This window comes from Pseudomonas fluorescens (assembly GCF_902497895.1).
Taxonomy (GTDB): domain Bacteria; phylum Pseudomonadota; class Gammaproteobacteria; order Pseudomonadales; family Pseudomonadaceae; genus Aquipseudomonas; species Aquipseudomonas fluorescens_BP.
Genome location: NZ_CABVHQ010000028.1, coordinates 1 through 57,367, shown reverse-complemented (window position 1 = coordinate 57,367; position 57,367 = coordinate 1). Strand labels below are relative to the sequence as shown.

Sequence of the window (57,367 nt, the reverse complement as noted above, 5' to 3'; positions counted from 1 at the left end):
TGTTCCTCTTCAGCGACGAACCCGATGCCATTGCGCCAGCGCCTTGAAAACCTGCCGGTCGGCCAGAAACTCCTCGCGGCCCTGCTGGTTCTGCTGACCACCGTGTTACTGGTTGCCAACCTGACATTTATCAGCGCCGCCTATTGGATCTCCCAGGAGAGCATGGCACCACAGGCCCTGCAGACCATCGGCCGGCTGATTTCCAATCCGAACCTGGCGGCTCAGGCGCTGGATTCGCCGCAAAGTGCTGAAAAGCTGCTCAATGAACTCAACAGCTATTCGCCATTACGCGCAGCAGCGGTGTATGACAGCAAAGGCAAGCGCCTGGCCCAGATGCAGAGTGGCGAGCCGCTCGAGCTGCCCAAGCGCTATCGACATATCGAAGCCTGGCAAATAACCGAATTTCGCAGCAATCAGCTGATCACTCTGCCGCGTCCCGGGCAGCCGCCGGGGCATTTGCTGCTGGTGGCCAGCAGCGAACTGCCGATGGCGTTCTACACCGGCACCCTGACCGCCAGCCTGGGGATTCTGATCTTCAGTGTGCTGCTCTGGCTGGTGATCGCCCAGCAGATCAAACGCCTGATCACCCGCCCGATCCACCAACTCGAAGAGCTGTCCCGACAAGTCACCCGCGAGGAGAACTACGCATTGCGTGCCTCCCGGGGCAACCATGACGAAATCGGCAGCCTCGCCGAAGCGTTCAACACCATGCTCTCGCGGATCGAAGCCCGTGAGCAGCAGCTCAAGCGCGCACGGGACGACTCTCAGGCGGCCTATGACCAGGCCCAGGGTCTTGCCGAAGAGACCCGCCACACCAATCGCAAGCTGGAGCTGGAAGTCCAGGTCCGGAGCAAGATCGAGAAAAAACTCACCGGTTTCCAGAACTACCTCAACAGCATCATCGACTCGATGCCCTCGGCATTGATCGCGCTGGATGAACAGCTCTACGTGACCCAGTGGAATCAGGAGGCCAGCGCCCTGTCCGGAACCCGGCTGGATGAAGCCTTGAACCAGCCGATCTTCCTCGCCTTCGAACCACTCAAACAGTTCCTGCCGCAACTCAAGGAAACCGTCGAGCAGCACACGGTGGCCAAGATCGAGCGAGTCACCTGGGTCAAGGACGATGAAGCCAGGCATTATGCACTGACCTTCTACCCCTTGATGGGCGGGGCCGGGCGTGGCGTGGTGATCCGTATCGATGACATCACCCAGCGCCTGTCCCTTGAAGAAATGATGGTGCAATCGGAGAAAATGCTCTCGGTCGGCGGCCTCGCGGCCGGCATGGCCCACGAGATCAACAACCCGCTGGGGGCAATCCTGCACAACGTGCAGAACATTCGCCGTCGACTCTCACCCGACCTGCCGAAAAACTTCGAATACGCCGAGCAGGTTGGCATCGAACTGAACACCGTCAACCGCTACCTGCAAAGCCGCGAAGTGCCGCAGTTGCTCGACGGCATCCAACAGGCCGGAGCGCGGGCGGCGAAGATCGTTACCCACATGCTCAGCTTCAGCCGCCGCAGCAACCGCCAGATGGCGCCTTGCGACCTGCCGGCGTTGATCGATCAGGCGGTGGAGATTGCCAGCAACGACTTTGATCTGGCCATCGGATTCGATTTCAAGGGCCAGGCCATTACGCGCCAGTTCGACCCGCAACTGGGCCCGGTTCCGGGCACCGCCAACGAATTGGAACAAGTGTTGCTCAACTTGCTGAAAAACGCCGCCCAGGCCATTCATCAGCGCGAAGACGACAGTGAGCCGGGGCGAATCATTTTGCGCACCCGCTTGAATTCGCCGTGGGCGGAAATCCAGGTCGAGGACAATGGTATCGGCATGAGCGAAAGCGTGCGCAAACGAACCTTCGAACCGTTCTTCACCACCAAGGAAATCGGCCAGGGTACCGGGCTGGGTCTGTCGGTTTCCTATTTCATCATCACCAATAACCACAAGGGTCAGATGGAAGTGCAATCGACCCCGGGCCAGGGCACCTGTTTTACCTTGCGCCTGCCATTGGCGGGCAACCAGCTCGCCTCTCACGAACGCAGTCAACTGGAGAGATAAGCATGGGTTTTCGCTTGTCGAAGATTTACACACGCACCGGCGACAAAGGCTCCACCTCCCTGGGCGACGGACGTCGGGTGCCCAAGGATCACCCGCGGGTCGAGGCCATGGGCGAAGTCGATACCTTGAACAGTCAGTTGGGGTTGTTGCTGGCCGAATTGGCCGAGCACAGCCGTGAGTGTACGGGATTGACCGAGGTGGTCGAAGTTCTGGCGCCCTGCCAGCATCGCTTGTTCGACCTGGGGGGCGAGTTGGCGATGCCGGTGTATCAGGCGCTCGACTCGGCTGAAGTCGAACGTCTGGAGGCGGCTATCGATCTGTGGAATGAAGAACTGGGGCCATTGGAGAATTTCATCCTCCCCGGCGGTTCCGCACTGATTGCCCAGGCCCATGTGTGCCGCAGCCTGGCCCGTGGTGCTGAACGGCGCTGCCAGCATCTGAATGCCGTCGAACCGCTGGCCGGGGTGGGCCTGGCCTATATCAATCGGCTGTCGGATTTGCTGTTTGTGGCTGCGCGCTTGATTGCCAGGCGTCAGGGTGTGGCGGAAATTCTTTGGCAGGCGGCGGCGAAGCCCTAGAGCGAACTCGTAGCAGCTGGCGAAGCCTGCGTTCGGTTCGGGCCGCGTTCGGACGCAGCAGTCGTAAAATCAGGCACTGCGGTTTCCAGACAAACCGCGCAAGCAGGATCTGCGACTGCTTCGCAGCCGAACGCAGCCTTCGGCAGCTGCTACGGGTCACGTGTAGGAGCGAGCTTGCTCGCGAAGAGGCCAGTGGCTACACCACAGAATCAAGCCTCAGGCCAGAACGCCCGAATCCCCGCCACGCCCTGCGCACCGTTTTCCCAGGCACGTTGGCGTTCGGCCGGGCCGACACCGCCGAGCAGAAACACCGGTCTGTTGAAGCCGCTGATCAACCGGCTCGCCTGATCCCACCCCAACGGCTGCGCATCTGGATGAGTCTGGGTAGGCTGAACCGGCGACAGGCTGACGAAGTCCACGCCCATCTCTTCGGCCAGGGCCAATTCCTCGGCGTTATGGCAGGAAGCCGCAAGCCAGCGGGATGCAGGCACCGGTCGACCGGCGCTGGCGTATTTACGCAATTGCGCGGCAGTCACGTGCCAACCGGCGGACGGGAAGTCGCCCAGCCACTCGAACGGCCCCTTGAGCATCAATTGCGCCTTGCCTGCACACAAGCCCGCCGCATCCACCGCCAGATCGCGGTATTTCGGGTCGTAGCCATTCGGTGCACGCAGCTGAATCAGCTTGATGCCCCCGGCGATGGCTTTCTGAATACCCCGTAACAAAGCCGGTGTTTCCAGGCCCTCAGGGGTGATCAAGTATTCCCCGGGTAAACGCGCTGCCGCGACGATCGGCCGGTTGGCGGCCGGGAACTCATAGCCCCCCAACTCCCGCGCCGTGACCCAGGCCAGGGGTTGGCCTTCGGCACCGTGAGGTTCACCGGTAAAGGCCGAGACTTCCCAGACATCCAGCAATACCTGCTTGTCCGGATAGTCATGCTGAACCTTGATCAATGGCCGCGCGGCGCCGAGCACAATGCCCAGCTCTTCCTGCAGCTCACGGGCCAGCGCCTTTTCCACCGCCTCATCGGCCTCGACCTTGCCGCCGGGAAACTCCCAGAGACCGCCCTGATGCTGAGTATCGGCACGTCGGGCGATGAGGATTTTGCCGTCTGCGCCGCGGATAACGGCTGCTGCCACATGAACTCGTTTCACCGCACTATTTCCTCTAAACCGGCCTTCTGCCAGGCCTTGAAGGCTGGCCATTGGTAAATTGTTTCAACATAGGCCGCGTCGACTGCGGGCAACACGACCTGATAGGTCCGCAGACGCACCGCAATCGGTGCAAAAAAAGCATCCGCGAGGCTCACTCGACCGAACAGGAACGGTCCCGGTTCAGTGGCGGCGGCCCGGCATTCTGCCCACAGCGCCAGCATGCGTTGGATATCAGCCTGCACTTCAGGCGGCATCGGTGACAAGGGGGCATCGTGGCTGAGGTCGAACGGCATGTTGCCGCGCATCGCGAAAAAACCGCTGTGCATCTGCGCGCAAGCGGAGCGCGCCTGGGCGCGAGCCGCGATGTCCCGCGGCCATAAATCGGCCTCGGGGAAGCGTTCGACCAGGTATTCGGCGATTGCCAGCGAGTCGGCAATGGTCCCGTGCTCGGTTTTCAGCAAAGGCACCTTACCGGTTGGCGAATGCTTGAGGATCAGCTGATGGGTGTCAGGCTGATTCAGTTTGATCAGTTCTTCGGTGTAGCTCGCTCCTGCCAACTCCAGCGCCAGGGCGCCACGCAGGGACCAGGAGGAATAGAGTTTGTCGCCGATGATCAGGTGGAAGCTCATGTTCGGACACCTTCAATAAGGAGAATCGCGCCATTCCCTGTGGGAGCGAGCTTGCTCGCGATGGACGTTAACGATAACGCGTGTTTTCTGAATAAACGCGTCGCCCTTGAGTCCTTCGCGAGCAAGCTCGCTCCTACAGGGGGGTCGGATTACGTACGGTACTCGGCGTTGATTTTCACGTATTCGTGGGACAGGTCGGTGGTCCAGATGGTTTCACTGCAATCACCACGACCGAGTTCGATGCGAATGGTGATTTCTTCCCGCTGCATCACCGCTGCGCCTTGAGCTTCGGTGTAGGTCGCGGCACGCGCACCACGGCTGGCGATGCACACTTCGCCGAGGAACACGTCGATCTTGCTCACGTCCAGATCCGGCACACCGGCACGGCCGACGGCGGCGAGAATGCGTCCCCAGTTCGGGTCGGAAGCGAACAGCGCTGTCTTGATCAGTGGCGAGTGAGCCACGGTGTAACCAACGTCCAGGCATTCCTGGTGATTGCCGCCGCCGTTGACTTCAACGGTAACAAACTTGGTCGCGCCCTCGCCGTCACGGACGATAGCCTGAGCCACGTCCATGCAGACTTCGAACACCGCCTGCTTCAGTGCGGTGAACAATGGGCCGCTGGCTTCGGTGATTTGCGGCAGCGCTGCCTGACCGGTGGCGATCAGCATGCAGCAATCGTTGGTCGAGGTGTCGCCGTCGATGGTGATGCGGTTGAACGACTTGTTGGCGCCATCCAGCAGCAGGTTCTGCAACACCTCGCGGGAAACCTTGGCGTCGGTCGCGATGTAGCCGAGCATGGTCGCCATGTTCGGGCGAATCATTCCGGCGCCTTTGCTGATGCCGGTAACGGTGATCGTCACGCCGTCGTGCTGGAACTGCCGGCTCGCGCCCTTGGGCAGGGTATCGGTGGTCATGATCCCGCTGGCGGCCGCGGCCCAGTTGTCCACGGACAAGTCATCGAGGGCGGCCTGCAAGGCGCCTTCGATCTTCTCGACTGGCAACGGCTCGCCGATCACACCTGTGGAGTACGGCAGCACCAGGCTGGCGTCGACACCGGTCAACTCGGCCAGTTTGGCGCAGGTGCGCTCAGCGGCGGCCAGGCCCGGCTCACCGGTACCGGCGTTGGCATTGCCGGTATTGGTCAGCAGGTAACGCACCGGACCCTGCACACGTTGTTTGGCAAGGATCACCGGAGCTGCGCAGAACGCGTTCAGGGTGAACACGCCCGCGACCGTGGAGCCTTCGGCACAGCGCATGACCACGACATCCTTGCGCCCCGGGCGCTTGATGCCAGCCGAGGCGATACCGAGTTCAAAACCGGCAACCGGGTGCAACGTTGGCAAAGGACCAAGACCAACAGCCATGAATGCGCTCCTAATTAAGATATCTGCGCCGCCCTCAGCGGACGGTGTTTTCAATGGTAAAACGCCGCGACGGCTAGGCCGGTCGCGGCGCGGGTATTTCAGCGTTTGAAACGGGTATTAGTTGATTTGCCCGTGACAGTGCTTGAATTTCTTGCCCGAACCGCAGTAGCACAGTTCGTTGCGACCCAGCTTCTGTTCGTTGCGCACCGGAGCGATGGCGAGGGCCACATCGACCTCTTCACCCAGGACTTCCGGTTGCTCCAGGCCTGGAGCCTCGTCGTGCTGGAACTGCATGCGCTGAGCCAGTGCTTCGGCTTCCTGACGCAAGCGGGCTTCCTCTTCGATCGGGTCTTCGCGGCGAACCTGAACGTGAGACAGCACTCGAATCGAGTCGCGCTTGATCGAATCCAGCAACTCGGAGAACAGGGTGAAGGACTCGCGCTTGTATTCCTGCTTCGGGTTCTTCTGCGCATAGCCGCGCAAATGGATGCCGTGACGCAGGTGATCCATGGTCGACAGGTGGTCTTTCCACAGGTCATCCAGCACGCGCAGAACGATTTGTTTCTCGAAACTGCGCAGTGCTTCGGCACTCGCCTGCTCTTCTTTCTCGTTGTAGGCGGCCAGCAGCTCGGTCATCAGCTTCTCGCGAAGGGTTTCTTCGTAGAGATGATCGTCTTCGTCGAGCCATTGCTGGATCGGCAGGGTCACTCCGAAGTCGCTCAGCAGAGCGGCTTCCAGACCGGCCACGTCCCACTGCTCGGGCAGCGACTGTGGAGGAATGTGCGCGCTGACGGTGGCGTTGAGTACGTCCTGACGGAAGTCGGCGATGGTTTCACCGATGTTGTCCGCGGCGAGCAACGTGTTACGCATGTGATAGATCACTTTACGTTGTTCGTTGTTGACGTCGTCGAACTCGAGCAGTTGCTTGCGAATGTCGAAGTTGCGGCCTTCAACCTTGCGCTGAGCCTTTTCGATGGCGTTGGTCACCATGCGGTGCTCGATCGCTTCGCCGGACTGCATGCCCAGGGCTTTCATGAAGTTCTTCACCCGATCAGAGGCGAAGATGCGCATCAGGCTGTCTTCCAGCGACAGGTAGAAACGGCTGGAACCGGCGTCACCCTGACGACCGGCACGACCACGCAACTGGTTGTCGATACGGCGCGATTCGTGACGTTCGGAAGCGATCACCTGCAAGCCACCCGATTCGAGCACTTGCTGATGACGTTTCTGCCAGTCGGCCTTGATCTGGGCGATCTGCTCAGGAGTCGGGTTTTCCAGGGAGGCAACTTCGACTTCCCAGTTACCGCCCAACAGGATATCGGTACCACGACCGGCCATGTTAGTGGCGATGGTCAGCGCACCCGGGCGACCGGCCTGGGCGATGATCTCGGCTTCTTTTTCGTGGAACTTGGCGTTCAGAACCTTGTGTTCGATGCCTTCCTTCTGCAGCAGACCGGACATGTGCTCGGAGGTTTCGATGGTCGCGGTACCCACCAGCACCGGACGGCCCTGAGTCATGCATTCCTTGATGTCAGTGATGATCGCCGCATATTTCTCTTCGGCGGTCAGGAACACCAGGTCGTTGTAGTCTTTACGCGCCAGCGGTTTGTTCGGTGGAATGACCATCACTGCCAGACCATAGATCTGGTGGAATTCGAACGCTTCGGTGTCGGCCGTACCGGTCATGCCGGACAGTTTGTTGTACAGACGGAAGTAGTTCTGGAAGGTGGTCGAGGCCAGGGTCTGGCTTTCGGCCTGGATGTTCAGACCTTCCTTGGCCTCGATGGCCTGGTGCAGGCCTTCGGACAGACGACGACCCGGCATGGTACGACCGGTGTGTTCGTCGACCAGAACCACCTGACCGTCCTGAACGATATATTCGACGTTGCGATTGAACAGTTTATGAGCGCGCAGACCGGCATAAACGTGGGTCAGCAGACCGAGGTTGTGCGCCGAATACAGGCTCTCGCCTTCAGCCAGCAGGCCAACGCGGGTCAGCATATCTTCGATGAACTGGTGACCGGCTTCGTTCAGCTCGACCTGACGGGTCTTCTCGTCGACCGTGTAGTGGCCAGCCTTGGTGACTTCGCCTTCTACTTCTTCAATGTGCAGTTCAAGCTGCGGGATCAGTTTGTTGATCTCTATATAGAGCTTGGAGCTGTCTTCGGCCTGACCGGAAATGATCAGCGGGGTACGGGCTTCGTCGATCAGGATCGAGTCGACTTCGTCGATTACGGCGAAATTGAGCTCACGCTGGAATTTTTCTTCCATGCTGAACGCCATGTTGTCGCGCAGGTAGTCGAAACCGTATTCGTTGTTGGTACCGTAGGTGATGTCGGCAGCATAGGCCGTACGCTTCTCTTCCGGCGGCTGGAATGGCGTGACCACGCCGACCGTCATGCCGAGGAATTCGTAGAGCGGACGCATCCAGTTGGCGTCACGACGAGCCAGGTAGTCGTTGACTGTTACAACGTGTACACCCTTGCCGGACAGCGCGTTCAGGTAAACCGCCAGTGTCGCCACCAGGGTCTTGCCTTCACCGGTACGCATTTCGGCGATCATGCCTTCATGCAAGGTCATGCCGCCGATCAATTGCACGTCGAAGTGGCGCATGCCCATGACACGCTTACCGGCTTCACGGGCAACCGCAAAGGCTTCAGGGAGGAGCTTGTCGAGGATCTCACCTTTGGCTATGCGGGCCTTGAACTCGTCGGTCTTGGCGCGCAGTTGCTCATCCGAAAGAGCCACCATTTGCTCTTCGAAGGCATTGACGATCTGTACCGTCTTGAGCATGCGTTTGACTTCGCGCTCGTTCTTGCTTCCAAAAAGTTTCTTTAACAAAGGCGCAAACATATCGGCAGGTTCTTCCACACATAGGGATGGAGGGCGGCCCCGTGAGTCGCCCGTGCAGCCCTCATGGCCGCATGCGAACGAGCATTCTACCCGGAAACGATGGAGAGGAAAGTGGCGTTATTCCACGATGCTGGCACAGCGCTGTGACGGGGCCTTCTTAAAATAAGGGCTTTTTGCTGAACTTCAACCCATTCAGACCAGAAGTTACTCATTGATTTAATGGGTCAACCGCCTGAAAAGCAATGGGCAGGCAAGCGCATCCAGTGCTTTCTGCTACCATGGCGGCTCTGTTACTTCAGGTGTCTGATCATGGCATTTCGCCCTCTTACGGCCAAAGCACCCGCCGTGTTGCTTCGCGAAGCCAAGCCTTTAAAAGCCATCTTCAGCCACGCTCAACGTCTGGCCCATTTACAGCGTTTGCTTGAGAGCCAATTGCAGCCTGCCGCCCGGGAACATTGCCACGTGGCGTCCTGGCGTGAAGGCAGCTTGCTGCTGATCGTCACCGACGGTCACTGGGCGACCCGGCTGCGCTATCAGCAAAAACGTCTGCAGCGCCAATTGCAGATGTTTGACGAATTTTCCAGCCTGACGCGGATTCTGTTCAAGGTTCAGCCTCCCACGGTGCAACAAGGCGCAGTCGGCCACACCATGGACCTGTCGACCATCGCCGCGCAGACCATTCAGGCCACCGCCGACGGCATCACCGACCCCAACCTGCGCGCCGCGCTGGAGCGCCTGGCCAGTCACGCCAAGCCGCGCAGCTGACTTATTTCCTGCGGCGCCCAGTAGACCGCTATCGCGAGCAAGCCCGCTCCCACACTAGATGTTTGTCAGGCAGCAATTGCGTGCACACCGAAAATCCAATGTGGGAGCGAGCTTGCTCGCGATGAGAACGCCGCGGTGTGTCAAGCACACCGCGATCATCAGCGGCGCTTGCTGCCGCCCAACAATGAACCCATCAGGCCGCGGACCAATTGCCGCCCCAGCTGATTGGCTGCCTGGCGCATGGCTGACTTCAACGCCTGCCCGGCCGCGGCGCCGAGAAATTCACCGGCCTTGTCAGTAAAGCTCGGTTCCTCGGCCACCGGTTTGCCCGGTGCGGCTTCAGGCTCCGGTGCCAGGCCTTTGCGGCTCATCAGCACTTCATAAGCCGATTCACGATCGATCGGTTTGTCATAACGTCCGACCAACGGGGAGCTGGCGATCAGGGTCGCGCGCTCGGCAGGGGTCAATGGCCCGATTCGCGATTGTGGCGGTGCCACCAGCACCCGCTGGACCATGGCCGGTGTGCCCTTGTCCTGCAAGGTGCCGACCAGTGCCTCGCCAATGCCCAGCTCCGTCAGCACCGCCAACGCATCGAATGCCGGGTTCGGCCGAAAGCCTTCGGCCACCGCTCGCAGGGATTTCTGTTCTTTGGCAGTGAATGCCCGCAGCCCGTGCTGAATGCGCAAGCCCAGCTGAGCCAGTACGTCATCCGGCAAGTCGCCCGGGGATTGGGTGACGAAATACACGCCGACCCCTTTGGAACGAATCAAGCGTACGACCTGCTCCAAACGCTCCTGCAACGCCTTGGGCGTGTCGGCAAACAACAAATGCGCTTCATCGAAGAACAGCGCCAGCAGCGGCTTTTCCGCATCGCCGCGCTCCGGCAGTTGCTCGAACAACTCAGCCAGCAACCACAGCAGGAAGGTCGCGTAAACCTTGGGCGCCTCATGCACCAGGCGACTGGCGTCGAGCAGATGAATCCGCCCGCGACCGTCACTGGCAGGCTGCAGAATGTCTTCCAGTTGCAATGCCGGTTCGCCGAACAAGGCTTCGGCGCCCTGCTGTTCCAGCGTCGCGAGGCGTCGCATCAATGCCTGGCTGGAACCAGTGGTCATCAGCGCCGCGTCGTCGCCGAGCAACTCGGGAGTGTCCCTGAGGTGATTGAGCAGCGCCTTGAGGTCTTTCAAATCCAGCAGCAACAGACCTTCGCGGTCGGCCACTTTGAATGCGGCGTAAAGGGCCGACTGCTGGCTGTCGGTCAGTTCCAGCAAACTGCCGAGCAACAGCGGCCCCATTTCGCTCAGCGTGGTGCGTAGCGGATGGCCGGACTGTCCCTGGATGTCCCATAGGGTGACCGGATAGGCCTTGGGTTGATGATCGAGCCAGGACATCCCGGCGATCCGTTCGGCCACTTTGCCTTGAGGGTTGCCGGCAGCCCCAAGACCGCACAAATCGCCTTTGATATCGGCAGCGAACACAGCCACGCCAGCATCGCTGAAGGCTTCGGCCAGGCGTTGCAGGGTTACGGTTTTCCCTGTCCCGGTAGCACCTGCCACCAGACCGTGACGGTTTGCCAGGCGCATGGCCTGAGCAATCGGCTGGCCCTCGAGGTCAGCGCCGATAACGAGTTGCGATGAGTCAGGCATTTTGTCACCCATGGTTAATCTTTAGGTCTGCATGGTCGATATAGCAAAGCGAGAGACCAGAAAAGACTGAAAATGAAGTCCGATAATTCCCTAAGGAGAGATGGAAATATCAGCTTTTTTTCACCTTTGCCCATTTTGCGCGCTTTTATAACAGCACGCCCTGGACATTAAGACCTTAGCGGACACCACGAGCCATGAACAAAAATCTGCGCTTCAGCCATAAAATCCTGCTTGCCGCTGCCCTGATTGTTATTGCCGCCTTCGCCTCCTTCACGTTGTACAACGATTATCTGCAGCGCAATGCGATTCGCCAGGACCTGGACAATGACCTGCATGAAATGGGCGATGTGACTGCCGGCAATATTCAAACCTGGCTGGCCGGGCGCATTCTGCTGATCGAAAACCTTGCCCAGAACATCGCCATCAATCCAGACCCAAGCAGCGTCGCCAGCCTGCTCGAGCAAAAGGCCCTGACCTCAACATTCATGGCTTCTTATCTGGGCGATGCTCGTGGCAGCTTCACCATCCGCCCGGACGCGAAAATGCCCGACGGTTTCGACCCGCGAGTTCGCCCCTGGTACAAAGGCGCGGAAAACAGCGGCAGCTCGACGCTGACTGAACCCTATATAGATGCAGCCACCGGCCAATTGATTATCTCCATCGCCACCGCCTCGAAAAAAGCCGGGCAAAGCGTCGGTGTGGTGGGCGGTGACCTGAGCCTGCAAACCCTGATCCAGACCCTCAGCGCTCTGGACTTCGATGGTATGGGCTATGCCTTTCTGGTCAGCGGCGACGGCAAGATCCTGGTGCACCCGGACAAAGCCCTGGTGATGAAAACCCTCAGCGACGTGTACCCGCGCAACACGCCACGGATCAACAGCGACTTCAGTGAAGTCGAAGTCAACGGCAAGACCCGCATCGTCACCTTCACACCGATCAAGGGCCTGCCTTCGGTCAACTGGTACATCGGCCTGTCCGTGGACAAGGACAAGGCGTTCTCGATGCTCAGCGAGTTCCGCGCCTCGGCGATCGTCGCCACCGTGATTGCCGTGGCGATCATCATCGCCCTGTTGGGAATGCTGATCCGGATCCTGCTGCAACCTCTGCATGTCATGACCCGGGCGATGCAGGACATTGCCGACGGCGAGGGTGACCTGACCCGGCGCCTGACGATCCAGAACCAGGACGAGTTCGGCATCCTCGGCACCGCCTTCAACCGCTTCGTCGAGCGGATTCACACCTCGATCCGCGAAGTGTCCTCGGCCACCCAGCAGGTCAACGAAGTGGCCTTGCGGGTGGTCAGCGCTTCCAACTCATCGATGTTCAATTCCGATCAGCAGGCCTCGCGTACCAGCAGCGTCGCCGCGGCGATCAATCAACTGGGGGCCGCTGCCCAGGAAATCGCCCAGAACGCCGCCCTCGCCTCGCAGCACTCCAGCGACGCGCGAAATCTCGCCGAAGACGGCCAGCAAGTGGTCGACAGAAGCATCAAGGCGATGAACCAGCTGTCCACCCTGCTGAGTGCTTCGAGCACCAACATCGAATCGCTGAACAGTAAGACGGTGAATATCGGGCAGATCCTCGACGTCATCACCAGCATCTCGCAACAGACCAACCTGCTGGCGCTCAACGCCGCTATCGAAGCGGCGCGGGCCGGTGAAGCCGGTCGCGGTTTTGCGGTGGTCGCCGATGAAGTGCGCAACCTCGCCCATCGCACCCAGGAGTCGGCGCAACAGGTGCAGACCATGATCGAAGAGCTGCAGGTGGGGGCTCGCGAGTCGGTCGGCACCATGAGCGAAAGCCAGCGCCATAGCCAGGACAGCGTGGAAATCGCCAACCTCGCCGGCGAACGCCTGAACAGTGTGACCCAGCGCATCGGCGAGATCGACGGCATGAACCAGTCGGTGGCCACCGCCACCGAGGAACAGACCGCCGTGGTCGAGTCAATCAACGTCGACATCACCGAGATCAACACCCTCAACCAGGAAGGCGTGGAAAACCTGCAGTCGACCTTGCGCGCCTGCGCGGACCTTGAGCAGCAGGCGGCGCGCTTGAAGCAACTGGTGGGCAGTTTCCGTATCTAGCGCTCTCTCGGTCCGCTTCGCGAGCAATCCCGCTCCCACAGGTTTAGCGTCGAGCACAAACCTGTGGCGAGGGGGCTTGCCCCCGTTCGGCTGCGCAGCAGCCGCAAAACCTGTGAATGCGGTATGCCTGACAAACTGTGGTTGCAGGTTTTAGGGCCGCTGCGCGCCCCAGCGGGGGCAAGCCCCCTCGCCACAATTGCCCGGCAGACCATGGATTTTCGTTAGCTGACTGCCCCTCCTCCCTCTTCCTGACACCTCCCCCGCAAATCCTCAACCGAACATCTATCCTTCATAAAGGTCAACCCTATGGAGTACAACGGATAGGAGGGATGCTCATCGTGCATATCGCTGACATAACCATGTTCTACGCCCCTGCCAGCGGTGGCGTGCGCACTTATCTGGATGCCAAACACCGTCGCCTGGGACGTCAGCCAGGTATCCGTCACAGCTTGCTGATCCCCGGGGCGAATCTGAGCGAGCAGGACGGCATCTACACAGTCCCCGCGCCCGCCGTGCCATTCGGCAAAGGCTACCGCTTCCCCTGGCGCCTGGCCCCCTGGCGCAATGTCCTGCACGCCTTGCAACCCGACTTGATCGAAGTCGGTGACCCTTATCTCACCGCCTGGGCCGCCCTCGACGCTCGCCGTCAACTGGATGTGCCGGTGATCGGCTTTTACCACTCCGACCTGCCCCTGCTGGCGAGCAACCGCATGGGCAACTGGTGCACGCCGAACGTCGAAGCCTATATCCGCAAGCTTTATGGCAATTTCGATCGGGTATTGGCACCCAGCCAGGTCATGGCGGACAAACTCATCGGACTGGGGGTGAAAAACGTTTATGTGCAGCCCTTGGGCGTGGACCTGCAAACCTTCAACCCGAGCGCCCGCGACCCGGGTTTGCGCGCTGAGCTGGGTATTACCGAAGACACCCGCCTGCTGATCTTCGCCGGCCGTGGTTCCAAGGAAAAGAACCTGCAGGTACTGCTTAATTGCATGAAACTCCTCGGCCAGCGCTATCACCTGCTGCTGGTCGGCTCATCGATGCCGGCCGTGGTGCCGGATAACGTCACGGTGATCGCCGAATTCTACCCCGCTCCACAGATCGCGAGGTTGATGGCCAGTTCCGATGCGCTGATTCACGCTGGCGATCAGGAAACCTTCGGCCTGGTGATCCTCGAAGCCATGGCCAGCGGCATTCCAGTGGTTGCCGTGGCCGCCGGGGCGTTCAAGGAAATCGTCACCCGGGACTGCGGCCTGCTATGTGCTCCGGACAGCCCGCAGGCCATGGCCGATGCCGTGCGCGACCTGTTCGCTCAGGACAGCGCCAGCCTGGGTCAGCGGGCCCGACAGCATGTCGAACAGCATTACGCCTGGGATGCAGTGGTCAACAGCCTGTTGGGACACTATCACGCCGTGCTCGGCAGCCAGCCGCCACTGCTGGCTCATGGTTGAGCCTGTGAGCACGCCCAGCCTGATCCTGGTGTTGCATGATGTCACGCCGCAAACCTGGGCGGATTATCAGCCGTTCGTCGAAGCGGTCGATGCACTGGGCAACGTGCCGATGACCTGGCTGGTGGTACCTGACTTCCACAAGCACAACGCGCTGGACGCCCATCCAGGTTTTCGTCGCCTGCTGAGCAGCCGCCTGGCACGGGGCGATGAACTGGCCCTGCACGGTTATTTTCATTGCGATGACAGCCCGCCCCCGCAGAGTCTCCGGGATTGGTTCATGCGGCGGATCTACACCCATGAAGGCGAGTTCTACGGCCTGTCGCAAAATGCCGCCCTGGCCCGTCTGCACGCCGGGATCGAACTGTTCCAGCGCTACCACTGGCCGCTGCGGGGGTTTGTCGCCCCGGCCTGGCTGATGAGCCAGGGTACGCGCCAGGCGCTGCGTCAGTTGCCGTTCGCCTATACCAGTGATCCACAGCATCTCTACCGCCTGCCGGACTTTACAGTGGTCGACGCCCCGGGGCTGGTCTGGAGTTCGCGCAGCGCCTGGCGCCGAGGCCTGTCGAGGGTACTCAGCGAGCAACGCGAACAGCGTTGGCGGCAAGCACCGGTGATTCGCCTCGGCGTGCATCCGGTGGACCTGCGCCATGGGGTTTCTCGCAATTACTGGCTGCAGACGCTCAAGCGTTTGCTGGCCGAAGGTCGTGAGCCGATGACCAAGGCCAACTGGCTGGTGGCTCAGGCCAGACTCAGCCGGTGCAACCCATGAGCCGGGCCATCTGGATGGTCGTCGCCTTATTGACGGCGGTGCTCATACCGCTGCTGCTGGGCGGCAGCGATATGTGGCTGCGCATGCAGCGCTTCCCGCTCGTGCTGCTGCTGACGATGTTGGGCATGATTGTGCTGTGCTGGGTGCTCAACTCATTTCGCCTGCGCCTGTTGCTGGGGGAGCAACGCGGCCGGATCGGGCGCCTGAAAAGCCTCGGGGTGGTGATGTCCGCCGAGTTCGCTTACTGCGCGACACCCGGTGGCAGTGGCGGCCCCCTGACCCTGATGGCCCTGCTCGCGCGCAATGGCGTGCGTCCGGCCCATGGCAGCGCGGTGTTTGCCATGGATCAATTGAGTGATCTGCTGTTCTTTCTCTGTGCGGTGATCGGGATTCTGTTTTACGCAGTGTTCCAGAACCTCAGTCAGCGCATGGAATGGATGCTCGTCCTGAGTGCCCTCTCACTGTTTGCCGGCCTGTGCAGCTGCCTGATTCTGGCGCGTTACCACCGTTCATTGATCCTTTTTTGCGGCCGCGTGCTCAACCGCCTGAACGTCAAAGCGCCGACCCGCCGACGCTGGGCGCGCAAGCTGCTGCAGTTTCTGGCGGCCTTCAGTGTCACGCTCAAGCTGCCGTGGCAAACCCTGGCCCAGGTATTCGCCCTGACTTGCCTGCATTGGCTTTTACGCTACAGCGTGCTGTACCTGGTTCTACAAGGGTTAGGCGCAGACCTGCAATGGGCCTGGAGCTTTCTGATCCAGATGCTCGCCCTGAGCGCCGGGCAACTGAGCCTGATGCCCGGCGGCGCAGGCGCGGCGGAACTCACCTCGGCAGCGCTGCTGGCCCCCATGGTGGGTAAGTCGACTGCGGCGGCAGCGATTCTGATCTGGCGGGCCGTGACCTACTACTTCTACCTGCTGGCAGGTGGGCCGGTGTTTCTGCTGATGGTCGGACGACCTTTGCTGCACAAGTTGATGAAACTCAAACAGGCTTAGGGAGCGACCTTCGTAGCAGCTGCCGAGCCTGCGAGGCTGCGTTCGGACGCAGCGGTCGTAAAATCAGCCTGCGCGTTCTTTCAGGCAATCCCCGTACGCAGGATTGGCGAGGACTTCCTCCTCGATCGCAGCCTCGCGGGCTCGGCAGCTCCTACACGTCCGCAATGGCGCTGGTGTACGCGAATTCCGTGTAGGAGCTGCCGCAGGCTGCGATCTTTTGATCTTGATCTTCGACGGTACTCAAATCGCTAAAAGATCCCAGCCTATCGGCAGATCGTCAGAACACCACGGTCTTGTTGCCATGCACCAGCACCCGGTCTTCCAGGTGGTAGCGCAGGCCACGAGCCAGCACCATCTTCTCGACGTCACGACCGAAACGCACCATGTCTTGAATACTGTCGCTATGGCTGACGCGCACCACGTCCTGCTCGATGATCGGGCCGGCATCCAGCTCTTCAGTCACATAGTGGCAGGTTGCGCCAATCAGCTTCACGCCGCGCATCGACGCCTGGTGATACGGCTTGGCACCGACGAACGATGGCAGGAAGCTGTGATGAATATTGATCACCTTATGTGCAAATTCCCGGCACAACTCGGGCGGCAGGATCTGCATATAACGGGCAAGTACCACGACTTCGGCGTCATGCTGCTTGACCAGGCGCGAGACTTCGGCAAAAGCCGGCTCTTTATCCTGCGGATTCACCGGCACGTGGAAATACGGGATACCGTGCCACTCGACCATGCTGCGCAGGTCGTCATGGTTGGAGATCACGCAGGAAATTTCGCAATCCAGCTCGTCGCTCTGCCAACGGTGCAGCAAGTCGGCCAGACAATGGGACTCACGGCTGGCCATCAGCACCACGCGTTTCTTTTGCGCGGTATCAGTGATGCGCCAGTCCATGGAAAACTCTACGGCAATCGGCGCAAACGCCTCGCGAAAAGCCTCAAGCCCAAAGGGTAGCGAATCGGCACGAATCTCGTGACGCATGAAGAACCAACCACTGAGATTGTCCGAGTGATGGCTCGCCTCGGTGATCCAGCCTTTATGGGATGCCAGAAAGTTACTGACTTTAGCAACGATACCGACGCGGTCCGGGCAAGCAATCACCAGCCGAAAAGTGCGCATGTGGGGGAAACTCCAGAACTTCGCAAAGGTGGCCATTCTAGCCATTGTGCAGCAAAACTGCAGTATTCCTGACGCGTTGATTCCCGGCTGCTCAGACCTCGATTACCGATGCTCGCCTTCTCAGGTTATGCAAAAAAGCCCGCGAGGGCCTTTCCCACAATTTGCGCAAGGCTTCTAATGTGAATATCTGTTATAAATCCGTGACTTTATTTAACTGACCCGCGAAATTCTTGCGAACCCCGCTACTTAAATTAAATAAAAGTTCGCTTTAATGTTTACTTGCTGAAACTGTCTGACTATTATTGCGACACTGTAACCGTGTCATCCAGTGCCCAACATAAGGTAGTCCCCATGTCCTTGATCAACGAATATCGCGCCACCGAAGAAGCTATCAAAGAGCTGCAAGCCCGTTTGAAGAATCTGTCCCAAGACGACAAACTGCAAACCGAGCTGGAATTCGAAGGCAAACTGCGCACCCTGATGGGCGAATACTCCAAATCCCTGCGTGACATCATTGCACTGCTGGATCCAGACGCCAAAACCAGCAAAACCCCACGTGGCGCCGTGAAAACTACCGGCACCAAACGTGCTCGCAAGGTTAAACAATACAAAAACCCGCACAATGGCGAAGTCATTGAAACCAAAGGTGGCAACCACAAGACTCTGAAAGAGTGGAAAGCCAAGTGGGGCGGTGACGTGGTTGAAGGCTGGGCTACCCTGTTGGGCTAAGCAACAGCTGTCGTTGCGACGATCGAAAAACGCCAGCTCGCTGGCGTTTTTTTATACCTGATATTCAGTCACTGATTCATAGGCTCAATCGTTTGCGTAACGCCTGTGCATAATCGTTCCACTCATCGAGTACCTGCCGCTGCCCCGCTGTCGCCGTGGCCAGGCCTTGCACCGTGGCTTGATTAAAAGTATCCAGGGTATTGGGCGCGCCGCATTCAGGATCAGTCAACCGTTGCTGACAGAACAAACGCCAACGCTCTTGCTCCTGATCATTCAAGGTGCCTGGGAAGTTACGAGCACGGTAGCGGAATAATAATTCCGGCAGGCGCTCATCATCGAACGGCCATTGCTCTTGCGCCAGTTGAGCAGGGTCGGCAGTCCTGACTTGCTCGCATAACCGGCGATCACGGTCACCTATAAAGCCATCGTATAACTGTTGCTCAGGGTCCAGGCTGGGGACAAAGTCCTCGCTGGAATAAATCGCCTGGATTTTATCTCGCCAAACTTCTTGTGCGTCAGTTAGGCGCAGCGCTTTAGCCTGATACTCAGCCATGTCCAATTGCAGGCGCTGCTGATCTTCGGCGCGCAATACAGACAAAGGCGCCACCACCGGGCAACGGTTGATATGAATCAGCTTGAGCGGCACGGGCAACTCACCCTGCGCCAGATCCTCGTGCCGAACATACAGCCGCTGACGCAAGGTTTCGGCGTTCTGATCCAATAACCCCTGGGGATCGAGATGCAGATCGCAAACGATCAAGGCATTGCGGTTACGTGGGTGCCAGGCCAGTGGTAGAACCACACCAATATAATGCCGGGCAGCGGAAAACCTCCCCGAAATATGCACCATCGGCTGCAACAGTGTTATCTGCTCCATGACCTTTTGCTTGCTGCGCAACTTGAACAACCAGTCGTACAACTTCGGCTGTTTGCCGCGAATCAACCGCGCCAGGGCAATCGTCGCCCGCACATCGGACAAGGCATCGTGGGCCTGGCCATGGTCGATGCCATTGGCGGCGGTCAAACGTTCGAGTTTCAGACTGACGCGGCCGTCCTCTTCGGGCCAGACAATGCCTTGCGGGCGCAACGCATACGCAGTGCGAACCACATCGATCAGATCCCAGCGACTGTTACCGCCCTGCCACTCGCGCGCATAGGGGTCGAAAAAATTCCGGTACAGGCTATAGCGAGTCACTTCGTCGTCGAAGCGCAGAGTGTTGTAGCCGGCACCACAGGTACCGGGGGCCGCCAGTTGCGCGTGAACCCGGGTCATGAACTCGGCTTCGCTCAAGCCCTGCTCGGTCAGGCGGCTCGGGGTAATCCCGGTAATCATGCTGGCCACCGGGTGCGGCAGGATATCGTCGCTCGGCTGGCAGTAGAGATTGACCGGCTCGCCTATTTCATTGAGCTCGGCATCGGTGCGGATCCCTGCCACTTGCAACGCACGGTCGCAGCGCGGGTTGATGCCGGTGGTTTCATAGTCGTACCAGAAGATGGAGGTCACGGGCTATTCCTGATCTAAAGACCGGCAAAGTCTAGGCGCTCACAGGCTGGCCCGACCAGCGCTGTCTGCGTTCAATCCTTACCGGCGGCATTGTTTGTTACATACTTATGTCGTTTATCCCTCGGTCACTGCTAGCATCGGCCGAGTATTGACCCTCAACCAGGCCATCAACCAAGTTGCCCATGCGCCAGACTTCAGCACTGCCACGCAACGCCTCGCTGCACCCGCCACTGGACACCCGGTATCAGGTCGAGACGCCAGAAGGCATCGACCTGCCACTGCGTCCAGCCGGGCTGATGCCCCGAGCGCTGGCCTTCGCCATCGACCTGGGGATTCGTGGGCTTATCCTTGGTCTGCTGTTTATTGCCGTGGGGTTTCTGGGAGAGCTGGGCATCGGCCTGGGTTCGATCCTGCTGTTCCTGCTCAGCTGGTGGTACATGGTGCTATTCGAAGTGCTCAACCAGGGCCGCTCACCGGGCAAACAATTGATGGGGCTGCGGGTTATCCATGAGGACGGTACACCCATCGGCTGGAGCGCCTCCCTGACCCGTAACCTGTTGCGTTTTGTCGACATGTTGCCCTTTGGTTATTTCCTCGGCGCCCTCAGCTGCCTGCAACATCCAGCCTTCAAGCGTCTCGGCGACCTGGCGGCCGGCACCCTGGTGATCTACCGCGAACAACCGATAACCCGTCCGCACCTCCCCCTCGCTCAACCGTTACGGCCACCCTTTATCCTCCACCTGAATGAACAGCGCGCGGTATTGAGTTTTGCCGAACGTCAGGGCGATCTCTCCGATGAGCGAGTCAACGAGCTGGCAGCCATCCTCGCCCAGCCGCTGCAGGTCTCTGCGCCACATGCCGTCGCCGAACTCAACGGCATCGCCCGCGGCTTGCTGGGGCCGACATGAAGCAAAGCCTGTTCGAAAGCCGCCATCAAGCCCAGTGGGATCAATTTTCCCGACGCCTGGAACAGCTGGAAAGTGGCAAGGCGCAAGCCGCTGACTGCTGCGATTTCCCCAAGGACTACCGGCGCCTTTGCCAGCACCTGGCCCTGGCTCAGGAGCGTGGTTACAGCAGTTTCCTCATCGACCCGTTGCAACAGCTTGCGTTACGCGGCCATCAACAACTTTACCGGCACCGCGGCCAGTTGGGCGCCGATACCCTGAGTTTCATCCTTGCCGGCTTCCCACGACTGGTTCGCGAGCAATGGCCTTTCGTACTGGTGGCCGGCCTGTTGTTTTTCGGTAGCCTGTTCGGCATTGGCATTCTGGTTTTGCTGTTCCCGGAGCTGATCTACAGCCTGGTCTCCAGCGAGCAGCTTGCCGAACTGCAAAGCATGTATGACCCCGCCGCCAACCACCTGGGGCGCACCGCCGAACGGGCGTCCAGTGAAGACTGGGTGATGTTCGGTTACTACATCATGCATAACATCGGCATCGCCTTTCAGACCTTCGCCAGCGGTTTGCTGTTTGGCGTGGGCAGTGTGTTTTTCCTGTTCTTCAATGGCCTGCTGATTGGCGCCATCGCCGGTCACCTGACGCACCTCGGCTACGGGGAAAGCTTCTGGTCATTCGTCATCGGTCATGGCGCCTTCGAGCTCAGCGCCATTGCCCTGGCCGGGGCCGCCGGCCTGCAACTGGGCTGGGCATTGATCGCGCCGGGCCGTCTGCCACGGGGAGAAGCCTTGCGGCTGGCAGCGCGCAAAAGCGTGCAGTTGATCTGCGGAGTGATGCTGTTTCTGGTGATTGCTGCCTTTATAGAAGCCTATTGGTCGTCCATGGCCGAGCCCACACCTCTGATCAAATATCTGGTGGGTGCAGTCCTCTGGCTGATGGTGGCGGCTTACCTGTTGTTTGCCGGACGTACGCCCCATGCGCCTGAGTGATGCCAGCGTGGTCATCCGCCCGCGCACCAGCTGGGAAGCCATGGACCTGGGCGTACTGCTGAGCCAGCAACACCGACGCCTGCTGATGACCAGCTGGGCGATCATCAGTCTGCCAGTCTTCGCCCTGCTCAGCCTGCTGCTCTGGGATTCACCCAACCTCGCCTTGCTGCTGTTCTGGTGGCTGAAACCGGCGTTCGATCGTTTGCCGTTGTATATCTTGTCCAAAGCCCTGTTCGGTGAAACCCCAACGTTGAAGCAGGCGCTGGGCCAGTGGCCGCGCCTGCTCAAACCGCAACTGCTGGCCAGCCTGACCTGGCGTCGCCTGAGCCTGAGCCGCAGTTTCATCATGCCGGTGGTGCAGCTGGAGGGGCTGAGCGGTCAGGCGCGGCAGCAACGCTTGCTGGTCCTGCAACAACGCAACAGCGGCGCGGCACGCTGGCTGACGATCATCGGCGTGCATCTGGAGGTGGCCTGGTGGATCGGGTTGATGGTCCTGTTTTATCTGCTCCTGCCACCACAGATCGAGTTGAACTGGAGCTGGCAGACCCTGATCGTCGCGGCCGAGCAGGACTGGCTGTGGCTGGAACACCTGATCAATGCCTTCTACGTGTTAGTGCTGATTGTCTGGGAACCCATCTACGTCGCCTGCGGCTTCAGCCTGTACCTCAACCGGCGCACGGTGCTCGAAGCCTGGGACATCGAACTGATCTTCCGGCGCCTGCGCCAACGCTTGAGTAGTGTTGCCGTGACCCTGGTGCTGGCCGGGCTGATACTGGTATCCATGCCGCAGCCGGTCTGGGCCGCGGAATTGCCCAAAGCACCGGACAGCCCGCGCTTGCTCGAGCAACCGCTGACCAGCCAGGCCTCCAGGGACAGCATCAACGCCATTCTCGACAAACCGCCGTTCAAGAATCCGCAAACCGTGACCCGTTATCGCTTCGGCGAAGACCCGTCAGAACAGAGCAAGGACCCACAAACGCCGCAATGGTTGAAAGCGCTGTTCGGGATGTTCGATAGCCGCAGCTTCGGCTCTCTGGCCAAGGTCATAGAGATGCTGCTGTGGGCTTGCATAACCGCTGGCATCACCTTGCTGCTCTGGCACTACCGCGAGTGGTTGCGGACCTTTGTCAGCCGTCGCCCGGTGCTGCGCGACCAGATCCCGCGGTCAGCCCCTGCGCAACTGTTCGGTCTGGACATCAGCCTCGACACCCTGCCCGACGATGTCGCCGCCAGCGCCGAACGCCTCTGGCAGACGCAGCCCCGTGAAGCCCTTGGTCTGCTTTATCGGGCGTTGCTCAGCCGTCTGCTGCATGATTTTGACGTCCCGTTGAAAGCCGCCGACACCGAAGGCCAGGTGCTGGAGCGCGTCCGGCAGCTGCAACAACCGGCCCTGCAAGCCTTCAGCCAAAACCTCACCCGGCACTGGCAGAATCTGGCCTATGGTCATCGATTGCCCCCAACGCATCTGCAACAGGAACTCTGCGATACCTGGCGCGAGCTGTTCGACGCGGGATCGCCACGATGAACCGTCGCCGGCTGTTGCTCGTCAGTTTGCTCATCAGCGGTTTGCTGATAGCACTCGGCGCCTGGCTCTACCTGAACGCCGAGACCTATCAAGAGGTGATCGATCACGGTCCCTCCCCCGAAGCCCAGGCCAATCCGTACCTGGCTGCCGAGCACTTTCTGCGCAAGCAAGGGTTGCAGGTCGCCCACGCCAACAGCCTGGATATCCTGCCGACCCTGGAGCCGCACCAACAAAGCCTGCTGTTGCTGGGCGAAAGGTCGAACATGAGCCCACGCCAGGCCGATCAGCTGCTGAACTGGGCCAGGGCTGGCGGGCGTTTGCTGTTTGTCGCCGAAGCGTTGTGGGATGAGAACACCGGCAGCAGTGGCGATCTGCTGCTCGACCGCGTGCAACTGCGCCAGCTCCTGAGCAAAGCGCTTAAACAGCCGGCGTCGAAAGCCGGCAAAGACTCCTACCCCGAACTGACCAGGCTCTACCTGGAAGACGAAGACGCGCCGGCCTACGCCAGTTTCGACACCGAGTTTCATCTCGAAGACCCGAAAAACCTTGCCCAGTCCTGGGCCAACAGCGCCCTGGCCACCCACATGATGCAGCTGAACCATGGCCTCGGCTCGATCACCGTGGTCACCGATGCCGAGCTCTGGAAAACCCCGAACATCGGGCGCTACGACAATGCCTGGCTGCTGTGGTACCTGCATTCGGACACCGGTGTGACCCTGCTCTTCAACATTGACCACGACGACTTGCTGACCTTGCTGCTGCGTTATTTCCCGCAAGCCCTGGTCGCGGGCGCGGCCTTGATCGGCCTGGCAATCTGGCATGTCGCCATGCGTCGCGGCCCGGTGCAAGCGCCAGCGCCCAAGGCCCGCCGGCAACTCCAGGAACACCTGCGCGCCAGCGCCGATTTCCTGCTGCGGCGCAGTGGCCAACGCAGCCTGTTACTGGCGTTGCAACAAGATATCCTGCGCCGCGCCCGACGCCGCCATCCCGGTTTTGAACAACTCGGCGTTGCCGAACAATGGCAGGTGCTCGCGCGCCTGACCCGCCAACCCACCCGTGCCATCAGCCAGGCCCTCAGCCCACGGCCAAAACAGCGGCTTTCCAGCGCTGACTTCAGTCGTCAGGTGGCCCAGTTGCAAACCCTCAGGAATGCCTTATGAGCGAACAACCGACGGATGCGGGCCAGATCGAGCCCGCCAGCACCCAGGTGCATATCGCCCAGCAACGTCAGCGGGCCAGCCAACTGGCCCAGGCGGTGCGCCATGAGCTGCGCAAGGCGGTGATCGGCCAGGATGCAGTGATCGATGACGTGCTCACCGCCTTGATCGCTGGCGGCCATGTGCTGCTCGAAGGCGTGCCGGGGCTGGGCAAGACCTTGTTGGTCCGCGCCCTGGCACGCTGCTTTGGCGGTGAATTCGCGCGTATCCAGTTCACTCCGGACCTGATGCCCAGCGATGTCACCGGCCATGCGGTCTACGACATGCAAACCGAGCAGTTCAAACTGCGTAAAGGTCCGCTGTTCACCAACCTGCTGCTGGCCGACGAGATCAACCGCGCCCCGGCAAAAACCCAGGCAGCGCTGCTTGAAGCGATGCAGGAACGCCAGGTCACCCTCGAAGGCCGCGCCCTGCCGATCGGCCAGCCATTCATGGTGCTCGCCACGCAAAACCCAATCGAGCAGGAGGGCACCTACCCGCTACCGGAAGCCGAACTCGACCGTTTCATGCTCAAAGTGCGCATGGACTACCCCGACGCCGAGCAGGAATTGGACATGGTCCGTCAGGTCAGTCGTTCGACCAGGGCCGATATGCTCGACGTGCAACCACTGCGCACCGTATTGCAAGCCAAGGACGTGCTGGCCTTGCAACGCATTGCCAGCGACCTGCCGCTGGACGAACAGGTGCTCGACTACGCCGTGCGGATCGCCCGCACCACTCGCAGCTGGCCCGGCCTGACCCTCGGCGCCGGCCCCCGCGCCTCGATTGCACTGGTACGCGGCGCACGGGCCCGGGCATTGTTGCGCGGTGGTGAGTTCGTGATTCCGGATGACATTAAAGGGTGTGCACTGGCGGTGCTGCGCCATCGTGTGCGGATCGCGCCGGAGCTGGATATCGAAGGGTTGGAGGTCGATCAAGTGCTTAAACAGTTGCTCGATCAAGTGCCGGCACCGCGACTATGAACCTCGTTACATCGGTGAGCACCGCCTTTGTGGCGAGGGGGCTTGTCGGAACGCCGCATCGCCCCGCTGGAGCGCGAAGCGGTCCCAAAACCGGCAACCGTGTCTTTTCAGGCAGAACGCGTAAGCCGGTTTTACGACTGCTGCGCAGCCGAACGGGGGCAAGCCCCCTCGCCACAATAATCATCGTGCTTCGGGAGTCCGCAGTTCACATGGGACCACTCGGCCAATGAAACCCTCGCGCCTGCTGCTGATCTGGCTTTCGGTGCTGTTGAGCATCGGCATTGTGCTGGGCTCGCTTCAGGCGCTCGGAGTCGCTGTGGCGCCAAGCCTGCACTCCATCAATTGGGCACTGCTGCTGGCCCTCCTGCTCCTGGCGATACTCGATGCCCTCAGGCTCAAACGCCTGCCCTCGCCGCGCCTGCACCGGCAGATGCCCGGCAGCCTGGCGCTGGGTCGCTGGGGTGAAGTACAGCTCGATATCCAGCATGACTACCGGCAGCCGTTGAAGATGCAACTGTTCGACCACGTACCGGACGGTCTGAGCTTCGAGAACCTGCCGCAATCGGTGGAGCTGCAACCGGCCCGGCAGAGCCGGATCGGCTACCGCCTGCGTCCGCTCAAGCGCGGACACTTCAGCTTCGAACGCTGCGAAATCAACCTGCCCAGCCCATTGGGCTTGTGGTCCGACCGACGTTATCTGGTGGTGACCGATAGCACCCGCGTCTACCCGGACTTCGCCCGTTTGTATGGCGCGCAGTTACTGGCCGTGGACAACTGGCTCAGCCAACTTGGCGTCCGTCAGCGCCAACGTCGCGGGCTGGGCCTGGAGTTCCACCAACTGCGCGAATTTCGCGAAGGCGACAGCCTGCGCCAGATCGACTGGAAAGCCACCGCCCGCCAACGCACGCCGATTGCCCGCGAGTATCAGGACGAACGCGATCAGCAAATCATCTTCCTGCTCGACTGCGGCCGTCGCATGCGCCGCCAGGAGGGTGAACTGGCGCACTTCGACCAGGCGCTCAATGCCTGCCTGCTGCTCAGCTACGTAGCCCTGCGCCAAGGCGACGCCGTTGGCCTGAGCACCTTTGCCAGTGAGCAGCCACGTTACCTCGCCCCAGTCAAAGGCCAGGGCCAACTCAATGTCCTGCTCAATACCGTCTACGACCTCGACAGCAGCCAACGCCCCGCCGACTACCAGGCCGCCGCCAACCAACTGCTGGCCCGGCAGAAACGCCGGGCGTTGGTGGTACTGATGACCAACCTGCGGGATGAAGATGACGAGGAATTGCTGACTGCCGTCAAACGCATCGGCCGCCAGCACCGGGTACTGGTCGCCAGCCTGCGCGAGGAAATACTCGACAGCGTGCGACAAGCGCCGGTTCAAACCTTGTCCGAAGCGCTGGCTTACTGCGGTACTGTCGATTACTTGAATGCCCGCGCCGAACTCCATGAGCGATTGACCGCTCATGGGGTTCCGGTGCTGGATGCGCGGCCCAGTGAACTGGGGGCTGAACTGGTGACGCGGTATCTGAGCTGGAAGAAAGCCGGAGTGCTTTAAAGGGCGCGCCCGACTGGGTGGTGTTGCTGGAGAATGCGTCGGGTTGCAAGCATTCGGTGACGGAGTAGATAGCTTTTGTAGGAGCGAGCTTGCTCGCGATGGACTCAAGGGCAGCGCGTTTAATCAGAAAACACGCGTTATCGTTAACGTCCATCGCGAGCAAGCTCGCTCCTACAGGGGTCAGGCCCCCCCTAGCCACAAATGTCCTCCACCAGCCTTGAGAGCTATGCCGAAGCCGGCAACGGATGAAAGCTGAAGTACTGCTGCAATGCGTTAACCAGTTGTCGATATTCAGCTGGCGCCTGGAGCACGACAAAGCCCGCATCGTAGTGATGGGGTGTCGTGTCTTCATGACACCACAGGCAAGAGGCGGTCAGGTCGATCACCTGCAGGCAGGTATCGCTGGCGGGGATTTTCAGGCGCAGTTCGAAGTCGGCGCCGATCATCATCGGCAACTGGCTGATCAGCATCAACCCGTCTTCGGAAACGTTGCCCAGAAAGCCAATGGGTTTGTCGGTAAGACTGTTGAATACCCTTAAAAAATACGGCAGTTGATGCCGCTCGATCCGGCGGTCCGTGAACATGCTGGTTATCACTATAGAAGGTCATTAAGCATGACCGCACTAGTGCTTCGGAACGGGCCTGCCTGGCAGGCTCACTCTCCCCGGTTGCGGTGCGACAGTGGCTGTCCTGGCCCTGTCGCCCTACTGCTGCCGATCCCGGGTGTGCTGTCGTTTAGATAGAACTCCTCAAACGGCCTATCCAAATGTTAGCTGAATGCTCACCATCGGCCAGTGATCAGATGACTAAATGTCATCAGAACGTGGTCGGACGGACCTGCGCGGGGCTGCGGGTTGGGTAGTAGCCCAATGAATGCAGGGTTTCCAGACGCGCGCGGGCGCGGAAGGCATATTCGCTGTACGGATACTGGGTGATGATGAACTGGTAGGTCTGCGCCGCATCGATAAACAATTTCTGACGCTCCAGGCATAGCCCGCGCATCATCGACACCTCCGGTTGGATGTATCGCCGTGAACGGCTCTCGCGCTCGACCTTGGACAGCTCGAGCATCACCTGCTCGCAATTGCCCCGGTCATAGGCGTGATAGGCGTTGTTCAAATGATGGTCCATCGACCAACGGGTACAGCCGACGGCGCTGAGGGCCAGCACAGCAATAAGCACAAATCGCATGGGGTTCTCCTGTCTTGTGCACTGTATCGACCCGCCGTCGAAAATCTTCAGGAATGTTCGTTCAACCCACAAGCGAATCCCAAGAAACAAACAAATAAGTAGTGCAAACGAACAATGACTACAACTTCGGACCATAGTAGCCTCTGGTTGCGCTTGAACTCAGGAGTCTCTGCATGTCCGTACGTCGTACTAAAATCGTCGCTACCCTTGGCCCTGCCAGCAACTCGCCGGAAGTTCTCGAACAGCTGATTCTGGCTGGCCTGGACGTCGCCCGGCTGAACTTCTCCCACGGCACCCCCGACGAGCATAAAGCTCGCGCCAAGCTGGTGCGCTCCATTGCCGCCAAGCACGGGCGCTTCGTCGCGCTGCTGGGTGACCTGCAGGGCCCGAAAATCCGTATCGCCAAATTCGCCAACAAGCGAATCGAGCTGAAAGTCGGTGACACCTTCACCTTCTCCACCAGCCATCCGCTAACCGAAGGTACCCAGGAAATCGTCGGTATCGACTACCCGGACCTGGTCAAGGACTGCGGCGTCGGCGACGAACTGTTGCTGGATGACGGCCGTGTAGTGATGCGCGTCGACACCGCGACCGGTGACGCGCTGCATTGCACCGTGCTGATCGGTGGCCCACTGTCGGACCACAAAGGCATCAACCGCCGCGGTGGTGGCCTGACCGCTCCAGCCCTGACCGAAAAAGACAAGGCTGACATCAAGCTCGCCGCGGAAATGGAAGTCGATTACCTCGCCGTATCCTTCCCGCGCGACGCTGCCGACATGGAATACGCCCGCCAACTGCGCGACGAAGCCGGCGGCACTGCCTGGCTGGTCGCGAAGATCGAGCGCGCCGAAGCCGTGGCCGACGACGAAACCCTCGACGGTCTGATCCAGGCCAGCGATGCGGTGATGGTTGCCCGTGGCGACCTCGGTGTGGAAATCGGCGACGCCGAGCTGGTGGGCATTCAGAAAAAGATCATTCTGCACGCACGCCGCCACAATAAAGCGGTAATCGTCGCGACCCAGATGATGGAGTCGATGATCCAGAACCCGATGCCGACCCGCGCCGAAGTGTCGGACGTAGCCAACGCTGTGCTCGACTACACCGACGCAGTGATGCTCTCGGCCGAAAGTGCCGCCGGCGCCTACCCGCTCGAAGCGGTCCAGGCCATGGCACGGATTTGCATAGGCGCTGAAAAGCACCCGACCAGCAAAACCTCCGGCCACCGCATCGGCCAGGTCTTCGAAAGCTGCGACCAGAGCATCGCCTTGGCGGCCATGTACACGGCCAACCACTTCCCGGGCGTGAAAGCGATCATCTCCCTGACCGAAAGTGGCTACACGCCGCTGATCATGTCGCGGATCCGCTCCTCCATCCCGATCTACGCGTTCTCCCCGCACCGCGAAACCCAGGCCCGCGCGGCCATGTTCCGCGGCGTCTACACCGTACCGTTCGACCCGGCATCGCTGCCGCCTGAGCAAGTCAGCCAGGCTGCGATCGACGAGTTGCTGAAAATCGGTGCGGTCGAGAAAGGCGACTGGGTGATCCTGACCAAGGGCGACAGCTACCACACCATCGGCGGCACCAACGGCATGAAGATTCTGCATGTCGGCGATCCAGTAGTCTGAGTCACTCGCTAATCAAAAGGCCCCGCAGTTCACGCTGCGGGGCTTTTTGCATTAATGGGACTCATACTCAGAATAGCAGCCATTGGCCACCTATCAGTTCTGCTAGTTCCCGGTTCGTTTCACTACAGGCTGAATGACCTGGCCCCCTGATCGACAGGAGGCCGGAGCATTTCATCACTGTATGGAGACAACCCATGTCGACTAAAAACACCGTTCAATCACCACGCAAGCCAGGCGAACTGGACCGAACTTTTGGTATTGACGGCACGATGTTGCTGGAAGGCACCGAGGTAAAGGCCCTCGCCGTCTTGAAAGTTCCGGGTGTTGATCAAGGCAAAATCATCGGTGTCATCAGTACCTCATCCCCCCGTCTTCAGGCACCTTGATAGCGCTCGATAAACACGGTGAACCACACCCGGGATTTACCGAAGGCAATCCTGTGTATACCCGCGTAGAGGGGCTGGACACTGTCTGGAGAGCTGGAACGCGTCAGCCTGATGGCAAGATCATTGCCGTTGGAGCAACTGTAGATCCTCAAAGCCCTGGCCATTATGACTTGGCAATGGCTCGCTACCTGGACAATGGCACACTGGACCCGGCATTCAACGATCGAAAGGGCTGGGTGCGCACTCATTTGAGCAGCCTTACGGATGGTGCTCTGGCGGTTACACTCCAAAGCACAGGCAACATCATTGTAGGGGGCCTATCGCGCAATCACGGTGTGGTTGTTCGTTACATTGGATAAATCCATTGACTTGATGGGCTGGGTTACCCTGATTCAATCGGCCAGGCTATTGGGGATTGCTGACCTCTGAACCAATAGTCCTGCTGTCGAGACTGACCTCTTCGCGAGCCCGGCGCCAAGTCAGGTAATTTCATCATGAAGCCCGGCAGTTTACGACTACAGGCTTTTATTAAACAATTTACGACATCAAGTAACACAATAAAAAATACTGACCCTCCTATTCAAATCGCACTTCAGCAAAGCACAAGAACCATTAACAAAGCACAAACAAACATTAAAACTCCCTTTTTCAAATACGACACTTCAGATATTTTTGTAGCCGCATTCCTACAAACACAACGCAACAAACAATTTTAACCCCAGACACATCCACACACAGTCATTCACTTGTACGGAATTAACTCTCACCTATAAAGTTCGAAACTTCAAAAAACCTGAACAAACACAATTACAAAAACATCTTCAGCCTTACCCCATTTAAATCAACACCCCGAAGCATGCATCAACAGGAATTAACAAAAGACCTCAAGGAACTCTCACATGTACAACAACAAAAAAAAATGAGAATCCACCAGAAATTGAAATACTTACATTTACCGAAAGGCAAGCCAAGTGGCTCGAGGCCAGTGCAATTGAAATCGCCAAGGCTGGAGGCCCGCAATCAGCAGGCACATCATCGATCGCCGGCTGTTGCGCCGCCTGTATTGAAGCGACCTTCACCCCACAGCAAGCCCATGTGTGCTCCCTCTACGCCAGTGGGAGACTGTCCTCGCTATTGTTCCAAGGCATGCTTGCCCCAGCCGACGATGTCCCTCCCCCAACGCTTCCCTCCCTCCACGAACTGGAGGGAGACTTTCATTGTATTCACCTGGCCTCGCGCAATCAGATCCTGTTAAAACTCGTCCAGCACACTGCCTTTGCCTACGATATCGATAATGAAGGAAAGATTGTTCGGCTGGTCGGAAACTTTAAAGGAGGCGGTAAGGAAAAGCTCAGAAATGAAGGCTGCACACAACAGATAGAGCTGAGCTCACATGCAGGGCTTCGACTTGGCCCACATACCGAGGCGCCTTATCATTGCTCGATAAAATCTGTTAATGGTCGTTCTCCCGCGCCATCTGCATTTATCCTGACCGCGCGCTGGAACCCTGAAAACGAACCGACTTGTATAATACCCGCGGAGCAAGTGATCAGCAAAATCGGCGCTCTTTCAGCACTAGCGCTGACCTCCAAGTCGTTCAACTACTCGCGCAGCGATTCTTTTGTTACTGAAAAAGGTGAAGACGGGGTCGATGCGTCCATTCTCGATTTCGATGAAAATGGTTCATTTGCGTTGAGATACAACGCTTATCGTTTCTCACTCAATGAACGTGCAAGCGACATTATCAAAGATGCCTTTAGCCGTTTCCGTGAAGAAATTGACCACGCCGAAATACTGAAGATCTCTTTGCACCCCACTACCGCCCTGCTCATTAATAACTGCCGGGCTTTGCATTGCCGGGATGTCATTGAAGATAACCGACGTCTGCTTGTTCGACTGTTTGGCTACTCTCGATTCGCCGCCCCCGTCGTATTGAACAACGATCCTCTTTTAGTCCAGGGATAGCTCCCCAGTCATGCTCCAATTCCAATAATAGTAAGGAGTCATCATGGGCGGTATCGATCTATCCATCATCATGAGTCTCACGGCGGTTGCAATGGTTGCCGGTTTTTTTGATGCTATTGCAGGCGGCGGCGGTTTGATTACGTTACCGGCCCTGCTGATTGCGGGTATAGACCCTCTGGCCGCGCTGGCGACTAACAAACTTCAGGCCGCTTCGGCGACGGTTTCGGCGACAGTAGCTTTTGCCCGAAAAGGCATTATCGAATGGCGTAGCGGTTGGCCGATGGCGATTATGGCCTTGTGCGGAGGAGCCTTTGGCGCTTTATCGGTCAGCTTGGTGCCGCGTGCTGCATTAGAGACAATCGTGCCGATTCTGCTGATAGCCGTCGCAATCTATTTCGCACTGACCCCCAAACTCGACAATGACCAGAAGAAAGCAAAAATCAGCCTTCTGGTTTTTTCCATGACCATTGCACCTTTGGTGGGTTTCTATGATGGTGTCTTTGGACCGGGTGTGGGCTCGTTCTTCATGGTCGGATTCGTACTTCTGATGGGCCAGGGAATTTTACGCGCCGTCTCGAACAGCAAACTGCTGAATGCCTCAAGCAACATTGGCGCGCTGATTATTTTTTCCATCAAGGGCACCATTATTCTACCGATCGCCCTGTGCATGGCGGCAGGAGCATTCATCGGCGCACAATTAGGGGCACGATGCGCGGTACGTTTCGGTCCGCGAATCATCAAGCCGCTCCTGATCATTGTGTGTTGCGTCATGGCGGCCAAGTTACTGCTCAATCCAGGCAACTAGACTCAGGGTTGGTGGGGCTGATTGCCTGGTTGAAGCTGTATGGCCATTGCTGACGTCTTCGCGGGCAAACCCCTTGCCTCTGTAGGAGCGAGCTTGCTCGCGATGGACTCAAGGGCGGCGCGTTTATTCAGAAAGCTCGCGTTATCGTTAACGTCCATCGCGAGCAAGCTCGCTCCTACAGGCATCGTGGCAAGCCCACACAATGTCCTTGTGGGAGACAGATTCAAACCCTGTTGATAAACCCCGACAACGCCGCAATCGCTTCCGGCGAGTGCAGCCGTTGAATGAACAGTGCACCCTCCTCCTCAATCACTTTGCGCAGTTGCTCGCGGTCCGGGGCTTTCATCAGTTGTTTACTGATCTGCACCGCGCCCGGTGCCAATTGTTCAAAGCGCAAGGCCATCTCACGAGCCTTGGCCAGCGCGGCGGCACCGTTGGGCAAAGCAGCAGTGGCGATGCCCCAGGCTGCTGCCTGTTCACCATTAAAGCCTTCACCGAGCAGCAACAGTTCGGCGGCTTTGGCCTGCCCCAGCATCCGCGGGAGGATCAGGCTCGAACCGAACTCCGGGCACAGGCCGAGGTTGACGAACGGCATGCGTAACTTCGCATCCGCGCTGATGTAGACCAGATCGCAATGCAGCAGCAACGTAGTGCCAATCCCCACCGCTGCCCCGGCTACTGCGGCAATCACTGGCTTGCGGCATTCGAGCAGGCTGCGCATGAAACAGAACACCGGGCTATCGAGGCTGCTCGGTGGCTGTTCGAGGAAGTCGGCAATATCATTGCCGGCGGTGAAGCATTCGCTGCTGCCGGTGATCAGTACGGCGTTGATTTCGGGATCGCTATCGGCTTGCTCCAGGGCTTCGGCCAACTGGCTGTACATGGCACGAGTCAGGGCGTTTTTCTTGTCCGGACGATTGAGGCGCAAGGTCAGCAGCCCGCGTTCACGCTCCAGCAATATGGCGTCAGTCATGGTGAGTCTCATGAAGGGAAATCAGCGTTCAACCGCGGGGCAGAAATACGTCGGCCAGCAGTTGATTGCGTGGCAGCCCCGCCAGATACAAGCGCCGGGCAAAGGCATCGACGCTGTCGGGGGTCCCGCAGAGTAAAGCCTGGGTTCGCCGGGAAACAAGCCTCAGTTGCGCCAAGGCCGCAGGCAGTTCGGCCGCTGTCAGCAGATCGATCTGGAGGTTGGGGTTGTTCGCCGCCAGCGCTGCCAGGGGTTTGGCCAGGTAATGCTCATCCGCGTCATGGGCCAGGTGAATGATCCGGATGACACCTTGGTGATCCTGGCGCAATGCTTCGCGCAACACACCGAACAGCGGCCCCAGGCCAGTACCGGCCGCCAGCAGCCAGAGCGGTCGAGCCTGCCAGTCCGGGTCGTAATGCAAGGCACCGCCGCGCAGTTCACCGAGGCGAATCGGGTCACCGAGCTTGAACTGACGGGCCGCGTCGCTGAACTCGCCGGATTGACGACACTCGAGGTGAAACTCGAGAAAGCGGTCCTCTTCCGGCAAGCTCGCCAGCGAATACGGTCGCGCCACATTGCCTGCCCACAACACCAGATGTTGCCCGGCCTGATAACGCAATGGGCGTTCAGGTTGCAAACGCAGGCGCAGAACGCTCGGGCTCAGCCAGTCGGCGCCCACCACTTGGGCCGGAAAACCGTCGCGCAACGGATCGAAAATTTCGACCTGCAAATCCTCGATCACCTGGCACTGACAGGCCAGACGCCAGCCGCGTTGACGCTGTTCTACCGTCAGCGCATCAGGTTTGCGATCACTCGGCTCGCCGTGCAGACATTGCACCAGGCACGCGTGGCAACTGCCGGCGCGACAGCTGTATGGGACCGCGACACCAGCCTGGTTCAAGGCGTCGAGCAGGTTGCTTCCCGCTGCCACTGACCACTGTCGCTCACCGACCCGTAATTCAGGCATCGACGTTTTCCCAAGCGGCCGCGCAACGGTTGCGTCCGTCACGCTTGGCCCGATACAGCGCCTGATCCGCGCGCTGCAAGGCCTCATCCAGATCATCGCCCAGCACCAGCAAGGTCATCCCGGCCGACAGGCTCAGGCCCGGCACGCTCAACCCGACCAATTCGACATCGGTGAAGGCGATGCGTAGACGCTCGCAGCAGGAGGTCAGGCGCTCGGCATCACAATCGGGCAACAACACGACAAACTCCTCACCGCCGTAACGGGCCAGTACATCGCCATCGCGCAGACAGGCGCTGGCGACGGCGGCAAAGGCCTGCAACACCTGATCGCCCGCCGCATGCCCATGGATATCGTTAATCCGTTTGAAATGATCCAGATCGATCAGCGCCAGGCCGTGGATGACATCGGCGTCCATCGTGTGCAATTCGCGGGTGGCCAGGCGCAGAAAATGCAGGCGATTGAACAGCCCGGTGAGTTCGTCGGTGGCGACCAGGTCTTCGAGCTGGCGCATCATCCCGCGCAGAGTGTCCTGGTGGGCCTGCAAGGCGAAGCGCCGTTGGCGCATGCGCTGGCGTGACGCCTGGACGTAGCTGGCATAAAGGCAGAGCCACACCAGCACGATAAACAGCACACAGACTTGCAACGCTGCCAGTGTCGGGTCAGCCAGTTCGAAGCGGTAACCTTCCCAGAGATTGATCCCGGCGAAACTGAAAAACACCAGCGCCGCACAGCGTACAAATGCCCGCCGCGGCAAGTGAAACAGGCCGAACAACAGGATCAGTACATAGAACACCAGGAATGCGCCGCGGGCCATGTCGAGCTGGGCGATAAACCAGGTTTGCCAGACCAGTCCCAGCACTACTTGCACTTCGGTCAGGCTCGGGTCGGCGAAGCGCAGATTGCGCCCGCTGAGAAATACCCCGAGCAAAGTGACCTGGCTGAGGACCAGCAGCACCGTGGCAATCACTGCGCTGCTCATCGGCGCCCTGTAGTGACCGCCGAGAATGGCCAGCCACAGCAGCAGCAACGCCAGCCCATAGGTGCCCGTCGCCAGGGTAAAGCGCTTGAGCAACAGACTTTGTATGGCTGTATGGGTCAATCTTTGACTCACCGTGCGAAAGAAGGCTGAACGGGTTTCCTACCCTACGGGCCATGTACCACTTTAGTGGTGTGCCTGAGAAATGACTATTTAATTTTTGGACAGGCGGTTCTGACGTATTACTGGCGTCGAATGGACGGACGCCAGGATCAAAAGATCGCAGCCTGCGGCAGCTCCTACGGGGATCGGCGAACCGACGGATAAACGCGGTCGGCGTAGGTGCTGCCGCAGGCTGCGATCTTTTGATCTTTTGTCAGATACCCCGGGATCTGCTTCTGGTGGTGATATGCGACCTTCGTTTATCCACCGACGGGTGTGCCCAAGCCGTTGGCGAGTTATACTGCCGCGCCTTTTTAGCGTCGCGCCAGCATGCCCGGCGTGCCTTAAAAGGTGTTTTCAGTGACCAGATCCACCCGACTGAAGACACCTTATTAAATGTTCCCGTCTTATAGAGGAGCGCGACTCATGACCGTGATCAAGCAAGACGACCTGATTCAGAGCGTTGCTGACGCCCTGCAGTTCATTTCCTACTACCATCCCGTGGATTTCATCCAGGCCATGCACGAGGCCTATCTGCGTGAAGAGTCTCCGGCTGCCCGCGATTCCATCGCGCAAATCCTGATCAACTCGCGCATGTGTGCCACCGGCCACCGCCCGATCTGCCAGGACACCGGCATCGTCACCGTATTCGTCCGCGTGGGCATGGATGTGCGCTGGGATGGCGCGACCATGGGCCTGGACGACATGATCAACGAAGGCGTGCGTCGCGCCTACAACCTGCCGGAAAACATCCTGCGCGCTTCGATCCTGGCCGACCCGGCAGGCGCTCGCAAGAACACCAAGGACAACACCCCGGCCGTGATCCACTACTCCATCGTTCCGGGTAATACCGTTGAAGTGGACGTAGCGGCCAAGGGTGGCGGCTCCGAGAACAAGTCGAAGATGGCCATGCTCAACCCGTCCGACTCGATCGTCGACTGGGTGCTCAAGACTGTCCCGACCATGGGTGCCGGCTGGTGCCCACCGGGCATGCTCGGCATCGGCATCGGCGGCACCGCCGAGAAAGCCGCGGTGATGGCCAAGGAAGTGTTGATGGAATCCATCGACATCCACGAGCTGAAAAAACGCGGCCCGTCCAACCGTATCGAAGAGATGCGCCTGGAGCTGTTCGAGAAGGTCAACCAGCTGGGTATCGGCGCCCAGGGCCTGGGTGGCCTGACCACCGTGCTCGATGTGAAGATCATGGATTACCCGACCCACGCCGCGTCCCTGCCGGTGTGCATGATCCCCAACTGCGCCGCCACCCGTCACGCGCACTTCGTGCTCGACGGCTCCGGCCCGGCTTCGCTGGAAGCGCCACCGCTGGACGCCTACCCGGAAATCGTCTGGGAAGCCGGTCCGTCGGCGCGCCGGGTCAACCTCGACACCCTGACCCCGGAAGACGTGCAGAGCTGGAAGCCGGGCGAAACCGTCCTGCTCAACGGCAAGATGCTCACCGGTCGCGATGCCGCGCACAAGCGCATGGTCGAGATGTTGAACAAGGGTGAAACCTTGCCGGTAGACCTCAAGGGTCGTTTTATCTACTACGTCGGCCCGGTCGATCCAGTGCGCGAAGAAGTGGTTGGCCCAGCCGGCCCGACCACCGCAACGCGGATGGATAAATTCACCCGGCAGATTCTCGAGCAGACCGGCCTATTGGGCATGATCGGCAAGTCAGAGCGCGGCCCGACCGCCATCGAAGCGATCAAGGACCACAAAGCCGTGTACTTGATGGCTGTTGGCGGCGCTGCTTATCTGGTAGCCCAGGCGATCAAGAAATCCCGGGTAGTGGCCTTTGCCGAACTGGGCATGGAAGCGATATACGAGTTCGAGGTCAAGGACATGCCGGTGACCGTTGCGGTCGACAGCAAGGGTGAGTCGGTACACATCACCGGTCCTGCCATCTGGCAGAAAAAGATCAGTGACAGCCTGGCGGTAGAAGTGCAATAAGCGCTTAAACCTCCAGATACAAAAAAACGGCCGGACTGTTGTCATCAACAGCCCGGCCGTTTTTTATTGTCTATCACCTTAACGACGCACCTGCGCGTAGGCGCTGACGAGCCTTGCGAGGCTGCGGTCGGCCGCGAAGCGGTGGTAAATCAGGCGGTGCATCAGGCAGACAGCATCTGTCGGACTACGACTGCTACGCAGCCGAACGCAGCCTCGCATAGCTCGTCAGCTCCTACGGCCGAACGCAGCCTCGCATAGCTCGTCAGCTGCTACGGCGGCGGCTCGTGTTATGGTGCCCTCCCTTATCACACCTGTTCATCCAGCATGTTCGTGACCGTTCGCTCCCTGCGTCTGACCCTCTACACACTGCTGATTCTCGCTGGCACCGTGCTGGCTGCCGGCCTGGCCATGCGTCACTCCGAGCGCCAGGCACTGGTGGACGAGGCCGCCCTCGCCAATGAGCAACTGGCGCTGTACGCCAATACCCTGCACACCCTGATTGAACGTTATCGCGCCCTGCCCTCCGTGCTGGCGCTGGACCCGGAGCTGAGCAACGCCTTGAAGGGCCCGGTGAGCCGCGAACAGCAAGACGTGCTGAACCGCAAACTGGAGAAAATCAACGGCGCTGCCCAGTCGTCTACCCTGGAACTGCTCGATCGCACCGGCCTGGCCGTGGCCGCCAGCAACTGGCGCCTGCCGAGCAGTTATGTCGGGCACAATTACGGCTTCCGCCCGTATTTCAGCCAGACCCGCAGCCAGGGCACCGGGCGCTTTTACGCCGTTGGCGTGACCAGTGGCATTCCCGGTTATTTTCTGTCCAGCGCGGTAACCAATGAAAGTGGCGAGTTCCTCGGCGCCATGGTGGTAAAGCTGGAGTTCCCCGAACTTGAGCGCGAATGGCGCCAGGGCAGCGACACTCTGCTGGTCAGCGACGCCCGCGGCATCGTATTTATCGCCAACCAGCCCGGCTGGCGCTATCGCAGTTTGCAGCCGCTGTCGGAAAATGATCGGGCCGAGCTCAAAGCCACTCGTCAGTACGACAAGCAACCGCTGACCCCACTCGAACACCGCGCCACCCGGCACTTCGACGAGAACAGTTACCTGGCCCGTGTCGAAGGTCCGGACGGCACGGCGGATTATTTGTGGGAGTCGCTGCCGCTGAACGCCGAAGGCTGGACCCTGCACCTGCTGCGGCGCCCCCAGGCCGCCCTTGAAGACAGCCGTAACGCCGGGCTGGCGGCGGCCGGGCTGTGGCTGACGCTGGTGTTCCTGCTGCTGTTTCTCAACCAGCGCTGGCGTCTGGCCAAAATGCGCCAGCGCAGCCGCGAAGAGCTTGAACAACTGGTGGAAGAACGCACTCGCGACCTGCGTACCGCCCAGGACGGCCTGGTGCAGTCGGCAAAGCTCGCCGCCCTGGGGCAGATGTCCGCCGCGCTGGCCCATGAAATCAACCAGCCACTGACCGCGCAACGTATGCAGCTGGCCACCCTGCGTCTGCTGCTGAACCACGGTCGGATAGACGACGCCTATAAAGCCCTCACCCCACTGGATGACATGCTGACGCGCATGGCGGCCCTTACCGGTCATCTCAAGACCTTTGCCCGCAAGAGTCCCAGCGGCTTGCGCGAGCGCCTGGACCTGGCGGCGGTGGTCGATCAAGCCTTGCACCTGCTCGACGCGCGCATGCGTGATGAACACGTCAGCAGCGTGCTGCACCTGACTCGCCCGGCATGGGTGCGCGGCGATGCGATTCGCCTGGAGCAGGTGCTGATCAACCTGCTGCGTAATGCACTGGATGCAATGCGCGATAAACCACTCAAACGCCTGGAAATCCGCATCGAGGCTGATCAACATCTGTGGCGCCTGACCGTCGCCGACAGCGGCGGCGGTATCACCGAAGAGCATCTGGCAAATGTGTTCGACCCGTTTTTCACCACCAAACCGGTGGGTGACGGTCTCGGTCTGGGGCTGGCGGTGTCTTACGCTATCGTTCACGAACATGGCGGTCGGCTCAGTGCCGGCAATCACCCAGGCGGTGCGATTTTCACCCTGAGCCTGCCTATCGCTGCGCAGGAGCAAAGTCCATGTTGAACTCGGTGATTGTGGTCGACGATGAAGCCAGTATCCGCAGCGCCGTGGAGCAATGGCTGAGCCTCTCGGGTTTTGTGGTGCAACTGTTCAGCCGCGCCGAAGAGTGCCTGGCGCAACTGCCGAGGGATTTCCCCGGGGTCATTCTCAGCGACGTGCGTATGCCCGGCATGGGCGGCCTGGAGTTGCTGAGCAAGGTCCAGGCGCTGGACGCCGACCTGCCGCTGATCCTGCTGACCGGCCATGGCGACGTGCCGATGGCAGTCGAGGCGATGCGCGACGGGGCCTACGACTTTCTGGAAAAACCCTTCAGCCCCGAGACCCTGCTCGGCAGCCTGCGCCGGGCGCTGGACAAGCGTCGATTGGTGCTGGAAAACCGCGCCCTGCATGAGCAGGCCGACAACCGCGCCAAACTCGATGCCAGCCTGCTCGGGGTTTCTCGCGGGTTACAGACTTTGCGCCGGCAGGTGCTGGACCTCGCGGCCTTGCCAGTCAATGTGCTGATTCGTGGGGAAACCGGCAGCGGCAAGGAACTGGTTGCCCGCTGTCTGCACGATTTCGGCCCGCGCGCCGACAAGCCATTTGTGGCGCTGAACTGCGCGGCGATCCCCGAGCAGCTGTTCGAAGCCGAGCTGTTCGGCCATGAAAGCGGCGCCTTCACCGGCGCCCAGGGCAAGCGCATCGGCAAGCTCGAATACGCCGATGGCGGCACGCTGTTTCTCGATGAAATCGAAAGCATGCCCCTGGCCCAGCAGGTCAAACTGCTGCGGGTCTTGCAAGAGCAGAAACTTGAGCGGCTGGGTTCGAACCAGAGCATCCGGGTCGACCTGCGAATCATCGCCGCGACCAAACCCGATCTGCTCGATGAGGCCCGCGCCGGACGTTTTCGCGAAGACCTGGCCTATCGGCTGAACGTCGCTGAATTGCGCCTGCCGCCCTTACGCGAGCGCCGCGAAGATATTCCGCTGCTGTTCGAACACTTCGCCCACAACGCGGCTGAACGACTGGGGCGCAGTTTCCCGCCGCTGAGCGGGCCGCAATTGAGTCGCCTGCTTAGCCACGACTGGCCGGGCAACGTCCGTGAACTGGCCAACGTCGCCGAGCGTCAGGTGCTCGGGCTTGGTGAGCCGGAACCTGAAGGCGTCGAACCCGGTCAATCCCTCGCCGCGCAGCAGGAAGCCTTCGAAGCCCACTGCCTCAGGGCTGCTCTGACCCGGCACAAGGGCGATATCAAGGCGGTGCTTGCCGAGCTGCAACTGCCACGGCGGACCTTCAACGAAAAGATGCAGCGCCATGGGTTGGCGCGGGAGATGTTTTTGAAGGAGGAGTGATTCTTCTGACCTTCATTTCAGGTTGCCTTTTCTGGCCCCATCGCGAGCAAGCTCGCTCCCACATTTGATTTGTGTTGTGCCACAAATTGCTGACACGCCATCAATCCCTGTGGGAGCGAGCTTGCTCGCGATGGGGCCCAAACAGGCAACGACCTTCACGGATCCGCGTCTGATAGGCGGATTTCCGCTCATGCCCACCGCTCCAACAAGCGGATTCCCGCTCACAAATCCCCCGCAACCCCTCTAAATCAAGCCTCTCAATTCTGGCACAACTCCTGCTATAGACCTGTCAGGTTGCGTTTCGACGCGCTCCACAAAAACAATGAGATGAAGGATCCTATATGGATAACTCCAATACCCTGCCTCTTGGGTCGGCGGCTACGCCGGCGAAAGTACGAACCACTTCCAGCCGTATCAAATCGATTTTCAGCGGCTCTGTCGGCAATATGGTCGAGTGGTATGACTGGTACGTCTACGCCGCTTTCTCGCTGTACTTCGCTAAAGCCTTCTTCCCCAAGGGAGACACCACCGCACAGCTTCTGAATACGGCGGCGATCTTCGCCGTGGGCTTCCTGATGCGCCCGATCGGTGGTTGGCTGATGGGTCTGTACGCCGACCGCGTCGGCCGTAAAGCCGCGTTGATGGCCTCGGTGTATCTGATGTGCTTCGGCTCACTGCTGATTGCCCTGAGCCCGGGTTATGAAACCATCGGTATCGGCGCGCCGATCCTGCTGGTGTTCGCTCGCTTGCTGCAGGGCCTGTCGGTCGGCGGCGAGTACGGCACCTCGGCGACTTACCTCAGCGAAATGGCGACCAAGGAACGTCGCGGCTTCTTCTCCAGTTTCCAGTACGTGACGCTGATCTCCGGCCAGCTCATCGCCCTGGCGGTACTGATCGTGCTGCAACAGACCCTGACCACCGAACAACTGTACGCCTGGGGCTGGCGCATCCCGTTCGCCATCGGCGCGCTGTGTGCCGTGGTCGCGCTCTACCTGCGTCGTGGCATGGAAGAAACCGAGTCGTTCACCAAGAAAGTGAAGGCCAAGGAAAGCGCGATGCGCACCTTGATGCGCCATCCCAAGGAACTGATGACCGTGGTCGGCCTGACCATGGGCGGCACCCTGGCGTTCTACACCTACACCACTTACATGCAGAAGTACCTGGTGAACACCGTCGGCATGAGCATTTCCGACTCCACCACCATCTCGGCGGCCACACTGTTCCTGTTCATGTGTCTGCAACCCCTGGTGGGCGGGCTTTCGGATAAAGTCGGGCGGCGCCCGATCCTGATTGCCTTCGGTATTCTCGGTACCCTGTTCACCGTGCCGATCCTCACCACCCTGCACACCGTCCAGACCTGGTGGGGCGCGTTCTTCCTGATCATGGCCGCGCTGATCATCGTCAGCGGCTACACCTCGATCAACGCGGTGGTCAAAGCCGAACTGTTCCCGACCGAAATCCGCGCCCTGGGTGTCGGCCTGCCGTACGCACTGACCGTATCGATCTTCGGCGGCACCGCAGAATACATCGCGCTATGGTTCAAGAGCATCGGCATGGAAACCGGTTACTACTGGTACGTCACCGCCTGCATCGCGGTTTCGCTGCTGGTCTACGTCACCATGAAAGACACCCGCAAACACTCGCGGATCGAAACTGACTAACGCTACAAGACAGTAAAAAGAAAGGGGCAGACCTGCAAGGTTCTGCCCCTTTTTTCATTGCTTTTGAAAAGTTATACATTAGATGTCCGCACCCACTGGTTTCCCTCCCGACTGGAATTAACCCCCAACGCCCTGCACTATGACCGCACCCCCCTTCCATCCCTGCTCCAGGAACCGCCGCGCCATGTCTGACGATATCCATTACTACGAACCCGCCCAGGGCCACGGCCTGCCCCATGACCCGTTCAATGCCATCGTCGGGCCGCGCCCTATCGGCTGGATTTCCTCGCAGGATGCCGAAGGCCGGTTGAATCTGGCGCCTTATAGCTTCTTCAACGCGTTCAATTACATTCCGCCGATCATTGGATTTTCCAGCGTCGGGCGCAAAGACAGTCTGAATAACATCGAGCAGACCGGCGAGTTCGCCTGGAACCTGGCGACCCGGCCGTTGGCCGAGCGGATGAACCATAGTTGCGCCATGGTTGCGCCTGAGGTGAACGAGTTCGAACTGGCCGGGCTGACGCCGGTGGCCTCGAAAATGATCAAAGTGCCACGTGTGGCCGAAAGCCCGGTGTCCTTCGAATGCAAGGTCACGCAGATCATTCAGCTGCAACGCGCAGACAAGGAGTTGGTGCCAAGCTGGCTGATTCTCGGCGAAGTAGTCGCCGTGCATATCGCCAAGTGGCTGCTCAAGGATGGGATCTACGACACCGCCGCGGCAGAGCCGATTCTGCGCGGCGGCGGGCCAGCGGATTATTTCCAGGTAGGGCCTGAGGCCTTGTTCAAGATGTTCCGCCCGGGGGCGGTCAAATAGTTTCCCAGGATAATTCGCCGTCTTCAGTCACGTCGATCAGTTGCTCGAGTTGTTGCGCGGCCGCCTGATCGGCGTCATGGGCGGTCTTGAATGTCTGACCATCGAGCACTTTATGAAAACGCGGGGCAGCTGAACCGCCCAGAGCCTTGACGGCAATGGCAGCGCTGTAACCCCCTTCTCCCGGTACAACAGCGGAAACTGCTTCGAACTGCGTAAACTCTTTACGTGCCATGTCGCGGATCCTGGCCAATTTGAAAGTCGGCCATTCTAAACCTTCATCCGGCCAGCTGCTGCATCACAAGTCTGTTGTGTTGCGCGCATTCGCCGTGGATCTGAACCGCCGAGACATCGCTGAAGGTATGAAAATCCAGGCTTTTGATCACCAGTTCCTCCACCAGCTCAGCAAAGATATCCATGGCCGGGGTGCTGAAGTACTCGGTCATCGCCTGCTGGTTGACCCAGTAACCCGAGACCAGCCACAGCTCCGGGTCGCACAGTGAATGTTGCAGGGTGAAGTGCAGGCAACCGGGTGCCCGACGGGTCGGCTCGATCAGGCTGCTCAATCGCGCACCCAACTCCATCGAGCGTCCGCCGCTGGCCCGAACGAAGGCCATATGACTGACGGGAATTTGCATGGACATATTCGACTCTCCCAAGATGACTCGATCAGCAGCCTTTAAACCGGCTGCGACAGGATCCAAGATTAAGCCCCGGGTGCACTGGCCGTTAGTCAATTCCTGCCGGCTTGTTGCACATTCCTGCGCCAGCGCTCCCGTTGCACAGTCCGGCGCAGAAACCACGACATGAAAATGACAGTCGTGTTTCAAACAACTTTTCCAACGCCGAACCCGTTGTATTCTTCGTTGTTCTTTAACTCCAGGCAGGATCAGGCAAGTTTTATGCAGCAATTGCCTACCACCCGGTCTTGCACAAACTTAAGCTGTGCCCATCCGAAAAGCCGCGCAGAGGATGCAGCCCATGTCATCACTCGATCACACCCAAGCCCCGCTGGACCCCGACATGGAAAAGCAGCGCGCCGAGCTCTGCACCATCATCGGGCGTAACACCGGCGAGGATGGCAACTACGCGACGGCCATCGGCTCGTTGTTTCTGTCGCGGTACGGCTGCTCCCACGACTTTGCTCCGGTACTCGCACAGCCGGCATTGTGCATCATTGCTCAGGGGCGCAAGGAAGTGCGTCTGGCTGACGAGTACTTCAACTACGATCCGCTCAATTATCTGGTGGTTTCGGTTTCTATGCCGCTGAGCGGACGGGTGGTGGATGTTTCACCAGAACATCCGATCCTGGCCTTGCGCCTGGATATCGACCCGACAGAGATCACCGCGCTGATTGCCGATGCCGGCCCCTTGGGCGTGCCCAGCCGGCCTACCGGGCGAGGCCTCTATGTAGAGCGGCTCGACCAGCCGATGCTCGATGCGGTGCTGCGTTTGGCCCGTCTGCTCGAAAACCCGAAAGACATCGCCATGCTCGCTCCGCTGATTCGTCGGGAAATTCTTTACCGGTTGTTACGCAGCCATCAAGGCCATCGGTTATATGAAATCGCCATCACCAATAGCCAGAGCCATCGGATCAGCCAGGCGATCAAATGGCTCAACGGTCATTTCGAGCAACCGTTGCGCATCGATGATCTGGCAAAAGAAGTAAACCTCAGCGTGTCGACCCTGCATCACCGTTTCAAGGCAATGACCGCCATGAGCCCGCTGCAATACCAGAAGCAACTGCGCCTGCAGGAGGCGCGCCGCTTGATGCTGGCTGAAGGGCTGGATGCGTCGGCGGCGGGCTATCGGGTGGGCTATGAAAGCCCGTCGCAATTCAGCCGTGAATACAGCCGGCTATTTGGTGCGCCGCCGTTGCGGGATCTGGCGCGGTTGCGGTCGTAGGAGCTGCCGCAGGCTGCGATCGGCCGCGAAGCGGACGTGCTCTTGAAATCAGGCCCCCAACACCCGGCACGCCTCGGCCGGAATGGTCACCGACACCGGGTTGCCAATATTCAAGCCGAAGCCCTGGCTCGGTGTACTCAATGCGGTGAACGAAACCCCGGAACACTCGACCGTGGTTTCGATGGTCGCGCCGATATCCCTGACGAAAGTCACCTTGCCCAACAGGCGATTGCCCGCTGTCGCCAGGGGTTGCGACAGTTGCAGGTCCTCGGGACGCACCAGCATTTTGATCTTCTCGCCGACCACGATACTGCTGCAAATCGGCACATTAATCGCATCGCCCCCAGGCAAACTGATCTGACCATTGCCCAGTGCGGTGGCCGGGAAAATATTCCCTGACCCAATGAAGTCGGCGACGAACTCGTTGGCCGGATGCCGATAGATTTCGATCGGCGTCCCCACCTGTTGCACCCGATGCTCACCCAATACCACCACGATATCGGCCATGGTCATGGCTTCGCGCTGGTCATGGGTGACCAGGATGGTGGTGATGTTCAGGCGTTGCTGCAGTTGGCGAATTTCCACCTGCATCGATTCACGCAGTTTGGCATCCAGTGCCGACAACGGCTCATCGAGCAGGAGGATTTTCGGGTGCGAGGCAATCGCCCGGGCAATCGCCACGCGCTGACGCTGGCCACCGGAGAGTTTCGATACCGGCCGGTCGACCATTTGCTGCAACTGGATCAGTTGCAGCAATTCGGTGACCCGCGCCTTTTGATCGGCCTTGCTGACCCCACGCAGTTTCAGCGGATAGGCAATGTTCTCGCCTACAGTCATGTGCGGAAACAACGCCAGGGACTGGAAGACCATGCCAAAGTTGCGCTCGTGCGCCGGAGTATGGCCAATGTCTTCACCGTCCAGCCGGATCTCACCGCCAGACAGGGTTTCCAGCCCGGCGATCATCCGCAGCAAGGTGGTCTTGCCGCAGCCCGAAGGGCCGAGGAAACACACCAGTTTGCCCTCGGGCAAATGCAGGTTGACGTCCTTTACCGCGCACGCCGAGCCGTAATATTTCTCGACGTTTTCCAGAATCAATCCAGTCATGTTGCACCTCAAAATCAAAAGGAAACGCCACCTTCGCCAACCAGCTTCTCCAGCGCCCAGATCAGGACGAAGTCGATCAGCACGATCAGCACGGCAAACGAGAAGACGGTCGGGTCGAGCGACGACACGGTGCGGCTGTACATCCAGATCGGCACGGTCATCACATCGATGGTGTAGAGGAAATAGGTCACGGTGAATTCGTTGAACGAGACGATAAAGGCCAGCAGCATCCCGGCAAGAATCCCCGACTTCATCAACGGCACCACCACATCGGCAATCGCCCGCAGCGGTGAGGCGCCGAGCATTTGCGCGGCCTCTTCGACTTCGCTGCCGATGGACAACATGGCCGCGGTGCAGTTCTTCACCACGAACGGCAGAGCGAGGATCACATGTGCAATCACCAGCCGCGAGGTGTTCATCTGGAACGGCAGGCTGTCGAATACCAGCAGCAACGCCAGCCCCAATACCACCATCGGGAACACCAAGGGCAAAGACATAAGCTGCAGCGCCACAGCCTTGCCACGGAACTCGCAACGGGTCAGTGCATAGGCCGCCGGCACTGCGATCACGGTCGCGAAGACCATGGTCAGGCACGCCACCATCAGGCTGGTGGTCATGGCTTTGCCCAGGCTCAGCACATCGCTGCTGTCCGGCGAAACAAAGGTATTCCAGGCAGCCTTGTACCATTGCAGGCTGTAACTGCTGGGCGGGAAGTCGAGATTCGACGCGCCGCTGAAGGACATGACGATCATGGTCAGGATCGGTAACACCGCCAGCAGCAGAATGAAGCCTGAAAGGATCCCGGCAAATCGCCCGGTTTCGCCAGGCAGCAGCGACTGGCGCTTCTTGATTAGCGTGCTCATTGCGAAGCCTCCAGCATGCGCCGACGACGGCCCGTGATGTATTCGGAGAAGGTCATGATGATCAGCGTGGTGACGATCAACACCACCCCTGCGGCTGACGCGGCCGGCCAGTTCATCAGCGGTGCGATCTGGTCATGGACCATCACCGCGAGCATCGGCACCCGCCGACCGCCAAGCAACAAAGGCACCACGAAGCTGCTGGCGTTGTAGGCAAACACCAGGGTCGCGCCGGTGATGATTCCCGGGAAGCTCATGGGCAAGACCACCTGACGGAACACCTGCAAGCGGCTGGCACCGAGGGTGGCGGCGGCCTCTTCGTAAGTGCGGGCGACGCCGCGCATGGCGCTGGCAATCGGCAGCACCGCCAATGGGAACGCGGTCTGCACCAGCCCCATCAACACGCCATTCTGGTTGTACAGCATCATGATCGGGCGCTTGATCAGCCCCAGGCCCATCAATGCCTGGTTGAGCATCCCGCCCGGACCCAGGATCACCAGCCAGCCGTAGCTTTGCAGCAGCAGGTTGACCAGCAACGGCAGGAGCACCGCCGCGAGAAATATCCGCCGCACAAAGGGCGAGGTCAGGCGCGACATGGTGTAGGCCACCGGAATCGCCAGCACCACCGCGATCACCGCGCTGATCAAGGCCAGGCGCAAGGTCAGCAGCAATGACTTCAGGTAATAGGGTTCCAGTAATTGGGCGTAACTGGCCAGGCTGAAGCCGGTCCATTCCGCGCCCTTGGTGCCCACGCTCATGCGCAGTACGAGCAGGCTGGCGGTAATCAGCACACCGAGAAACAACATCGACGGCGACAGGAAAAACCAGGCGCGGGTCGTTGGCGACATACCACGGCGTGGGCGCTGTGCAGCGGCGCCAACGGGATGGGTCAGGGGTTGGTGTTCCATAGCAATGGTCTCGTCAATGGAAGCGGTCCCCTGTAGGAGCTGCCGAAGGCTGCGATCTTTTGATCTTGATGTTGATCTTCAGCGGTTCCGGAAAGATCAAGATCAAAAGACCAAGATCAAAAGATCGCAGCCTTCGGCAGCTCCTACAGGGTGATTCGGTTCAGGAAGAAAAGATTTCCGTGTAACGACGAATCCACTGGTCATGCACCGAGGCCAGGAAGGCGTTGTCGTGCATGATCGCTTTCTCGGCAATCTGTTCCGGCGTCAGGATGTACGGGCTCTTGCGCGCTTCGGCGGAGATGATCGCCTTGGAGTTGACCGGGCCGTTGTAGATGTCTTCGGCCATCTTGCCCTGTACCAGCGGGTCGAGAGAGTGGTTGATGAAGGCGTAGGCCAGATCGGTATCGCCGGGACGATTTTTCGGCATTACCGAGAGCATCAGGTCGGTGTAGAAGCCTTCCTTCATGCCGAAGGTGGCACCCAGGCCGTAGGCCGGATCGCGGATCTGTTTCGGGAAAAACGCCGGGGCGTAAAGGCCGCCCATATCCAGCGAGCCGGTGCGGAACAGTTCGGCGATCTGGTTAGGGTTTTCACCCAGGGTGACCACACGATCCTTGAGTTCGGCGAGCTTCTTGAAGCCCGGCTCGATGTTGTGTTCGTCACCACCCGCCAGTTTGGCGGCGATGATGATCAGGTCCATGGCCTCGGTCCAGTTCGGCGGCGGCAGGAAAATATTCGGCGCCAGGTCCGCGTCCCACAGCGCTGCATAGCTGTCCGGCGCTTCCTTTATGGTGCGGGTGCTGTAGACCAGGCTGTTGCACCACAGCAGGTAACCGATGCCATGACCGTTGGCGCCAGTGCGGTATTTCTCCGGCACGTCGACCAGGTTGGGAATGCGGTTCAGATCGGGCTTTTCCAGCAACCCGGCGGCGGCCAGGCCTTCAGCGCCGACGCCGGCCAGGGTGATGATGTCGTATTGTGGGCGATCACCACCGGCCTTGAGTTTGGCGACCATTTCCGAGGTGCTGCCGGTACGGTCAGCAATGACCTTGGCGCCGGTCTTGGCTTCGAAGGTCGCTGCGATGTTGCGCAGCGCCGCCAGTCCGGTGTCGTCCGACCAGGTCAGCAGGCGCAGGGTCTTGCCCTGGAACCGCGTGTCACTGGCGTTGGCCCGGATGAACGGCATGCTCATGGCTGCCGCGGCCACCGAAGCTACTCCTACCGTTTTGATGAACTGTCTTCTGTTCAGATCATGCTCGCCCATTACGGACTCCCTTTATTGTTTTAGGTATGAGATGGGTCGCATCCAGGCGCCCGGTAATCGATCTAGCCCTGATCCCCGCGGATCACGGGGTGTAGCTGAGTCGTTGGTTCATCCTGAGGTCGCGCAGAACGCGCAACAATCGAAAATTTGTCATTGGAGCCATGTGTCCAGCGCATGCCTTGTTTCGAGGCATGCGCAGACCGTTTTCGGGCTGTCAGACCGCCCGAATCACATGCTTGATTTCCTGAAACGCCTGCAGGCCCCACGGCCCCAGTTCGCGGCCGATGCTGCTCTGCTTGTAGCCACCCCAGGCCGTCTGCGGGAAGATCACTTGCGGTGAGTTGATCCATACCAGCCCGGCCTGCAAGGCGTTGGCGACCCGCTCGGCAGCCTCGCCATCACCACTGACCACACTGGCGACCAGACCAAACTCGCTGTCATTGGCCAGGGCGATGGCCTCTGCTTCGCTGGCAAAACTGCGTACACAGAGCACCGGGCCGAAGATCTCTTCACACCACAACGCACTGTCGAGGGGCACTTCGGTGAAGATAGTCGGTCGCAAAAAATATCCGCGCGGCAGGTTTTCTGGCCGTTCACCGCCGCAAATCAGCTTTGCACCGGCGCTCAGGCCACGATCAATGTGGCCAAGCACCCGTTGGTATTGCGCCTGATTGACCAGCGCACCCATCTCCACTTGCGGATCAAACGGGTCGGCCACGCGAATTCCTTCGGCCCGCGCCTTGAGCCGCAGCAAAAATTCTCCCGCCAGTGTCTCGGCGACCAGCACTCGGCTGGTGGCCGAGCACATTTGCCCGGCGTTGAAGAAGCCGCCGCCACTGGCCAGCTCCACGGCCAGCTCGAGATCGGCATCGGCGAGCACCATCAGCGAGGACTTGCCACCCAGCTCCAGGCTCACGCCCTTGACGGTTTCCGCCGCCCGCTGCATGACCTGCACTCCCACGGCATTGCTGCCGGTGAAGGAGATCTTCGCGACTCGCGGATCGGCCGCCAGCGGTGCGCCGACCGCCAGGCCGGTACCGCAGACCAGGTTGAACACGCCCTTGGGCAAGCCGCTTTCGGCAATGATTGCCGCCAGTTCCAGCTCCGGCAGCGGCGTGACTTCCGACGGTTTGAGCACCACGCAGCAACCGGCCGCCAACGCCGGAGCGAGCTTCCAGGCGGTGGTGACCATTGGGAAGTTCCACGGCACGATCAGGCCGACCACGCCACAAGGCTCGCGGCGCACACGGGCGGCGAAGTCTTCGCTCGGCAAGTCCACAGTGCGGTCCTGCTGAGCGTCCAGGGCTTCGGCCAGACCTGCGTAATAGTCGAAGGTGGCGATCACGTCATCGACATCGATGGCCGCTTCGAACAACGGTTTGCCGTTGTTGCTCGACTGCAACTGCATCAAGCGCTCACGGCGCGCCTGCACACCGCTGGCGATCTTGCGCAGTACCGCACCACGCTCGGCACCCGTCGTTTTGGCCCACTGCGAAAAAGCCGCGCTGGCGGCATTGACCGCTTGATTGACCGCTTGCTCATCGCCACCGCTCACGATGGCCAAGGGTTCTTCCGTAGCAGGGTTGATTACCTGCAACGATTCGCTACCTGCATGCCATTCGCCGCCGATATACAGGCCATTCAAGGTCGAAGAATTGCTCATGCCTGCACCGCCTTCATCCAGGTGGTCTGGTCGATTTCAATCAGGCTCGGACCTTGACGATCACTGGCGGCGCGCAAGGCGCTGCGCAGTTGCTCGACACCGTTGATCGCTTCGGCGGCACAGCCCAGGGCCTTGGCCACGCCAATGAAGTCCGGGGTGTAGATGTCTACGCCGACCGGTTCGATGGCACGGTTGACCATGTACTTTTTGATCTCTTCGTAACCCTGGTTATTCCACAGCAACACGATGATCGGCGTTTGCGCTTCTACCGCGCAGGCCAGTTCCGACAGGGTGAATTGCAGCCCGCCGTCACCGATCAGGCACACCACCGGACCCCGCGTAGCGCGTTCGGAGCCGCCGCCGAGCCAGGCGCCAATGGCGGCCGGCAAGGCATAGCCGAGGGTGCCGTAACCGGTGGATGAGTTGAACCAGCGGCGCGGTTGCTCAGGATTGAAGGTCAGGTTGCCGGTGTACACCGGCTGGGTCGAGTCACCGACAAATACCGCTTCCGGAAGCTCGTGCAGAACGGTCTCGAGGAACAGCGTCTGGGCGCGGGTCGGTGCGTCCCAGGTGGTCTCGAGCTCGGCACGCAAGCTGGCGGCGCGGGCCTGGCCCCAGTCGGAGCGACGCGCGGCCAGGGTGTGTCCGGCAAGCTCGGTCAGCAAGGCTTGCGCCGCCGTTTGTGCGTCGGACACCAGCGCCACCTGCGGCGGGTAGTTGCGTACGGTCTGGTCCGGGTCGATGTCGACTCGCAGCAAGGCACCGGGAATCTCGAAGCCGCCGGCGAAGGTGATGTCGTAGTCGGTTTCGGCCAGTTCAGTGCCGATCGCCAGCACTACGTCGGCATCCGCCACCAGGGCGCGGGTGGCGACCAGCGATTGAGTCGAGCCGATCAACAGCGGATGGCGCGAGGGCAGCATGCCCTTGGCATTAATGGTGAGCGCTACCGGTGCATCCAGCAGTTCGGCCAGTTGGGTGAGTTCGGCTGCCCCATCGATGGCACCGCCACCGGCGAGGATCAACGGACGTTTGGCATTCGCCAGCATTTGGCCCATCTGCGCGACGGCAGACGGTGCTGCACCAGCGCGGGTGATGCTCACCGGCAGACTGGCGAGCAAGGCATCGGCGTCTTCGACCAGGACGTCGAGCGGAATTTCGATATGCACCGGACGCGGACGCCCGGCCTGGAACAAGGCAAACGCCCGCGCCAGCACGCCCGGCAGTTCGGCGGCGGACATCAGCGTATGGGAAAATGCCGCAACGCCACCGACCAGTGCGCTCTGGTTCGGTAGCTCATGCAGCTTGCCGCGACCGCCGCCCAATTGGCTGCGCGATTGCACGCTGGAAATCACCAGCATCGGGATCGAGTCGGCATAAGCCTGGCCCATGGCGGTGGTGATGTTGGTCATGCCAGGGCCGGTGATGATAAAGCACACCCCCGGCTTGCCGCTGGTGCGAGCGTAGCCGTCGGCCATGAAACCAGCGCCCTGTTCGTGGCGTGGTGTCACATGGTTGATGCTCGAGCGGGCCAACCCGCGATACAGCTCGACGGTATGTACGCCCGGAATGCCGAACACCTGTTCGACGCCATAACCTTCGAGTAACTTGACCAATACTTCGCCGCACGTCGCCATTTCTACTGCCCTTCTTATTTGTTGAAACTGCACCCCGATGGCGTTTTCAGGCACGCGCCAAGGCACAACGATGACCTAATTGGACCCGTCGGCGTATAGCGGTGACAAACCAAAAATAGTCATACTAGGCATGTCCTCCACTCATGCCTGAGCTCCCATGAAACGTCTTCCGCCCTTGCCCGCTCTGCATACCTTCATGATCACCGCCCAGTGCTGCAACTTCACGCGGGCGGCGGAGCTGCTGCACATTACCCAGGGAGCGGTGAGCCGACAGATAGCCGGGCTGGAGAGCCATCTCGGTTATGCGTTGTTTCAGCGCCAGGCCCGCGGCCTGAGCCTGACCGCACAAGGACGTGAGTGGTATCCGCGCATTCAACAGGTCTTCAACCTGATCGATGAAGCTGTCGAACACGTCGGCGCCAAGCGCGAAGCCCTGCAACTGAAGGCGCCGACCTGCATGATGCGCTGGCTACTGCCGCGTCTGTTGCAGTGGCAGAAGGAACGCCCGGATGTGCCGGTAGAACTGACCACCACCGTGCAGCACGCGGTGGATTTTCGTCGCGAAGAGTTCGATGCGGCGGTGGTGTATGGCACGGCACCGAGCAATGCGGCTTTCCATCACCTGTTCGATGAACAGCTGACGCCAGTCTGCTCCCAGCAACTGCTCAACGGCACCACGCCGCTCAAGACCCTCACCGACCTGGAACAGCACATGTTGCTGCATCCGACTCGCGACGAACGGGACTGGGAAGCCTGGCTCAAGGCCGCCGGAACCAAAGTCAGCAACATCGGCAAAGGCCAGCATTTCGATACCCTGGACCTGGCGATGTCCGTCGCCTCTCAAGGGACGGGCGTGGCGATCGGCGATTGGTCGTTGATCGGCGAAGACCTGAGCGCCGGACGGCTGGTCACGCCCTTCGAACTGAAAGTACGCACCGGTCAGGCCTATTACCTGGTCTACCCGGAACGCCCGGAGCCGTCGGCACCGTTGCGCGAGCTGATGGATTGGCTGGTGGAGCAGGCGCAGGAGCGCTGATCGCGGTTTTGTGGCGAGAGGGAGGCCTCTATTGTAGGAGCGAGCTTGCTCGCGATGGACTCAAGGGCGGCGCGTTTATTCAGAAAACACGCGTTATCGTTAACGTCCATCGCGAGCAAGCTCGCTCCTACAGGGCGGCGCGTTTATTCAGAAAACACGCGTTATCGTTAACGCCCATCGCGAGCAAGCTCGCTCCTACAGGGCGGCGCGTTTATTCAGAAAACACGCGTTATCGTTAACGTCCATCGCGAGCAAGCTCGCTCCTACAGGGGTTCAAGCCTGCCCCACCCACCTCCATGGCAACTCACTCCAGCTGACCTATGCTGATAGTAGTACCCCCGACCAAGGGTATTCGTTCAGAGGGTCAGCGCCATGAACATCAAGACCCGAAGGTACCTCGCGATCTTCATCACTTGCGCCGCGACGCTCGCGCTGTACGGAACCGCTGCCTACCGTGTCGAACAGGCCCGTCAGCAGCCAGGCATCGCACCCGCCGCTTGCAACTTCGAGCGCTGCATCCCGCACAACGCGACGCTGAACGCTCTCAAATAACCAGTGCCTCAGGCCGGGTTATCCTGATCGGACTTCAACCTGTCCCGAAACGCTTTGGGCGAGATCCCCACTCGCCGACGAAACAGCCGAGTGAAGTTGGTCGGGTCAGAGAACCCCAGGAGTTCGGACATTTCATAGATCGTCATGCTGGTGTAAGTCAGCAGCCGCTTGGCCTCCAGCAACTGACGCTCATGCATGATCTGCAGGGCTGGCTGACCGGCCAGTTCACGGCAGGTGCCGTTGAGATGCGAGACGGAAATCCCCAGCTTGTGTGCCAGGTCTTCGACCTTCACGTGCTCACGATAATGCTCTTCGACCAGCTGGATAAAACCATTGAGGTATTCGCGCGCACGCTGTGGGCGCTGACTCGCGGCACGGCGTCGGAGCACCTGGCGACTGACCCATACCAGGATCACGCTGATCAGCGAGTGCATGAGCATTTCCCGCGCGGGCTGATGGCCCACGTACTCGCTTTGCAATGCCGAAAACAGACTGTCCAGGTAGTGACTGTCGGCAGCTGCCGGGTAGCTTTCGGCCACGGCCAGCGCATTTACCGAATTGCCCAGTTGCACCTGAAGGTGCGCCACCAGCGGTGCAGCGAGGGTCACGATATAGCCCTCGACGTCTTCGGAAAAACGAAAGCCATGCACTGACATGGGAGGCAGAATCTGGATCGCCGACTCTGCAAGCAGCGTTCGCTTGCCCTCGATCTCAAGTTCCGCCTGGCCCTTATGGACGAAGAGCAATTGACACAGGTCGGCATGCCGGTGGGGTTTGATTTCCCACTGGTGCTCACTGCTGCGTTTGGAAATGGTTTCACAGTGCAATAAATCCGGTGTCGGCCAGTCAAGGCGTTCGCCATAGAGTTTGAACACTGGAATCGAAGGAAGAGCAGGCTTGTTCATAACTGCAGTCCAGGCCTCAGAGAGTTGGGCGATAATCGCACCGATTGGTGAAATGTACAGCTATCGGCTCAGTTTTCACCTTCATTTGACGGGCGCTCAAGCAAAAAATGCAAGCACTCAGGCCCCTAAATTAACCCAGGACTTCCTTATGGGGCTATCGAGTAGGAGCCTATCGAGTACACTGACAGTACTCCCGCTCGCCCAATAACCTGCGGGTCAACCACTGCTCGCAGGTTTCACTGTGACTAATCTCAACCAGCCAGGCAAACCGGCCATTCGCAGCGTGCTGATCGCCCTGATGCTGGCGATCTTCCTCGGTGCGCTGGACCAGACCATCGTCGCCGTATCGATGCCGGCCATTTCGGCGCAGTTCAAGGATGTCAGCCTGTTGGCCTGGGTGATCTCTGGCTACATGGTGGCGATGACCGTGGCGGTGCCGATCTACGGCAAGCTCGGCGACCTGTATGGCCGGCGCCGGTTGATGCTGTTCGGCATGGGTCTGTTCACCCTCGCTTCATTATTTTGCGGCATGGCCCAGAGCATGGAACAGCTGGTGCTGGCGCGAATCATCCAGGGCATCGGTGCCGGCGGGATGATTTCGGTCAGTCAGGCGATCATCGGCGACCTGGTGCCACCCCGTGAACGTGGACGATATCAAGGCTATTTCAGCAGCATGTACGCGGTGGCCAGTGTCGCCGGCCCGGTGCTTGGCGGCTACATGACTGAGTACCTGTCCTGGCGTTGGGTGTTTCTGATCAACCTGCCGCTGGGCCTTGGGGCCTTGCTGATAGCCAGTCGCACACTGGTCGGCTTGCCGGTGCCACAACGCAAACCGGTTATCGATTACTTCGGCACGCTGCTGCTGATTATCGGCCTGACCGCGCTGTTACTGGGCATCACCGAAATCGGTCAGGGCCATCATTGGCGCGACAGTGAAGTGCTCGGTTTGCTGGCTGCTGCCGTGATGGCGCTGACGCTGTTGGTCTGGCATGAACAACGGGCAGCCGAACCCCTGCTCCCCATGCATTTGTTCGCCAACCGCAACGCAGTGCTGTGTTGGTGCACGATTTTCTTCACCAGTTTCCAGGCCATCTCGCTGATCGTGCTGATGCCGCTGCGCTTTCAGAGCGTCACCGGGGCCGGAGCCGACAGTGCCGCGTTGCACCTGTTGCCACTGGCCATGGGCCTGCCGATCGGCGCCTACTTCGCCGGACGCCAGACCTCGGTGACCGGTCGCTACAAACCGATGATTCTGGCCGGCGCGCTGCTCACCCCAATCGCGATTCTCGGCATGGCCTTCAGCCCGCCGCAAGCGTTGGTGCTGAGCAGCCTGTTCATGTTGCTGAGCGGAATCGCCAGCGGCATGCAGTTCCCGACCTCACTGGTGGGCACGCAAAACTCGGTGGAGCAACGGGACATCGGCGTGGCTACCAGCACCACTAACCTGTTCCGCTCATTGGGCGGCGCCATGGGGGTAGCGTTGATGTCGGCGTTGCTGCTGACCTTGCTGCAAGACTCCAGCTTTGCCCACCTGGCCGGCTCGGCGCTGATCGCCGAAGGCAGCTCGGGAAATGTGCTGCTCGATGGTTTGAACGCAGCGCCGGGTGACACCCAGAACGCCTTGCGCGCCGAGCTGTTGCTGACCTTTCGGCATTTGCTGATGGTCAGCGCGGCGGTATCGCTGCTGGGGGTGGCTGCAGCGATTGCCATGCCAAACAGGGTGTTGCGGGGGCGGGAGGATAAGGTCAGGTAGGGAGACCCTGTGGCCTGCATCGCGAGCAGGCTCGCCACAA

Annotated in this window: 49 protein-coding genes and 1 pseudogene; 29 read left to right on the top strand and 21 right to left on the bottom strand. The window is 59.9% G+C overall.

Going from position 1 to position 57,367, the window contains the following annotated elements; all coding sequences use genetic code 11:
* The first annotated feature begins 24 nt into the window (after window positions 1-24).
* Both F8N21_RS15820 and F8N21_RS15815 read left to right on the top strand, forming a co-directional pair.
* The gene (locus F8N21_RS15820; RefSeq protein WP_150643005.1) at window positions 25-2,061 is read left to right on the top strand and encodes an ATP-binding protein; all 2,037 of its coding nucleotides are present in this window, start codon (window positions 25-27) and stop codon (window positions 2,059-2,061) included.
* A gap of 2 nt (window positions 2,062-2,063) precedes the next feature.
* Window positions 2,064-2,639, top strand: coding sequence for a cob(I)yrinic acid a,c-diamide adenosyltransferase (locus tag F8N21_RS15815; protein ID WP_150643004.1), 576 nt, complete (start codon window positions 2,064-2,066; stop codon window positions 2,637-2,639).
* Between the two features lie 209 nt (window positions 2,640-2,848).
* Here the strand turns inward: F8N21_RS15815 and F8N21_RS15810 are convergent, their stop codons facing one another.
* The 4 genes from F8N21_RS15810 to secA form a co-directional block, all read right to left on the bottom strand.
* Complete coding sequence (locus F8N21_RS15810; protein ID WP_150643003.1) at window positions 2,849-3,793, bottom strand: Nudix family hydrolase; 945 nt, start codon at window positions 3,791-3,793, stop codon at window positions 2,849-2,851.
* The gene (locus F8N21_RS15805) at window positions 3,790-4,422 is read right to left on the bottom strand and encodes a glutathione S-transferase family protein (protein WP_150643002.1); all 633 of its coding nucleotides are present in this window, start codon (window positions 4,420-4,422) and stop codon (window positions 3,790-3,792) included. Before F8N21_RS15805 ends, F8N21_RS15810 begins: the two co-directional genes overlap by 4 nt.
* 149 nt (window positions 4,423-4,571) lie before the next feature.
* Window positions 4,572-5,789: a bifunctional glutamate N-acetyltransferase/amino-acid acetyltransferase ArgJ gene (argJ, locus tag F8N21_RS15800; protein ID WP_150643001.1), complete on the bottom strand. Its 1,218-nt coding sequence runs from the start codon at window positions 5,787-5,789 to the stop codon at window positions 4,572-4,574.
* Between the two features lie 117 nt (window positions 5,790-5,906).
* Window positions 5,907-8,642 (bottom strand): preprotein translocase subunit SecA, encoded by a 2,736-nt coding sequence (gene secA, locus F8N21_RS15795; RefSeq protein WP_150643000.1) that lies wholly within the window; start codon window positions 8,640-8,642, stop codon window positions 5,907-5,909.
* A 309-nt stretch (window positions 8,643-8,951) separates the two neighbouring features.
* On the opposite strand from secA, the gene F8N21_RS15790 reads away from it, so the two are divergent.
* Window positions 8,952-9,407: a DUF721 domain-containing protein gene (locus F8N21_RS15790; RefSeq protein ID WP_150642999.1), complete on the top strand. Its 456-nt coding sequence runs from the start codon at window positions 8,952-8,954 to the stop codon at window positions 9,405-9,407.
* 158 nt (window positions 9,408-9,565) lie between these two features.
* Here the strand turns inward: F8N21_RS15790 and F8N21_RS15785 are convergent, their stop codons facing one another.
* On the bottom strand, window positions 9,566-11,053 hold the full coding sequence (locus F8N21_RS15785) for a helicase HerA-like domain-containing protein (protein WP_150643031.1): 1,488 nt from the start codon (window positions 11,051-11,053) through the stop codon (window positions 9,566-9,568).
* A gap of 194 nt (window positions 11,054-11,247) precedes the next feature.
* Here F8N21_RS15785 and F8N21_RS31500 point away from each other — a divergent pair.
* From F8N21_RS31500 to F8N21_RS15765, 5 genes and pseudogenes are all read left to right on the top strand, one after another.
* A pseudogene (locus F8N21_RS31500) lies at window positions 11,248-12,279 on the top strand (cache domain-containing protein); the annotation flags it as partial.
* Window positions 12,280-12,372: 93 nt separating this feature from the next.
* A complete protein-coding gene (locus F8N21_RS31495) occupies window positions 12,373-13,137 on the top strand; it encodes a methyl-accepting chemotaxis protein (RefSeq protein ID WP_412071648.1) in 765 nt (254 codons plus the stop codon).
* A 329-nt stretch (window positions 13,138-13,466) separates the two neighbouring features.
* Complete coding sequence (locus F8N21_RS15775; RefSeq protein WP_150642997.1) at window positions 13,467-14,588, top strand: glycosyltransferase family 4 protein; 1,122 nt, start codon at window positions 13,467-13,469, stop codon at window positions 14,586-14,588.
* Window positions 14,581-15,357, top strand: a complete 777-nt coding sequence (locus F8N21_RS15770; RefSeq protein ID WP_150642996.1) for a DUF2334 domain-containing protein — start codon at window positions 14,581-14,583, stop codon at window positions 15,355-15,357. The genes F8N21_RS15775 and F8N21_RS15770 overlap by 8 nt, the downstream gene beginning before the upstream one ends.
* Window positions 15,354-16,349, top strand: a complete 996-nt coding sequence (locus F8N21_RS15765) for a lysylphosphatidylglycerol synthase transmembrane domain-containing protein (protein WP_150642995.1) — start codon at window positions 15,354-15,356, stop codon at window positions 16,347-16,349. The genes F8N21_RS15770 and F8N21_RS15765 overlap by 4 nt, the downstream gene beginning before the upstream one ends.
* Window positions 16,350-16,626: 277 nt before the next feature.
* Here F8N21_RS15765 and purU read toward each other — a convergent pair whose 3' ends face one another.
* Window positions 16,627-17,475, bottom strand: coding sequence for a formyltetrahydrofolate deformylase (gene purU, locus F8N21_RS15760; protein ID WP_150642994.1), 849 nt, complete (start codon window positions 17,473-17,475; stop codon window positions 16,627-16,629).
* 351 nt (window positions 17,476-17,826) lie between these two features.
* On the opposite strand from purU, the gene mvaT reads away from it, so the two are divergent.
* Complete coding sequence (gene mvaT / locus F8N21_RS15750; RefSeq protein ID WP_150642992.1) at window positions 17,827-18,204, top strand: histone-like nucleoid-structuring protein MvaT; 378 nt, start codon at window positions 17,827-17,829, stop codon at window positions 18,202-18,204.
* A gap of 76 nt (window positions 18,205-18,280) precedes the next feature.
* On the opposite strand, the gene sbcB is transcribed toward mvaT, so the two are convergent.
* Window positions 18,281-19,708, bottom strand: coding sequence for an exodeoxyribonuclease I (gene sbcB / locus F8N21_RS15745; protein WP_150642991.1), 1,428 nt, complete (start codon window positions 19,706-19,708; stop codon window positions 18,281-18,283).
* Between the two features lie 182 nt (window positions 19,709-19,890).
* On the opposite strand from sbcB, the gene F8N21_RS15740 reads away from it, so the two are divergent.
* The 6 genes from F8N21_RS15740 (at window position 19,891) to F8N21_RS15715 (ending at window position 26,855) form a co-directional block, all read left to right on the top strand.
* Complete coding sequence (locus F8N21_RS15740) at window positions 19,891-20,616, top strand: RDD family protein (protein ID WP_150642990.1); 726 nt, start codon at window positions 19,891-19,893, stop codon at window positions 20,614-20,616.
* Window positions 20,613-21,593 carry a stage II sporulation protein M gene (locus F8N21_RS15735; protein ID WP_150642989.1) on the top strand — a complete coding sequence of 327 codons (981 nt, stop codon included), beginning with the start codon at window positions 20,613-20,615 and terminating at the stop codon, window positions 21,591-21,593. Before F8N21_RS15740 ends, F8N21_RS15735 begins: the two co-directional genes overlap by 4 nt.
* Window positions 21,580-23,118, top strand: a complete 1,539-nt coding sequence (locus tag F8N21_RS15730; protein ID WP_150642988.1) for a DUF4129 domain-containing protein — start codon at window positions 21,580-21,582, stop codon at window positions 23,116-23,118. Before F8N21_RS15735 ends, F8N21_RS15730 begins: the two co-directional genes overlap by 14 nt.
* Entirely contained in the window at window positions 23,115-24,278 is a 1,164-nt protein-coding gene (locus tag F8N21_RS15725; RefSeq protein WP_150642987.1) for a DUF4350 domain-containing protein, read from the top strand. Before F8N21_RS15730 ends, F8N21_RS15725 begins: the two co-directional genes overlap by 4 nt.
* On the top strand, window positions 24,275-25,297 hold the full coding sequence (locus F8N21_RS15720; protein ID WP_150642986.1) for an AAA family ATPase: 1,023 nt from the start codon (window positions 24,275-24,277) through the stop codon (window positions 25,295-25,297). The genes F8N21_RS15725 and F8N21_RS15720 overlap by 4 nt, the downstream gene beginning before the upstream one ends.
* 226 nt (window positions 25,298-25,523) lie before the next feature.
* A complete protein-coding gene (locus F8N21_RS15715; RefSeq protein ID WP_150642985.1) occupies window positions 25,524-26,855 on the top strand; it encodes a DUF58 domain-containing protein in 1,332 nt (443 codons plus the stop codon).
* A 224-nt stretch (window positions 26,856-27,079) separates the two neighbouring features.
* On the opposite strand, the gene F8N21_RS15710 is transcribed toward F8N21_RS15715, so the two are convergent.
* Both F8N21_RS15710 and F8N21_RS15705 read right to left on the bottom strand, forming a co-directional pair.
* Window positions 27,080-27,439, bottom strand: a complete 360-nt coding sequence (locus F8N21_RS15710) for a PilZ domain-containing protein (RefSeq protein WP_150642984.1) — start codon at window positions 27,437-27,439, stop codon at window positions 27,080-27,082.
* A gap of 232 nt (window positions 27,440-27,671) precedes the next feature.
* A complete protein-coding gene (locus tag F8N21_RS15705; RefSeq protein WP_150642983.1) occupies window positions 27,672-28,046 on the bottom strand; it encodes a tetratricopeptide repeat protein in 375 nt (124 codons plus the stop codon).
* Window positions 28,047-28,219: 173 nt separating this feature from the next.
* On the opposite strand from F8N21_RS15705, the gene pyk reads away from it, so the two are divergent.
* From pyk to F8N21_RS15680, 5 genes are all read left to right on the top strand, one after another.
* On the top strand, window positions 28,220-29,671 hold the full coding sequence (gene pyk / locus F8N21_RS15700; RefSeq protein ID WP_150642982.1) for a pyruvate kinase: 1,452 nt from the start codon (window positions 28,220-28,222) through the stop codon (window positions 29,669-29,671).
* Between the two features lie 194 nt (window positions 29,672-29,865).
* On the top strand, window positions 29,866-30,057 hold the full coding sequence (locus tag F8N21_RS15695) for a hypothetical protein (RefSeq protein WP_150642981.1): 192 nt from the start codon (window positions 29,866-29,868) through the stop codon (window positions 30,055-30,057).
* Between the two features lie 53 nt (window positions 30,058-30,110).
* Entirely contained in the window at window positions 30,111-30,416 is a 306-nt protein-coding gene (locus F8N21_RS31490; RefSeq protein ID WP_191624333.1) for a delta-60 repeat domain-containing protein, read from the top strand.
* Between the two features lie 787 nt (window positions 30,417-31,203).
* Complete coding sequence (locus F8N21_RS15685; RefSeq protein WP_224788229.1) at window positions 31,204-32,022, top strand: hypothetical protein; 819 nt, start codon at window positions 31,204-31,206, stop codon at window positions 32,020-32,022.
* Window positions 32,023-32,065: 43 nt separating this feature from the next.
* Window positions 32,066-32,827, top strand: coding sequence for a TSUP family transporter (locus F8N21_RS15680; RefSeq protein ID WP_150642979.1), 762 nt, complete (start codon window positions 32,066-32,068; stop codon window positions 32,825-32,827).
* A gap of 223 nt (window positions 32,828-33,050) precedes the next feature.
* On the opposite strand, the gene F8N21_RS15675 is transcribed toward F8N21_RS15680, so the two are convergent.
* From F8N21_RS15675 to F8N21_RS15665, 3 genes are read right to left on the bottom strand one after another with little or no spacing between them, the layout of a single operon-like run.
* Window positions 33,051-33,800, bottom strand: a complete 750-nt coding sequence (locus F8N21_RS15675) for an enoyl-CoA hydratase-related protein (RefSeq protein ID WP_150642978.1) — start codon at window positions 33,798-33,800, stop codon at window positions 33,051-33,053.
* 28 nt (window positions 33,801-33,828) lie between these two features.
* Complete coding sequence (locus F8N21_RS15670) at window positions 33,829-34,764, bottom strand: iron-sulfur-binding ferredoxin reductase (protein ID WP_150642977.1); 936 nt, start codon at window positions 34,762-34,764, stop codon at window positions 33,829-33,831.
* The gene (locus tag F8N21_RS15665) at window positions 34,757-35,863 is read right to left on the bottom strand and encodes a sensor domain-containing diguanylate cyclase (protein WP_150642976.1); all 1,107 of its coding nucleotides are present in this window, start codon (window positions 35,861-35,863) and stop codon (window positions 34,757-34,759) included. Before F8N21_RS15665 ends, F8N21_RS15670 begins: the two co-directional genes overlap by 8 nt.
* Before the next feature lie 465 nt (window positions 35,864-36,328).
* Between F8N21_RS15665 and F8N21_RS15655 the strand changes: the two genes are divergently transcribed.
* The 5 genes from F8N21_RS15655 (at window position 36,329) to F8N21_RS15635 (ending at window position 43,746) form a co-directional block, all read left to right on the top strand.
* Window positions 36,329-37,852 (top strand): fumarate hydratase, encoded by a 1,524-nt coding sequence (locus F8N21_RS15655; protein ID WP_150642975.1) that lies wholly within the window; start codon window positions 36,329-36,331, stop codon window positions 37,850-37,852.
* 324 nt (window positions 37,853-38,176) lie between these two features.
* Complete coding sequence (locus tag F8N21_RS15650) at window positions 38,177-39,943, top strand: sensor histidine kinase (RefSeq protein WP_150642974.1); 1,767 nt, start codon at window positions 38,177-38,179, stop codon at window positions 39,941-39,943.
* Window positions 39,937-41,271 carry a sigma-54-dependent transcriptional regulator gene (locus tag F8N21_RS15645; RefSeq protein WP_150642973.1) on the top strand — a complete coding sequence of 445 codons (1,335 nt, stop codon included), beginning with the start codon at window positions 39,937-39,939 and terminating at the stop codon, window positions 41,269-41,271. The genes F8N21_RS15650 and F8N21_RS15645 overlap by 7 nt, the downstream gene beginning before the upstream one ends.
* A gap of 341 nt (window positions 41,272-41,612) precedes the next feature.
* A complete protein-coding gene (locus F8N21_RS15640) occupies window positions 41,613-42,932 on the top strand; it encodes an MFS transporter (RefSeq protein WP_150642972.1) in 1,320 nt (439 codons plus the stop codon).
* A gap of 184 nt (window positions 42,933-43,116) precedes the next feature.
* Window positions 43,117-43,746: a flavin reductase family protein gene (locus F8N21_RS15635; RefSeq protein ID WP_150642971.1), complete on the top strand. Its 630-nt coding sequence runs from the start codon at window positions 43,117-43,119 to the stop codon at window positions 43,744-43,746.
* Here the strand turns inward: F8N21_RS15635 and F8N21_RS15630 are convergent.
* Both F8N21_RS15630 and F8N21_RS15625 read right to left on the bottom strand, forming a co-directional pair.
* A complete protein-coding gene (locus tag F8N21_RS15630) occupies window positions 43,739-43,978 on the bottom strand; it encodes a hypothetical protein (protein WP_150642970.1) in 240 nt (79 codons plus the stop codon). The genes F8N21_RS15635 and F8N21_RS15630 overlap by 8 nt on opposite strands.
* 43 nt (window positions 43,979-44,021) lie before the next feature.
* On the bottom strand, window positions 44,022-44,387 hold the full coding sequence (locus tag F8N21_RS15625; protein WP_150642969.1) for a putative quinol monooxygenase: 366 nt from the start codon (window positions 44,385-44,387) through the stop codon (window positions 44,022-44,024).
* Window positions 44,388-44,724: 337 nt separating this feature from the next.
* Here F8N21_RS15625 and F8N21_RS15620 point away from each other — a divergent pair, with 337 nt between their 5' ends.
* The gene (locus tag F8N21_RS15620) at window positions 44,725-45,648 is read left to right on the top strand and encodes an AraC family transcriptional regulator (protein WP_150642968.1); all 924 of its coding nucleotides are present in this window, start codon (window positions 44,725-44,727) and stop codon (window positions 45,646-45,648) included.
* Between the two features lie 48 nt (window positions 45,649-45,696).
* On the opposite strand, the gene F8N21_RS15615 is transcribed toward F8N21_RS15620, so the two are convergent.
* The 6 genes from F8N21_RS15615 to F8N21_RS15590 form a co-directional block, all read right to left on the bottom strand.
* A complete protein-coding gene (locus tag F8N21_RS15615) occupies window positions 45,697-46,752 on the bottom strand; it encodes an ABC transporter ATP-binding protein (protein WP_150642967.1) in 1,056 nt (351 codons plus the stop codon).
* Between the two features lie 14 nt (window positions 46,753-46,766).
* Entirely contained in the window at window positions 46,767-47,615 is an 849-nt protein-coding gene (locus tag F8N21_RS15610; RefSeq protein ID WP_150642966.1) for an ABC transporter permease, read from the bottom strand.
* The gene (locus F8N21_RS15605) at window positions 47,612-48,520 is read right to left on the bottom strand and encodes an ABC transporter permease (RefSeq protein WP_150642965.1); all 909 of its coding nucleotides are present in this window, start codon (window positions 48,518-48,520) and stop codon (window positions 47,612-47,614) included. Before F8N21_RS15605 ends, F8N21_RS15610 begins: the two co-directional genes overlap by 4 nt.
* 160 nt (window positions 48,521-48,680) lie before the next feature.
* Window positions 48,681-49,784 carry an ABC transporter substrate-binding protein gene (locus tag F8N21_RS15600; protein ID WP_150642964.1) on the bottom strand — a complete coding sequence of 368 codons (1,104 nt, stop codon included), beginning with the start codon at window positions 49,782-49,784 and terminating at the stop codon, window positions 48,681-48,683.
* A 214-nt stretch (window positions 49,785-49,998) separates the two neighbouring features.
* Window positions 49,999-51,447, bottom strand: a complete 1,449-nt coding sequence (locus tag F8N21_RS15595) for an aldehyde dehydrogenase family protein (RefSeq protein WP_150642963.1) — start codon at window positions 51,445-51,447, stop codon at window positions 49,999-50,001.
* Window positions 51,444-53,081, bottom strand: a complete 1,638-nt coding sequence (locus F8N21_RS15590) for a 5-guanidino-2-oxopentanoate decarboxylase (RefSeq protein WP_150642962.1) — start codon at window positions 53,079-53,081, stop codon at window positions 51,444-51,446. The genes F8N21_RS15595 and F8N21_RS15590 overlap by 4 nt, the downstream gene beginning before the upstream one ends.
* A gap of 157 nt (window positions 53,082-53,238) precedes the next feature.
* On the opposite strand from F8N21_RS15590, the gene F8N21_RS15585 reads away from it, so the two are divergent.
* Window positions 53,239-54,117: a LysR substrate-binding domain-containing protein gene (locus F8N21_RS15585; RefSeq protein WP_150642961.1), complete on the top strand. Its 879-nt coding sequence runs from the start codon at window positions 53,239-53,241 to the stop codon at window positions 54,115-54,117.
* Window positions 54,118-54,489: 372 nt separating this feature from the next.
* Entirely contained in the window at window positions 54,490-54,669 is a 180-nt protein-coding gene (locus tag F8N21_RS15575) for a hypothetical protein (RefSeq protein WP_150642959.1), read from the top strand.
* An 8-nt stretch (window positions 54,670-54,677) separates the two neighbouring features.
* On the opposite strand, the gene F8N21_RS15570 is transcribed toward F8N21_RS15575, so the two are convergent.
* Complete coding sequence (locus tag F8N21_RS15570; RefSeq protein WP_150642958.1) at window positions 54,678-55,574, bottom strand: helix-turn-helix domain-containing protein; 897 nt, start codon at window positions 55,572-55,574, stop codon at window positions 54,678-54,680.
* Window positions 55,575-55,815: 241 nt separating this feature from the next.
* Here F8N21_RS15570 and F8N21_RS15565 point away from each other — a divergent pair, with 241 nt between their 5' ends.
* The gene (locus tag F8N21_RS15565; protein WP_150642957.1) at window positions 55,816-57,327 is read left to right on the top strand and encodes an MDR family MFS transporter; all 1,512 of its coding nucleotides are present in this window, start codon (window positions 55,816-55,818) and stop codon (window positions 57,325-57,327) included.
* Window positions 57,328-57,367: the final 40 nt, after the last annotated feature.

What these genes read in the sequence shown, in the direction of transcription:
- F8N21_RS15820 (WP_150643005.1), top strand. Translation starts at nt 25, where the DNA reads ATGCCATTGCGCCAGCGCCTTGAAAACCTGCCGGTCGGCCAGAAACTC.
- F8N21_RS15815 (WP_150643004.1), top strand. Translation starts at nt 2,064, where the DNA reads ATGGGTTTTCGCTTGTCGAAGATTTACACACGCACCGGCGACAAAGGC.
- F8N21_RS15805 (WP_150643002.1), bottom strand. Translation starts at nt 4,422, where the DNA reads ATGAGCTTCCACCTGATCATCGGCGACAAACTCTATTCCTCCTGGTCC.
- argJ (WP_150643001.1), bottom strand. Translation starts at nt 5,789, where the DNA reads ATGGCTGTTGGTCTTGGTCCTTTGCCAACGTTGCACCCGGTTGCCGGT.
- secA (WP_150643000.1), bottom strand. Translation starts at nt 8,642, where the DNA reads ATGTTTGCGCCTTTGTTAAAGAAACTTTTTGGAAGCAAGAACGAGCGC.
- F8N21_RS15790 (WP_150642999.1), top strand. Translation starts at nt 8,952, where the DNA reads ATGGCATTTCGCCCTCTTACGGCCAAAGCACCCGCCGTGTTGCTTCGC.
- F8N21_RS15785 (WP_150643031.1), bottom strand. Translation starts at nt 11,053, where the DNA reads ATGCCTGACTCATCGCAACTCGTTATCGGCGCTGACCTCGAGGGCCAG.
- F8N21_RS31495 (WP_412071648.1), top strand. Translation starts at nt 12,373, where the DNA reads ATGTTCAATTCCGATCAGCAGGCCTCGCGTACCAGCAGCGTCGCCGCG.
- F8N21_RS15775 (WP_150642997.1), top strand. Translation starts at nt 13,467, where the DNA reads ATGCTCATCGTGCATATCGCTGACATAACCATGTTCTACGCCCCTGCC.
- F8N21_RS15770 (WP_150642996.1), top strand. Translation starts at nt 14,581, where the DNA reads ATGGTTGAGCCTGTGAGCACGCCCAGCCTGATCCTGGTGTTGCATGAT.
- F8N21_RS15765 (WP_150642995.1), top strand. Translation starts at nt 15,354, where the DNA reads ATGAGCCGGGCCATCTGGATGGTCGTCGCCTTATTGACGGCGGTGCTC.
- purU (WP_150642994.1), bottom strand. Translation starts at nt 17,475, where the DNA reads ATGCGCACTTTTCGGCTGGTGATTGCTTGCCCGGACCGCGTCGGTATC.
- mvaT (WP_150642992.1), top strand. Translation starts at nt 17,827, where the DNA reads ATGTCCTTGATCAACGAATATCGCGCCACCGAAGAAGCTATCAAAGAG.
- F8N21_RS15740 (WP_150642990.1), top strand. Translation starts at nt 19,891, where the DNA reads ATGCGCCAGACTTCAGCACTGCCACGCAACGCCTCGCTGCACCCGCCA.
- F8N21_RS15735 (WP_150642989.1), top strand. Translation starts at nt 20,613, where the DNA reads ATGAAGCAAAGCCTGTTCGAAAGCCGCCATCAAGCCCAGTGGGATCAA.
- F8N21_RS15730 (WP_150642988.1), top strand. Translation starts at nt 21,580, where the DNA reads ATGCGCCTGAGTGATGCCAGCGTGGTCATCCGCCCGCGCACCAGCTGG.
- F8N21_RS15725 (WP_150642987.1), top strand. Translation starts at nt 23,115, where the DNA reads ATGAACCGTCGCCGGCTGTTGCTCGTCAGTTTGCTCATCAGCGGTTTG.
- F8N21_RS15720 (WP_150642986.1), top strand. Translation starts at nt 24,275, where the DNA reads ATGAGCGAACAACCGACGGATGCGGGCCAGATCGAGCCCGCCAGCACC.
- F8N21_RS15715 (WP_150642985.1), top strand. Translation starts at nt 25,524, where the DNA reads ATGAAACCCTCGCGCCTGCTGCTGATCTGGCTTTCGGTGCTGTTGAGC.
- F8N21_RS15710 (WP_150642984.1), bottom strand. Translation starts at nt 27,439, where the DNA reads ATGTTCACGGACCGCCGGATCGAGCGGCATCAACTGCCGTATTTTTTA.
- F8N21_RS15705 (WP_150642983.1), bottom strand. Translation starts at nt 28,046, where the DNA reads ATGCGATTTGTGCTTATTGCTGTGCTGGCCCTCAGCGCCGTCGGCTGT.
- pyk (WP_150642982.1), top strand. Translation starts at nt 28,220, where the DNA reads ATGTCCGTACGTCGTACTAAAATCGTCGCTACCCTTGGCCCTGCCAGC.
- F8N21_RS15695 (WP_150642981.1), top strand. Translation starts at nt 29,866, where the DNA reads ATGTCGACTAAAAACACCGTTCAATCACCACGCAAGCCAGGCGAACTG.
- F8N21_RS15685 (WP_224788229.1), top strand. Translation starts at nt 31,204, where the DNA reads ATGCTTGCCCCAGCCGACGATGTCCCTCCCCCAACGCTTCCCTCCCTC.
- F8N21_RS15680 (WP_150642979.1), top strand. Translation starts at nt 32,066, where the DNA reads ATGGGCGGTATCGATCTATCCATCATCATGAGTCTCACGGCGGTTGCA.
- F8N21_RS15675 (WP_150642978.1), bottom strand. Translation starts at nt 33,800, where the DNA reads ATGACTGACGCCATATTGCTGGAGCGTGAACGCGGGCTGCTGACCTTG.
- F8N21_RS15670 (WP_150642977.1), bottom strand. Translation starts at nt 34,764, where the DNA reads ATGCCTGAATTACGGGTCGGTGAGCGACAGTGGTCAGTGGCAGCGGGA.
- F8N21_RS15655 (WP_150642975.1), top strand. Translation starts at nt 36,329, where the DNA reads ATGACCGTGATCAAGCAAGACGACCTGATTCAGAGCGTTGCTGACGCC.
- F8N21_RS15650 (WP_150642974.1), top strand. Translation starts at nt 38,177, where the DNA reads ATGTTCGTGACCGTTCGCTCCCTGCGTCTGACCCTCTACACACTGCTG.
- F8N21_RS15645 (WP_150642973.1), top strand. Translation starts at nt 39,937, where the DNA reads ATGTTGAACTCGGTGATTGTGGTCGACGATGAAGCCAGTATCCGCAGC.
- F8N21_RS15640 (WP_150642972.1), top strand. Translation starts at nt 41,613, where the DNA reads ATGGATAACTCCAATACCCTGCCTCTTGGGTCGGCGGCTACGCCGGCG.
- F8N21_RS15635 (WP_150642971.1), top strand. Translation starts at nt 43,117, where the DNA reads ATGTCTGACGATATCCATTACTACGAACCCGCCCAGGGCCACGGCCTG.
- F8N21_RS15630 (WP_150642970.1), bottom strand. Translation starts at nt 43,978, where the DNA reads ATGGCACGTAAAGAGTTTACGCAGTTCGAAGCAGTTTCCGCTGTTGTA.
- F8N21_RS15625 (WP_150642969.1), bottom strand. Translation starts at nt 44,387, where the DNA reads ATGTCCATGCAAATTCCCGTCAGTCATATGGCCTTCGTTCGGGCCAGC.
- F8N21_RS15620 (WP_150642968.1), top strand. Translation starts at nt 44,725, where the DNA reads ATGTCATCACTCGATCACACCCAAGCCCCGCTGGACCCCGACATGGAA.
- F8N21_RS15615 (WP_150642967.1), bottom strand. Translation starts at nt 46,752, where the DNA reads ATGACTGGATTGATTCTGGAAAACGTCGAGAAATATTACGGCTCGGCG.
- F8N21_RS15610 (WP_150642966.1), bottom strand. Translation starts at nt 47,615, where the DNA reads ATGAGCACGCTAATCAAGAAGCGCCAGTCGCTGCTGCCTGGCGAAACC.
- F8N21_RS15605 (WP_150642965.1), bottom strand. Translation starts at nt 48,520, where the DNA reads ATGGAACACCAACCCCTGACCCATCCCGTTGGCGCCGCTGCACAGCGC.
- F8N21_RS15600 (WP_150642964.1), bottom strand. Translation starts at nt 49,784, where the DNA reads ATGGGCGAGCATGATCTGAACAGAAGACAGTTCATCAAAACGGTAGGA.
- F8N21_RS15595 (WP_150642963.1), bottom strand. Translation starts at nt 51,447, where the DNA reads ATGAGCAATTCTTCGACCTTGAATGGCCTGTATATCGGCGGCGAATGG.
- F8N21_RS15590 (WP_150642962.1), bottom strand. Translation starts at nt 53,081, where the DNA reads ATGGCGACGTGCGGCGAAGTATTGGTCAAGTTACTCGAAGGTTATGGC.
- F8N21_RS15585 (WP_150642961.1), top strand. Translation starts at nt 53,239, where the DNA reads ATGAAACGTCTTCCGCCCTTGCCCGCTCTGCATACCTTCATGATCACC.
- F8N21_RS15575 (WP_150642959.1), top strand. Translation starts at nt 54,490, where the DNA reads ATGAACATCAAGACCCGAAGGTACCTCGCGATCTTCATCACTTGCGCC.
- F8N21_RS15570 (WP_150642958.1), bottom strand. Translation starts at nt 55,574, where the DNA reads ATGAACAAGCCTGCTCTTCCTTCGATTCCAGTGTTCAAACTCTATGGC.